Source organism: Methylobacterium persicinum, assembly GCF_022179525.1.
Taxonomy (GTDB): Bacteria; Pseudomonadota; Alphaproteobacteria; order Rhizobiales; family Beijerinckiaceae; genus Methylobacterium; species Methylobacterium persicinum.
Genome location: NZ_BPQX01000010.1, coordinates 1 through 56362, shown reverse-complemented (window position 1 = coordinate 56362; position 56362 = coordinate 1). Strand labels below are relative to the sequence as shown.

The window sequence follows — 56362 nt, the reverse complement described above, 5'->3', positions numbered from 1 at the left end:
ACATCGATCCGCGTGGCGAAACCCGCCGGGTACATGGTGGCGACATCGGGCGTCCAGGCGGCATCCGCGCCGGCTCCGGACAGGACCGCGAGGTCGGCGGCGACATCGCGGGGATAGCGCGCGTAATCCTCGTTGGGGCCGAACTGGGTCGGGTTCACGAAGATGCTGACCACGACCCGCGGGGCGAGCCGCTTCGCCTCGGCCACCAGGTGCAGGTGTCCTTCGTGGAGGGCCCCCATGGTAGGCACCAGCGCCACACGCTCGCCCGCCCCCCGCCATGCGGCCACGGCCGCGCGCAGGGCGGGAAAATCGGAAAGGTGCTGGGGGGTGGAGGCAGTCACGACCAGTTCCTCGCTGATGCGGCGGCCGGTCTAGAGCATGCCTTCCCACCCTGGGGAAGCGCCTTCAGGTCATGGGCAGTAGGGCAGGACCGAGCGGCCATACGGATCGTCGATCCCCGGCGGCGGGGTAAAGCCGTAGTAGCTGGGATGGCCGAGGCCATAGGGCGAGCCGACATAGCTCGGATCGTCTTCGGCATTGGTCGGGGTCGGCACACGTCGGGGGGTGCAGGCCAACCGGACCCGGCGGCGCGGCAGGGGCGGGGCCGCCTCGGGCTCCATGCCGTCGCCGCGGGGGAAATACCGGGGCATCGGCGCGGGGCCGGGCTCGCCGGAATAAGGCGCCCCGAGATCGGCGGCCACGGCTGGCCCGGCGAAGGCGACGACGGCCAGCGCCATCCGCATGCACAGCCGCACCGTTTCACTCCGCCCATCCGCTGGTTCAGGGACATTCGGCGGGCAGGGTAAACGATCGGTTACCCGGCCCTCAGGTGAGGGAGACGACCAGCGGTGCCAGGGCGGCGACGAGGTCGCCTTCCGTGAGCCGGATCTGCAGGCCGCGTCCGCCGCCATTCACGTGGATTTCGGCTGCCGGATCGGTGAGGGCGCCCGCGTCGATGACGGTGGGAAAGGGGCGTTTCTGGCCGAGCGGGCTGATGCCGCCGACATGGTAGCCCGTCAGGCGCTCGGCGTCGGCGGGTTTGAGCATGGCGGCGGACTTGCCCCCGAAGGCTGCCGCGACGCGCTTCATCGCGGCCTCCCGGTCGGAGGCGACCAGCAGGCAGACGGTGCGGCCATCGACGGCGGCCATCAGCGTCTTCAGCACCCGGGAGGGCGCCACCCCCAGGGCCTCGGCCGCCTGGAGGCCGATGCGCGGCGCATCGGGATCGTACTCACAGGCGTGTAGGCTGTAGCGGATGCCCAACCGGTCGAGGGCCTGCGTCGCGCGGGTGGTCTTGGTGGCCATGAACCGATCCTAGGCCAAGACAGTTTTCCGCGGCAACGGGCTTACGGCGCCGTTTGCTCTGCGATCAGGCGCCCGACCTCCCGGTGGGCGGCCTCGCAGGCGGCGGGCGAGGCGGTCGCCCCGGTGAGGTAGACGGTCGCGAAGAGGGGAGGCCGGCCGGGTGGCCGGATGATCGCCACCACGTTGAACGTCCCGTGGTCGCCGCTGCCGGTCTTGTCGCCGACGCCCCAGGCCGCGGGCAGGCCCGCCCGCAGGCGCTTGAATCCGGTCTGCGCCCCGTCCATCCAGCCTTCCAACCGGATCCGGGAGCCGGGGGTCAGGACGGTGCCGCGGAGGATCCGCCCGAGGCTTTCCCGCATGGCGGCGGGGGTGGTGGTATCGCGGGGGTCGCCAGGGATGGCACTGTTGAGGGTGGGCTCCGTGCGGTCAAGCTGGGTGAGCGTGTCGCCGGTTCCCCTCACCCACTGCGTCAGAGCCTCCGGGCCGCCGAGCAAGGCCAGCTGGAGGTTCGCGGCGGTGTTGTCGCTCCATTCGATCGCGGCGGCGCAGGCGTCCCCCACGGTCAGGCCACGGCCCGCCTCGTAGGCCTTCCGCGAGACCGGCGCGTAGCTCAGGAGATCGGCCTCTGTCAGCGGCAGGACCCGGTCGAGCCGCTCCTGGCCCACATCGACGCGGGCGAGCACTGCCGCCGTCGACAGCACCTTGAACGTGCTGCACAAGGGGAAGCGCTCGTCGGCCCGCCAAGCCAGGATTGGGGTCCCCTCCCTCCCGACGCTGACGCCGAGCCGGCCGCCCGTTCCGGCCTCGATCGCCCTCAGACGCTCCTCCACCCCCGCCGCACCGAAGGCGGCGCGGGACACAGATGCTGAGAGAAGTCCGCCGCAGACGGCGCGGCGCGTGGCTATCGGCATGAGAGGTTCGTCTCACCCAGGGTGTCGGGCGCCGGAACCTTGGCGGGGGCGTGCGGCTGTTCCATGACGGCGGCCGTGATAGGGAGCGCGGAATGCGTACCGCGCCGGAGGCCAACGGGATGGGCGAGGCCCGTGCAGACACACTCTTCGCCCCGGCGAGCGGCTTCGGCCGGGCCACCGTGGCGGTGATCCGCGTCAGCGGCCCGGCGGCGGGGGCTGTCCTGGAGGCGCTCTGTGGCCCCCTCCCCCCGCCGAGGCGCCTGTCCCTGCGCACCCTGCGAGATCCGGCGGACGGGACGGTGCTCGACCGCGCCCTCGTTGCCTACTTCCCTGGTCCCGCGACCTATAGCGGCGAGGACATGGCCGAGTTGCACCTGCATGGCGGGCTCGCGGTGCGCACCCGCGTGCTCGCCGCCCTGGCTGCCCACCCCGGCTGCCGGGCGGCCGGGCCCGGTGATTTCACCCGCCGGGCGGTGCTCAACGGACGCATGGATCTCACCGAGGCCGAAGGCGTCGCCGACCTCATCGATGCGGAAACCGAGGGCCAGCGGCGGCAGGCCCTGCGTCAGCTCGAAGGGAGTCTGAGCCGGCAGGTCGCCGCGTGGCGGAACGAGGCGATCGATTGCCTCGCGGCCGCGGAGGCCGCCCTCGATTTTTCCGACGAGGGGGATGTGGACGAGGCCGGCCTCGATGCGGCCCTGTTCGGCCGGGCCGCCGCGCTCCGGGACGCCATCGGCGAGTCCCTGGCCGACGGCAGGCGGGGGGAGCGCCTGCGGGACGGGTTCTGGGTCGTGCTGGCGGGGGAACCCAATGCCGGCAAGTCGACCCTCCTCAACGCCCTCGCCCGGAGAGAGGCGGCAATCGTCTCGGACGTCCCCGGCACGACCCGAGACGCCATCGAGGTCCGCCTTGACCTCGACGGCCTTCCGGTGGTGCTCGTGGATACGGCGGGTCTGCGGGAGGCCCACGAGGCGGTGGAGGCCGAGGGCATCCGCCGGAGCCGGGCGCGGATCGCGCAGGCCGATCTCGTGCTGGCGCTGGTGCCGCCGGGTGGCCATCCTCCCGATCTCGGTGGAGCTCCTGCCCTCACCGTGCACACCAAGGCCGACCTGCCCGGCCCCGCGCCGGCCGGTCTCGCCGTCTCGGCCCGGACCGGCGCCGGCCTGCCGGGCCTCCTCGATGCCCTCCGGGCGCGGGCCGAGGAAGGGCTCGGCGCGGGCGACGCCCTGATCACCCGCGCCCGCCACCGGGACGCCCTGGAGCGCTGCCTCGGCCATCTCGATCGCCTCTGTGCCGGAGCCGGACGAGGGATGCCAGAACTCGCGGCGGAGGACTTGCGCCTCGCGGTGCGGGCCCTTGGCGAGGTCGGCGGCCATGTCGGCGTCGAGGACGTACTCGACCGTCTGTTTGCCGGCTTTTGTATCGGCAAATAACGGGGGCGGTCGGTTCGCCGTGCGGCTCAGGCATCCAGGGCCAGCAGGGCGAAGCTCGCGAGCCAGTGGGCGCCCATGTAGTCGCCATCGAGGTGGGGCATCGCTGCGGCGAGATGGGTCTCGGCCGCCGCCAGCATCCGCGGCCGGCGCGGATCGTCCAGGGGCAGGGCGCCGGCGAGGGACCGGAAGCACCACACCCGGCTGAGGTTGAGCCCGTCGAGATGGGCGATCTTCCCGTCGCTCCGGTCCGTGGCGGCGGCCGGTGCGAACAGCGTCGCGGGTTCCCCGGCGGCGAGGCCCGGCAGAAAGCGGTCGAACCACGGCAGGAACCTCTCCGGTGGAAGCAGGCGCCGCAGGCATTCCGCTTCCATCAGGGCAGGGGACAGGAAGTCGTCGCCTCCGGGCTCGCCCCAGGCCGGACAATCGACGTCGGCCCCGTACCAGGAAAGGGTCGTTTCCCGTAGCAGGGTAAGGAGTTCGCCGTCGGCGTAGTCGGCCGCCATGTGCAGGGCAAAGGCGGTGTTGAAATGCGTGCCGACCCGGACCGGATAGGGAGCGATGGGCAGAAAGCCGGCAAAGCTCTTCGCTATGACAGCGGCGAGGGGGGCGATGGCCTCGTCCCATCGCACCGTGTCTGCCTGCCGCAGTTCGGCCGCGAGGGCCAGGAGCCATGCCCATCCGTAAGGGCGCTCGAAGCCCCGGCCGGCCGGGGCGGCGAAGCGGGCGCATTCGCCCGCCACCTTCTCCGGCACGAGCATCCGGTCGAACAGGGCGCGGATCTCCCCTGCATGCTTCATGGCCGGATGGAGCCGCAGCAGCCTTGCCAGGAGCCAGTAGCCGTGGACGCAGGAATGCCAATCGAAGCTGCCGTGGAAGATGGGATGCAGGGCCGAGGGCGGCCGCACATCCTCCGGCCCGGCGAAGACGATGCCGGGCTTATGCGGGTACTCACGGGTGACGTGGCCCAGGGCGATGGCCGCGAATCGCTCCGCCGTCGTCCGCGTCAGTCCGTGCCGCATGCGGGTCTCCGTCAGCTCCGCAGGCCCGGCGCCTCGCGGCCGGTGCTGGCAACGTACTCGGTGTAGCCGCCGCCATACTGGTGGGCGCCGTCTGGCGTGATTTCCAGCACCCGGTTGGACAGGGCGGCCAGGAAGTGCCGGTCGTGGGAGACGAACAGCATCGTGCCCTCGAAGGCGCTCAGCGCCTCGACCAGCATCTCCTTGGTGCCGATGTCGAGGTGGTTGGTCGGCTCGTCGAGGACGAGGAAGTTCGGCGGGTCGTAGAGCATCAGGGCGAGCACCAGCCGCGCCTTCTCGCCGCCGGAGAGCACCCGGCAGCGCTTCTCGATGTCGTCGCCCGAGAACCCGAAGCAGCCGGCCAGGGTCCGCAGGGACCCCTGCCCCGCCTGGGGGAACGCGTCTTCCAGGGTCTGGAAGACGGTGCGCTCCCCGTCCAGCAGGTCCATGGCGTGCTGGGCGAAGTAGCCGAGCTTCACGCTGCCGCCGACGGTGACGGAGCCCGCATCGGGGGCCGTGGTGCCGGTGACCAGCTTGAGCAGCGTGGACTTGCCGGCGCCGTTCACCCCCATCACGCACCAGCGCTCCTTCCGGCGGATGGAGAAGTCGAGCCCCTCGTAGATCGCCCGGCTGCCGTAGCGCTTCTGCACGCCCTTCAGCATCACCACGTCGTCGCCGGAGCGGGGCGGGGCCTGGAACTCGAACGCGACCGATTGCCGGCGCCGGGGCGGCTCGACGCGCTCGATCTTGTCGAGCTTCTTCACCCGGCTCTGGACCTGCGCCGCATGGGAGGCCCGGGCCTTGAACCGCTCGATGAACTGGATCTCCTTGGCGAGCATCGCCTGCTGGCGCTCGTACTGCGCCTGCCGCTGCGCCTCGTTCTGGAGGCGCTGCTGGGCGTAGAAGGCATAGTCGCCCGAATAGGTGGTGAGGCTGCCGCCGTCGATCTCGATGATCTTGCCGACGACCCTGTTCATGAACTCCCGGTCGTGGGAGGTCATTAGCAGGGCGCCGTCATAGCCCTTCAGGAAGGTTTCGAGCCAGATCAGGCTCTCGATGTCGAGGTGGTTCGAGGGCTCGTCGAGGAGCATCGCATCCGGGCGCATCAGGAGGATGCGGGCCAGCGCGACGCGCATCTTCCAGCCGCCGGACAGGGCGCCGACGTCGCCCTCCATCATCTCCTGGCTGAAGCCGAGGCCGTCCAGGGTCTCCCGGGCCCTCCCCTCCAAGGCGTAACCGTCGTGTTCCTCGAACCGGGCTTGGACCTCACCGTAGCGCTCGATGAGGGCGTCCATCTCGTCGGCCCGGTCGGGGTCGGCCAGCGCCGCGCCGAGTTCGGAGAGTTCCGTGGCGACCTCGCTCACCGGCCCGGCCCCGTCCATCACCTCGGCGACGACGCTGCGCCCGGCCATCTCGCCGACATCCTGGCTGAAATAGCCGATCGTCACGCCCCGCTCGGACTGGACCTGCCCTTCGTCGGGCTGCTCCTCGCCGGTGATCATGCGGAACAGGGTCGTCTTGCCCGCCCCGTTGGGGCCGACGAGGCCGACCTTCTCGCCCCGCTGGAGGGCGGCGCTGGCCTCGATGAAGACGAGCTGCTTGCCGTTCTGCTTGGTGATCTTGTCGAGGCGTATCATGGGTCCGGGCGGTGCTGGCGGGGCGTGCGCCGCGATTACGGCATGGGGCGCCATCCCGCAAAGGCGACCTTCACGCATGGCAGGCATCATTGCCGCAATGGGGAGCCTCAGCGGGCCGCCAGCGTTGCCGTACGGAACAAGGAAATGACGATGCTGTTCGGCTGGTGGAAGATGGGCATGGATCTGTCCATGCTCGCGATGGAATCGCAGGGAGTCGTGGTCCAGCGCCTCACGATGATGGCGATGGGTGGTCCCGCGGCTCAGGCCGAGGCGCAGCTGATGGTAACGGAGAAGATCCTCGCAGCGGGCGAGGCGGCCATGATGATCGCCATGGGCGCATCGAACGGAAAGGTCGTGAGCAGCTACCGGACAAAGGTTCGCGCCAACGCCGTCCGCCTGAGCGGCCGGTAGGAGGCCGGCGCCGCCCGTCGCGCCGGCGCTCCCATTCGTGTCCTCATCCTGAGGTGCTCGCCTCGGCGGGCCTCGAAGGAGGGCTCCAGGGATCGCTGTGCGCTCTGGAGCCCTCCTTCGAGGCTGCTTCGCAGCACCTCAGGACAAGGTAAGTGATGGGAACCGATGCCGCCGACCGGGCAATCAGTTCTCGCTCGCCGTGCGGAATGTGTCGCACGCCTTGGTCTGCCCGCTCTTGTAGCCTGCCGAGAACCAGCGTTGGCGCTGGGCCGAGCTGCCGTGGGTGAAGGAATCCGGCACCACGTAGCCGCGGGAACGCTGCTGCAGGGCGTCGTCGCCGATCTGGGCCGCGGCGTTCAGGGCCTCGTCGATGTCGCCCTGGTCCAGTTCGGCGTACTTGTCGTTGGAGTTCTTGGCCCAGACGCCCGCGAGGCAGTCGGCCATCAGCTCGATGCGCACGGACAGGGCGTTCGCTTCCGTCTTGCTCGAAGCCTGCTGCTGGCGGGCCTGAACCTTGCCGAGGATGCCGAGCACGTCCTGAACGTGGTGTCCGACCTCGTGGGCAATGACATAGGCGTAGGCGAAATCGCCCTTCACACCGAACTTCGAGGCCATCTCCTTGAAGAAGTTGGTGTCGAGGTAAACCTTCTTGTCGAGGGGGCAGTAGAACGGCCCCATCGCCGCCTGGGCCGAGCCGCAGCCCGAGCGGGTGCCGCCGGTGTAGAGCACCAGGGTCGTGGGCGTGTATTGCTTGCCCGTCTGCTGCGGCAGGATCGCGCTCCACACATCCTCGGTGTTGCCGAGGATCTTGGAGGCGAAGCGCCCGCTCTCGTCGGTGGGCGCCTGGCGCCGCTTGGCCTGGGTCTGCGGATCGGCCGGCTGCTCCTGGCGCTGGCCACCGCCGCCGATCTGCTGGGCGCCGCCGATCAGGATCGCCGGGTTGATGCCGGTGAAATAGCTGATGATGAGCAGCACCACGATGGTGCCGATACCGAGCCCGCCCGCGCCGCCGCCGGGAAAGCCCATCCCGCCACCGCCGCCACCACCTTCACCCCGCCGGTCCTCGACGTTGTCGGAGCTGCGTAGATCTTCCCAGCGCATAATCCTGCCATCCGTGCCGCACCGGCCGCCTCCGGCTTGGCTCTAATGGCGGGAAGGGAGGCCCGGTTCCGAGGCCACCGTCAAGCTTTCCCGTCGAGCACCGCCCGCGCCGCCTGGAAATCCCGCCACGCCTGACGCTTCTGAAGGGGCTGGCGCAGGAGAAAGGCCGGGTGGAGCGTCGCGAGGAGGCGCGCCTCCCGTCCCGGAAGCGGATAGGGGAAGAAACGGCCGCGGGTCTTCAAGATGCCGTCCTTGGTGCCGGTCAGGGTCTGGGTCGCGGGCGCGCCCAGGCAGACGATCAGCTCCGGATCCACGAGTTCGATCTGCCGCTCCACGAACGGCTTGCACATCGCCACCTCCTGCGGGGTGGGGTTGCGGTTACCGGGGGGCCGCCAGGGCACGACGTTGGCGATGTAGGCGGAGGTCCGGTCGAGGCCGATGGCCGCCATCATCTTGTCGAGGAGCTGGCCCGAGCGGCCCATGAACGGCTTGCCGATCCGGTCCTCGTCGGCGCCCGGCGCCTCGCCCAGAAACATCACCCGGGCCTGGGGATTGCCGTCCCCGAACACGAGGTTCTTGGCGGTGAAGCGCAGGGGGCAGGAGTCGAACCCGGCCAGGATCGCCTCCAACTCCTCCAGGCTCGCCGCCGTCCGGGCCCGGGCGCGGGCATCGCCGGCCGCCGCCTCGGGCTCCGCGGAAGCGGCCCTGCCGTAGGTCGTAGCCCGCGCCGGCGCCTTCGGGGCTTCCTGCAGGGGAGGGGAGGGGAGTGCCGACGGCCGGGCCGCTTTCCGCGGACGGGGAGCCGCCTCCGGCGCGTCCGCCTCGCCGAAACGGTCGTGCGGGTGCTCGTCCAGGGCGACATCCACGCCGGCTTCCCCGTGGAAGTCCAGGAAGGCGATCAGGTCGGCCTGCGCGTCGGCGGGATTCGGCATCATGACAAAATGGGGTTCGGGCAGCCTGTGGACAACGGTCCTGTTACGTCGTCCGTTCAACGGGATGCGGAGTCCCCCGTCGTCTTTGCGAGCGCCGTGCAGTGATGACGATGAAGCGTGAAAATACGAGGGTCGGGAACACGCGTCACTGTCCCCGCTTGCGTTTCCAGCTTGGAATCGGTTCAGACGGCAGACAAAGCTGACGCAAGAAGATCAGGAGTGGTGAGGATGGCGCTGCCCGAACGGGAGAGCATGGATTTCGACGTGGTGGTCGTCGGCGCGGGGCCCGCAGGCCTGTCCGCCGCGATCCGCCTGAAGCAGCGGGCCGCCGAGATCGGTGAAGAGATCAGCGTCGTCGTGGTGGAGAAAGGCTCCGAGGTCGGCGCGCACATCCTCTCGGGCGCGGTGATCGATCCGATCGGCCTCGACGCCCTGCTGCCGGAATGGCGCACCGACCCGGAGCGGCCCCTGAAGACCGCCGTCGAGCGGGACGAGTTCATGATGCTCACCAAGAACAGCGGCATCACCCTGCCGAACCTGTTCTTCCCCAAGCTCATGTCGAACCACGGCAACTTCGTCGGCTCGCTCTCGAACGTCTGCAAGTACCTGGGTGCCCAGGCCGAGGCGCTGGGCGTCGAGATCTATCCGGGCTTCCCGGCCTCCGAGGTTCTGTTCGACGAGGCCGGCGCGGTGGTCGGCATCGCCACGGGGGATCTCGGCATCGGCAAGTCCGGCGAGCCCCGGGACGACTACACCCGCGGCATGGAGTTGCGGGGGAAGTACACGGTGTTCGGCGAGGGCGCCCGGGGCAACCTGACCAAGGGGCTCATCGCCCGCTACAAGCTCAATGCCGAGAGCGACCACTTCAAGTACGGGCTCGGGGTGAAGGAGCTGTGGCAGCTCGCCCCGAACAGGTTCGAGCCCGGCCTCGTGCGCCACACGATGGGCTGGCCCCTGCCGAACAAGGCGGGCGGCGGCTCCTGGCTCTACCACTTCGACGACCACCTGCTCTCGGTGGGGTTCGTCACGCACCTGAACTACGAGAACCCGACCCTGTCGCCGTTCGAGGAGTTCCAGCGGTTCAAGACCCACCCGATGATCGCCGAGACCTTCGAGGGCGCCAAGCGTATCGGCTACGGTGCCCGGGCGATCATGGAGGGCGGCTGGCAATCGGTGCCGAAGCTGGTCTTCCCCGGCGGCTGCCTCGTGGGCTGCTCGGCGGGCTTCGTGAACGTGCCGCGCATCAAGGGCTCGCACAACGCGGTGCTTTCCGGGATGCAGGCGGCCGACGCCATCGCCGACGCCCTCAAGGCCGGCCGGCAGGGGGATGAGCTGACCGCCTACGACGCCGGCTGGCGTGACAGCCCCATCGGGCAGGACCTGAAGCCGGTGCGCAACGTGAAGCCGCTCTGGTCGAAATACGGCACCCTCGTCGGCATCGGGCTGGGCGGGATCGACATGTGGGCGACAAGCATCCTGGGCACCTCGCCCTTCGGCACCCTCTCGCACGGCAAGCCAGACCATGCCTGCCTCAAGCCCCTCTCGGAGGTGACGCCGATCACCTACCCGAAGCCCGACGGCAAGCTGACCTTCGACCGGCTCTCCTCGGTCTACCTGTCGAACACCAACCACGAGGAGGACCAGCCGCCCCACCTGCAGGTCCGGGACATGGAGTTGCAGAAGCACTCCGAGCACGACGTGTTCGGCGGTCCCTCCGGCCGCTACTGCCCGGCGGGCGTCTACGAGTGGGTGGAAGACGCCGCCGCCTCGGACGGGGTGCGCTACCAGATCAACGCGCAGAACTGCGTCCACTGCAAGACCTGCGATATCAAGGACCCGAACCAGAACATCGACTGGGTGACGCCAGAGGGGCCGGGCGGGCCGAACTATCCGAACATGTGATCGGGCGGGGGCCGCTCACACCGTCGCCCCCTCTCCGTCATCGCGAGCGCAGCGAAGCGACCCAGAGCAGCGGGCCGCCTCCGAAAGTACCCCTGGATTGCTTCGCGTCGCTCGCAAAGACGGCGGCGGGTTCGGAAGCGGGGGCGCAGACGAAAATTCATTCGACTTTGAGCGATCCCCCCAACGGGATCGTCACGCGCCGCGCCTATCGTCCGCCCGGAGGTGACGGATGTCCAACGCCCTGACCATCGCGGCCGGCGGAATGAACGCGGCGGCCCAGCGGCTCGATGTCGCCGCGACGCGGGTGGCCAGCCTCGGCGTCGAGACGGCGCCCGACGGGAGCGGCAGCACCCTGCCGCCTGCCGCCACCGTAGACCTCTCGGCCACCGCCCTCGACCTGATCGAAGCGCGGACGAGCTTTTCCCTGAATGCCGCCGTGGCCCACAGCGCCGACACGATGACGAAACGGACCCTCGACATCCTGGCCTGACGCCCCTCTGACGGAGGCGTGACGCCCGCGCCATCCTTTCGCCTTGCGGTGGTGGCGGGATGGGTCCAGTCTCCGGGCGCTTTTCGCCCGGGCCCCTCGTGCCCCGCACATTCTCAGGCGTCCGATCCCCCTCCGGGCCCGGCGCCCTGGAGCCGGAACGGTTCATGACCAAACAACGCGCCCGCCGCACCCCTTCGGCGCTCGCCCTCCTGATCGCCGCCGGCATGGGCCCCAGCTTGGCCCCCGGCTTGGCCCCCGGCGCCCTCGCCGCGCAGCCGAAGGAGACCGCCTCCGTGCCGGTGGGCGATTACGAGCCGGCTGAATCCCTCGAAGGCAACTTCCTGTCCGCCTACATCGCCGGGGCGGCCCGCGACACCACGGCCGCGGCCACCTTCTACCGGGAGGCCGTCCGGGCCGATCCCCGGAACGCCGAACTCGTGGAGCGGGCCTTCATCTCGCTCCTGGCTGACGGCGCCCTGCCGGATGCGTTCCGCACGGCGGAGAAGCTCGTCGCCCGCGACCCGACCAACGGGCTCGCGAACCTGTCGCTCGGCGTGCGCCAGATCAAGGCCGGCCAATGGGCCGCCGCCCGGCAGAACTTTTCCCGCAGCGGCCGCGGCGCGGCCACCGACCTGACCGCCACCCTGCTCACCGCCTGGTCCTATGCCGGCGCGGGCGATGGCAAGAAGGCCCTGGACACGGTCGCCAAGCTCCGGGGCGAGCGCTACTACAACACCTTCCGGGATTACCATGCCGGGCTGATCGCCGCCGTCACCGGCGACGACAAGGAGGCCGAGGCGCGCCTGAAGGCGGCCTACGACGGCGACCGGAACACCTTGCGCATCGTGGATGCCTATGCCCGCCAGGAGGCGAGCATGGGCCATACCGACGTGGCGATCCAGGCCTATACCGAGTTCGACCAGCTCTCGCCCCGCCACCCCCTGGTGCGCGACGCCCTGGACAAGCTGAAGGCGGGCAAGCCTCTTGGCAAGCTCGTCACCAACGCCCAGGACGGCGCTGCCGAGGTGCTCTACGGGCTCGGCTCGGCCGGCTCGACCCAGGGCGACGAGTTGCCGGCGGTGATCTACCTGCGGCTCGCCCTCTACCTCAACCCGGACCACGCCCTGGCGCGCCTGACCCTGGCGGACACCCTCGACCGGATGAAGCAGCCCGAGCGGGCCAACGAGGCCTATGCGCAGATCCCGGCGAACTCGCCCCTCAAGCTCAATTCGGACATCCAGATCGGCCTCAATCTCGAGCAGATGGGCAAGAGCGACGAGGCCGTCGCCCAGCTCTCTGCGGCGGAGAAGGCGCATCCCGACGACATCGACGTCATCACCGCGCTCGGCAACGTCCAGCGGGCGCGCAAGCAGTACGACGACGCCGCCGCGAGCTACACCCGCGCCATCGACCTGATCGGCGACCGGCCCCTCTCCAACTACTGGACCACCTTCTACTTCCGCGGCGTCGCCTACGAGCGGGCCAAGCAATGGCCGAAGGCCGAGGCGGACCTGAAGAAAGCCCTCTCCCTGGTGCCGGACAGCCAGCCTGCCGCCAAGGCGCAGGTGATGAACTACCTGGGCTATTCCTGGGTCGATCAGAACATGAACATCGACGAGGCGTTCAAGCTGCTGCAGCAGGCTGCCGACTCCGCACCCCGGGACGGCATGATCGTCGACAGCCTCGGCTGGGCCTATTACCGCCTCGGCCGCTGGGACGACGCGGTGCGGGAACTGGAGAAGGCCGTCGAGTTGAAGCCCGGCGACCCGACCATCAACGACCACCTCGGGGATGCCTACTGGCGCTCCGGCCGCCGCCTCGAGGGCAAGTTCCAGTGGCAGCATGCCAAGGACCTGAACCCCGAGCCGGATGACCTCGCCAAGATCAACGAGAAGCTGAAGGACGGCCTGCCGGAAACGAGCAAGCCGACGGCCACGGCTGAGAACCCGGCCGCCCCGGTGGCTGCGCCCCACAATCCGGAGAACCCGGAACTGCCCAAGGGCGCGCCCCAGCCCCACGAGGCCCCCGGCGCCGCCGACAAGGCGAAGCCCAAGACGGGGGGCTGAAGACGGGCGGCTGACACAACGGGCGCGCTTCCTGCGGGAGGGCGTCGGGAACCCGGGGCCGGCGACGCCCCGTCCCATCTTGCCCCCTCATCCTGAGGTGCGGCGAAAGCCGCCTCGAAGGAGGACTCCAGAGGGCTCAGCGCGCCCTGGAGCCCTCCTTCGAGGCCCGCCGAGGCGGGCACCTCAGGATGAGGATGGGGGCTGGGATGATGGAGCCGTGCGGCATCTCTGAACGCTCCCGCCTGCCAACCCCATCATTGCTTCGCTGCACTCGCAATGACGGTGCGGGTGGTGGGGGCCGCAGGCGAACACCGCCCCTGTGGGACAAGTCAATTTTGTCCACCACTTGAGAAAAATCGGCGCGCATTTCCCGGCGCTTTGACGCACATTACCTGCCACGATCGCACCGAGCCGCGCCATGAGCGGTCCACCCCGCGGCAACGCCCGGCGGGAGCAGGGTGCGGCTGACAGGGAGGGAAAGGCATGCCGTCCGATATCGAGATTGCCCGCGCGGCGACCCTGAGGCCGATCGCGCAGGTGGCCGAGAAGCTCGGCATCCCGGACGACGCCCTGCACAATTACGGCAAGCACATCGCCAAGCTCGACCACGGCTTCATCGGCTCCCTCGAAGGGCGTCCGGAGGGCAAGCTGGTCCTCGTGACGGCGATTTCGCCGACACCGGCCGGCGAGGGCAAGACCACCACGACGGTGGGCCTCGGCGATGCCCTGAACCGCATCGGCCAGAAAACGATGATCTGCCTGCGTGAGCCGTCGCTTGGCCCGTGCTTCGGCATGAAGGGCGGCGCGGCCGGCGGCGGCAAGGCGCAGGTCGTGCCGATGGAGCAGATCAACCTGCACTTCACCGGCGACTTCCACGCCATCACCTCCGCCCACAGCCTCGCGGCGGCGCTGATCGACAACCACGTCTACTGGGCGAACGAGCTCAACATCGACGTGCGCCGGATCTTCTGGCGCCGGGTGGTCGACATGAACGACCGGGCCCTGCGGGCCATCACCCAGTCGCTGGGCGGCGTCGCAAACGGTTTCCCCCGGGAGGACGGGTTCGACATCACCGTCGCGTCGGAGGTGATGGCGGTGTTCTGCCTCGCCAGGGATCTCGCGGACCTGGAGGAGCGGCTGGGCCGCATCGTCATCGCCGAGACCCGGGACCGCAAGCTCGTCACCCTCAAGGACGTGAAGGCTACGGGCGCCATGACGGTGCTCCTGAAGGACGCCCTGCAGCCGAACCTCGTGCAGACGCTGGAGGGCAACCCGGCCCTGATCCACGGCGGCCCGTTCGCCAACATCGCCCACGGCTGCAACTCGGTGATCGCGACCCGCGCCGGCCTGCGGCTCGCCGACTACACGGTGACGGAGGCGGGCTTCGGCGCCGACCTCGGCGCCGAGAAGTTCTTGGACATCAAGTGCCGTCAGGCCGGCATCAGCCCCTCGGCGGTGGTCATCGTCGCCACCGTTCGCGCCCTCAAGATGCATGGCGGCGTGAACAAGAAGGACCTCGGCTCCGAGAACGTGGACGCCCTGGAGAAGGGTTTCGCCAACCTCGCCCGGCACGTCACCAACGTGCGCAACTTCGGCCTGCCGGTGGTGGTGGCGGTGAACCACTTCTACGCCGACACCGATGCCGAGCACGCCAAGCTCAAGGCCCTGTGCAGCGAGAAGCTCGGCGTCGAGGCCATCACCTGCAAGCACTGGGCGGATGGCGGGGCCGGCGCCGAGGAGCTGGCCCACGCCGTGGTGAAGCTCGCCGAGGGCGGCGCGCAGCCGATCCGCTACACCTACGAGCCCGAGACGAAGCTCTCCGACAAGATCCGCGCCATCGCCACCAAGCTCTACGGGGCCGGCGACGTGCAGATCGAGTCGAAGGCCGCGCAGAAGCTCGCCGGCTTCGAGAAGGAGGGCTACGGACACCTCCCGATCTGCATGGCCAAGACGCAGTACTCGTTCTCCACCGACCCGGCCCTGATGGGTGCCCCGGAGGGCCATGTGGTGGCGGTGCGCGACGTCCGCCTTTCGGCGGGCGCGGGCTTCGTCGTGGCGATCTGCGGGGAGATCATGACCATGCCCGGCCTGCCCAAGGTGCCGGCGGCCGACACGATCCGCCTCGACGCCAACGGCCAGATCGACGGGCTGTTCTAAGATACGGGGATCCCGGAGGGCGTCACGCCCTTCGGGATCTGTCCCCTGCCAGGGTTGACGGGCCACGCCTGCGCTGAGACACGTCAAGGCTACTGACCTATCGCCCGTTCGGGGAGCGGCCGCGCCGTGACACCGATTGCCCCGCGCGAGGAGACCTACCCCGCGAAAGCCGTCGCCGCCCCGGCGCGGCGCGAGCCGGCGGGCGACGACCTGATCGAGCTCCTGTTCTTCGCCTACCGCGACTTCGTGGGCGATCCGGACCGGATCCTCGCCGATTACGGCTTCGGCCGGGCGCACCACCGGGTGCTGCACTTCGTCGATCGCTACCCCGGCCTCACCATCGCCGAGTTGCTCGACATCCTCCGGATCACCAAGCAGAGCCTGAACCGGGTCCTGAAGGACCTGATCGGGCAGGGCTACGTCGTCCAGCAGCCGGGCATGATCGACCGGCGCCAGCGGCTGCTGTCCTGCACCGAATCGGGAGCGGGCCTCGCCGCCGACCTCACCCGCGTCCAGGCCCGGCGGCTGGCGCGGGCCCTGGCTTCGCCCGACGCCACCGCCTCACCGGAGGATTTCCTGATGGCCATGATCGAGCCGGAGGACCGGCCGGCGGTCCGGCGCCTGATGGCCCGCCGGACCGTCCGGCGGACGAGCGGGGAGGGGGCCTGATGTCGGTGGCCCCCCGGCCCGAGGCGGCGGACCTGCCCGACGAGGCGCCCCATATCCTCGTGGTGGACGACGACCGGCGCCTGCGGGAACTCCTCGCCCGCTATCTGGCGGAGCAGGGCTTCCGGGTGACGGCCGCGGCCAGCGCCGCCGAGGCCAGGGCAAGGGCCCAGGCCCTCGTGTTCGACGCCATGGTGCTCGACGTGATGATGCCCGACGAGAACGGATTCGACTACGCCCGCAGCGTCCGCGAGACGTCCAAGGTCCCGATTCTGATGCTCACCGCCCGCTCGAACCCCAACGACCGGGTGATGGGGCTGGAGATCGGCGCGGACGACTACCTGCCCAAGCCCTTCGACCCCCGGGAGCTGACGCTCCGGCTCAACAACATCATCAACCGCGGTCCGGTCCGGCCCCGGGATGCGGATGCCGCCCCGGTCTCCTTCGGCCCCTTCGTGTTCCGCGCGGACCGGGGCGAACTGCGCCGGGATGGGGAGACGATCCGTATCACCGAGCGGGAGCGCGAGATCCTGGCGATCCTCTCCCACGCGGCGGGGGCGGGGGTGGAGCGGGAGCAGCTTGCGGGCGTGGGAGGGGCCGCGGCGGAGCGCGCCATCGACGTACAGATCAACCGCCTGCGCCGGAAGATCGAGATCGACCCCGCCAACCCGTCCTTCCTGCAGACGGTCCGCGGCGTGGGCTACCGGCTGGTCATCGACTGACGCATCACCGGTTTGGGGGCGTCGCCGCAAATCCCAACCCCGTCATTGCGAACGCAGTGAAGCAATCCAGGGCAACCGGCCGCATCCGGGCGTAGCGCATCCCTGGATTGCTTCGCTCCGCTCGCAATGACGGCGGCGGGTGGAATGACGGGGGAGGGTGCACAACCGCGAGGGGGCTGTTACCCCTTCGGAACCCGCCGCCCGAAGATGGCGGTGCCGACCCGGACATGGGTCGCGCCCACCTGGATCGCCGCCGGATAGTCGGCCGTCATGCCCATGGACAGCATCGGCAGGTTGCACTCCTTGGCGAGCTTCGCCAACAGGGCGAAATGGGCCGAGGGCGGGTCTTCCACCGGGGGGATGCACATCAGTCCCTGGATCGCCAGCCCGTGGGTGTCCCGGCATTCGGCCAGGAGCGTGTCGAGCTGGCTCACGGGCACGCCGCCCTTCTGCGGCTCATCGCCGGTGTTCACCTGGATCAACAGCTTCGGCGTCCGGCCGCTGCGGGCGATCTCCTTGGCGAGCGCGGCGGCCAGCGACAGCCGGTCGAGGGAGTGGATCACGTCGAACAGGGCTACCGCTTCGCGGGCCTTGTTGGATTGCAGGGGGCCGACGAGGTGGAGCTCCACGTCCGGGTAGCGCTCCTTCAGGGCGGGCCACTTGCCGGCCGATTCCTGCACGTAGTTCTCGCCGAACAGCCGCTGCCCGGCCTCCAGGGCGGGCACGATGCCCTCGGCCGGCACCGTCTTCGAGATGGCGATGAGGTGGACCCCGGCGGGGTCGCGGCCGCTGTCACGGGCGGCCCGGGCGACGCCCTCGCGCACCTCCGCGAGCCCGGCGGCGACATCGGCTTCGCCCACCGGCGGCAGGTGACTGGTCTCGGCGCGGGGGGGCGGTCCGGGCAGGGGCGCGGCCATGGGATGTCTCCTCGATCTCACCTTGGGGGCAAGCACGGACGCGGCGGCCATGCAAGGGCCGTTGACCCGCGCCCGCGCTGGTATGCTACTGCGCCGCAAGAGTATCCCGCACCCGCGACAGACCCGGCCCGATGACCGACGCAACCGCCCCGCTCGAACGCTACAACGCCAAGGATGCCGAGCCGCGCTGGCAGGCCGCCTGGGCCCAGGCCAAGATCTTCGAGACGGACAACGCGGATCAGCGGCCGAAATACTACGTGCTGGAGATGTTCCCGTACCCGTCCGGGCGCATCCACATGGGCCATGTCCGCAACTACGCCATGGGTGACGTGGTGGCGCGCTACAAGCGCGCCCGGGGCTTCAACGTGCTGCATCCGATGGGTTGGGATGCCTTCGGCCTGCCCGCCGAGAATGCCGCCATGGAGCGGAAGGTCAACCCGCGCACCTGGACCTACGAGAACATCGCGACGATGCGCGGGCAGCTGCAGTCCATGGGCCTGTCCCTCGACTGGAGCCGTGAGATCGCCACCTGCGACCCCGCCTATTACAAGCACCAGCAGCGCATGTTCCTCGACTTCCTCGAGAAGGGGTTGGTGACCCGCCGGACGGCGAAGGTGAACTGGGACCCGGTGGACCACACCGTGCTCGCCAACGAACAGGTGATCGACGGCCGGGGATGGCGATCCGGCGCCCTGGTGGAGCAGCGGGAGCTGACCCAGTGGTTCTTCAAGATCACCGACTTCGCGGAGGATCTGCTCACCGCCCTCGACGGCTTGGAGCGGTGGCCGGACAAGGTCCGGCTGATGCAGAAGAACTGGATCGGCCGCTCCGAGGGCCTGGAAGTCCGTTTCGGCCTCACTGAGCCGGTTGCCGGCTACGGTGATGGCATCACCGTCTACACCACCCGGCCCGACACCCTGTTCGGCGCCAAGTTCCTAGCCATCGCCGCCGACCATCCGATCGCGGCGAGCCTGGCCGAAGGCAACACAGAGTTGCAGGCATTCATCGCCGAATGCCAGCGCATCGGCACGGCCCAGGCCGCCATCGACACGGCCGAGAAGCTCGGCTTCGACACGGGCCTGCGGGTGCGCCATCCCCTCGACCCGTCCTGGGACCTGCCGGTCTATGTCGCGAATTTCGTGCTGATGGAATACGGCACCGGTGCCGTCTTCGGCTGCCCGGCCCATGATCAGCGCGACCTCGACTTCGCCAACAAGTATGGCCTGGGCAACACCCCCGTCGTCTGCCCCGAGGGGCAGGACCCGGACAGCTTCGTGATCACCGACACCGCCTATGATGGCGATGGCAGGATGATCAATTCGCGCTTCCTCGACGGCATGAGCACGGACGAGGCCTTCGAGGCTGTGGCGAACCGGCTGGACGGGGAGGGGGTCGCCACCCGGAAGGTGCAGTTCCGCCTGCGCGATTGGGGCGTCTCGCGCCAGCGCTACTGGGGCTGCCCGATCCCGATCATCCACTGCGACAGCTGCGGCCCGGTGCCGGTGCCCGTTGCGGACCTGCCGGTGAAGCTGCCGGAGGACGTGTCCTTCGACCAGCCGGGCAACCCCCTGGAGCGGGACGCGGCGTGGCGGCAGGTGCCCTGTCCGCAATGCGGCGGCGCCGCCCGGCGCGAAACCGACACGATGGACACCTTCGTCGATTCGTCGTGGTACTTCGCCCGCTTCACTGCGCCCTGGCTGGCGGATGAACCCACGGACCGATCCACGGTCGATCGGTGGTTGCCGGTGGACCAGTATATCGGCGGGATCGAGCACGCGATCCTGCACCTGCTCTATGCCCGGTTCTTCACCCGGGCCATGCGGGAGACGGGCTGGTCCGGCGTGTCCGAACCGTTCGCGGGCCTGTTCACGCAGGGGATGGTGGTCCACGAGACCTACAAGGACGAGGCCGGCGCCTGGGTGCAGCCCGCCGACGTACGCCTCACCGCCGAGGGCGGGCAGCGCCAAGCGTTTCACGTGAAAACCCAAGGCCCGGTCTCGATCGGCCCGATCGAGAAGATGTCGAAGTCCAAGAAGAATGTCGTCGATCCGGACGACATCATCGCGAGCTACGGCGCCGACACGGCCCGGTGGTTCATGCTGTCCGACTCGCCGCCGGAGCGGGACGTGATCTGGACGGAGGAGGGGGTGCAGGGCGCCGCCCGTTTCGTCCAACGGGTCTGGCGGCTGGTCAACGCCGCCTGCGCGGCCTCCGGGGACGGTGCCGCCGACCTTACCCTGCGCAAGGCGGCCCATCGGGCACTGGCGTCGGTGGGCGAGGATGTCGAGCGCCTGCGCTTCAACCGCTGCGTGGCTCACATCTACACCCTTGCCAATGCCCTGGACGAGGCGCTGCGGGGCGCCGCTTCGCAGGCTGCGGCGAAGGAGGCGGCCGGCATTCTCACGCAGTTGATCGCACCGATGATGCCCCACCTCGCCGAGGAGTGCTGGACGGCGCTGGGCCGGGACGGACTGGCGGCGGCGGCGCCCTGGCCTGAGGCGGATGTTGCCCTTCTGGTAGAGGACGAGATCACGCTGCCCGTGCAGATCAACGGCAAGAAACGGGCGGACGTCACCGTCCCCCGGGACGCCGACGCCAAGGCGGTGGAGGCGGCCACGCTCGCCCTCGACGCGGTCCAGAAGGTGCTCGACGGCAAGCCGCCACGGAAGGTGATCGTGGTGCCGGGGCGAATCGTGAACCTCGTGGTCTGATTCGCCGGATTGCCCGGAGACCACCGGGCAATCCCACCCCCACCCCTCATCCTGAGGTGCTGCGAAGCAGCCTCGAAGGTCGGCTCCAGAGGGCTCTGATCTCCCTGGAGCCCTCCTCAAGGCCCGCTCACGCCGATCACCTCAGGACGACAAGGGAGGTTGGAGCGGGTCCCGGCCATGCGGCCGGAGCGACATCACATTCCGCCCTTGAACCCACAAATGACGACGGTCGCAACGCCCTGTTAAGCGGGGTGTGGGCATTTTGCACACGGACCCGCCGCCGGGCGTCTACCGGCGAACTCCTGCGGAGAGACCGCCGTGACCAGCATATCGACCGCGACACAGGTCTATACGCCCCAACCGACCTCCCATGCCCATTCCGGCAAGAACCGGATTGCGTCCGCCATCCAGGACCAGGAGTCGAGCGGAGCGCTGAGCAGCACCGACGCCACCGCCCTTACCTCCGCCCTCAGTGCCATCGATTCGAGCCTGTCGTCGGACTCGGCCTCTGGGACGTCAGGCACGTCCAGTGCCTCGGCCACGACGGGGGGTAACTCCCTCGACCCGTCCTCGATCAAGGACCGCATCGACAGCCTCATCTCGGATCAGGTCAGCAGCGGCACCCTGACGACCGATCAGGCGGGCGAGCTGAAGAACCTCTTCGCCAGCCACGGCCAGAGCGTCTCCAGCGCCGATCCGGATGGCGACGGCGGCGGCCCCGACGGGCCCCCTCCGGCGGGACCGTCCAACGGCCTCGGCTCCGACCCCTCGTCCTCGAACGGGTCTTCGGCGGTGGGCGGCACGTCGAGCAGTTCGTCGAGCGACCTGCTCGCCACCTTCATCCAGCAGCTTCAGGCCGCCCAGTCGACCGGCTCGGGCTATAGCGCCACCGGCACCACCGGCTCGGCGCAATCCTCGGCGCTGCTGTTCGACTTCAAAAGCTGAGACAGCGCAGGCCGCGGCGGCGCTGCCCCTGCGGCCAAGTCCCGTTTGAAGTTTGGTCCCCTCATACTCCTCACTTGCACGGGCGCGCCTTCGGGCGCATCCGCATGCCCGGCGAGGCAGGAACAGGGACGCAATGACCGACAAGCCGAAAGTCGCCTTCATCGGCACGGGTGGGACGATCTCGTCCCTCGGGACGGATTCCCTCGATATCCTCGACTACACCGCCACGGAGCGGCGGCTCGAAGCCGGGGAGATCGTTGGGGCCGTGCCGGAACTCGCCCGCGTGGCCGACATCCTGCCGGTTCCGTTCCGGGCGGTGACGAGCCCGGCGATCGGCTTCGCCGAGTGGCGCGACCTCGTCCTGCACTGCGAGCGCGTCGCCACGGAGCATCCCGACCTCGCCGGCATCGTCATCGGCCACGGGACGGCGACCCTCGAAGAAACGGCCTATGCCCTGAGCCTCACCCTTACGGTGCCCATGCCGGTGGTGCTGGTGGGCTCGCAGCGGCCCATGAGCAGCCTGTCGTCCGATGCGGGGCTCAACCTCGTGGCGGCGGTCCGCACCGCCGCCTGCCCGGACTCCCGGGGGCGAGGGGTGCTGGTGGTGCTCAACGATGAGATCCAGGCCGCGCGGGAGGTCACCAAAACCTCCGTCGCCCGCCTCCAGACGTTCCGGACGCCGGATTTCGGGATCCTCGGCCACGTGGACGGGGAGAGCGTGCGCTACTACCGCCGGTCGGAGCGCGCTCATGCCCCCGGCACTCCCTTCGACATCCGTTGCCTCACGGCCCTCCCGCGGGTCGATGTGGCCTACGCCCATGCGGATGCGGACGGGACGGCCGTACGGGCCTTCCGGGCAGCGGGGGCCAGGGGCATCGTGATGGCCGGGCTCGCCCCGGGGATGGTGCCGCCGGCCGAGGCCGATGCCCTGGCCGAGGCCGCCGCGGCGGGCCTTGCGGTGGTGATGTCGACCCGGGCGGGCAGCGGCATCGTGCCCATGACGACCCGGCTGCGGCAGCGGGGTATCCTGAGCGCCGACAACCTCACTCCGCAGAAGGCGCGGATCCTCCTGGCGCTGGCGCTCACCGTTACGCAGGACCCGGCGGTCATCGCCGGATATTTCGCGACCTACTGACGGGTGAGGGTGATGCTGCCGCCGATCGATCCCGCCCGCTCCGTCCTCGTGCTCATCGATATCCAGGCCCGGCTGGTCCCGGCCATCGCGGAGGCTGAGGCGGTCATCGCCAATGCCCGGCGCCTCAAGGAGGCGGCGGGGCTGCTCGGCGTGCCGGTCCTGCTCACCGAGCAGAACCCTGCCGCCCTCGGACCCACGGTCCCGGCGCTGGCCGGCGGCGAGACCATCGCCAAGATGGAGTTCGACGTCACCCGGCAGGAGGGTTTCCTCGCCCACCTGCCCGAGGGGGCGGAGGCGATCCTGTCCGGCTGCGAGGCGCATATCTGCGTCCTCCAGACGGCCCTGGGCCTGATGGCGGCCGGCCGGCGGGTGCGGGTCGTGCGCGATGCCGTCGGCTCCCGCCGGACGGAGAACCGGGATGCGGCACTGGCCCGCCTCGCTGCCCACGGCGCCGACGTGGTCACCACCGAGATGGCAATCTTCGAATGGCTCGGCAGCGCCGCCCATCCGCGTTTCCGCGAGGTGGTGAAACTGGTGAAGTGACGGCCGGAGACCACAAGAAAGCCCCGCGCGGGTCCGCGCGGGGCTCTTGCCGTCTCAAGCTGCCGAACGAGCCTTAGTGGCCGCCGTCGGTGGCGTTGCGGGTGGCCTCGAAGAGGAACCACGTCCGCTCCTCAGACTGGTCGATCCACTCTTCCAGCAGGGAGGTGGTCGAGACGTCGTTGGCCTCGTCGGTGATCTCATGCAACTCCCGCATATGGGCGGTGAGGGCCTTGTTGTCGTCGCGCAGCTCCTTGAGCATGTCGAGGGGGCTGACATACTCCGCATCGTTGTCGGCGACGCGGGTCAGGGTCTTGGCCTGGCCCAGGGACCGGAGGACGGTGCCGCCGATCTTGCGGGCGCGCTCGCCGACATCGTCGATGATCGCGAAGATCTGCTGCGCCTGCTCGTCCATCATCAGGTGGTAGTCGCGGAAGTTCGGGCCGCTGACATGCCAGTGGAAGTTCTTCGTCTTGATGTAGAGGGCGAAGAGGTCCGACAGCAGGACCGTCAGGCCCTCGGCGATCTTCTTGGTGTCGTTCGGGTCGAGATCGGTCGGGGTGTTGAGACGATCGCTCTCGACCCGGTTGATCGGCTTGGCCTTGGCCATCGTTCGGTCTCCATGACAGAGGTATCGGGCGCAGGTCGGCCTCCGCGGAGACCGGCTGCCTTCACCCCTGAAATGGCGGGACGGGGGGTTTGTTCCTTGTGTTCGCCCACCGCATGGCAGGCCGTCGCTCAGCGGATCGTCGTGGCAGCCTCCGGGCCGTGCTGCTCCGCCGTCACGGCCGGGGCGGGCGGCACGGAAACCGCCTTGGGAGGAGCAATTTTAGCCGGCAAAGCCTTAGCGGCCGCTGCCTTGGGCGGTGACACCTTGACTGCCTGGGGCCGGACCGCGACAGAGCCCGTGGCCGGCGGGTCGGATGGCCGGGGCGTGGCCACGGCTGCCGGGGACGCGGCGACGGGCTTGGGGCTATCCAGGCCGTAGATGTCGTCCCGGAACTGGGCGCGACCGTCCGGGCCCGCATAGCCGGTGAGGTAGACGAAGGCCACCGGCACGGGCTTCGGCAGCTTGATGTCCCGCCGCTCGCCGTCGGCGATGCCGGTCTCGATCTCCATGGCTCCCCAGGTGGAGCCCGGCCCATTCGGTCCTTCGACGCCCTGCAGGAGCCAGCCCACAAGTTCCTTCACCTGCCCGACGCGGACGCAGCCGTGGCTGTGGAACCGCACCGAGCGGGCGAACAGGGACTTGGCCGGCGTGTCGTGCATGTAGACGGCAAAACGGTTCGGCATGTCGATCCGGACTTGGCCGAGGGAGTTATCGAGCCCGGAATCCTGGCGCAGGGTGTAGTTTGTGGCCTTCGCGGTCGCCCAGTCGATCTTGGTGGGATCGACCTCCGTCCCCCCCGGCCCGAGGATGCGGATCCGGTTCTTGGCGAGGTAGCCGGGGTTCTTCCGCATCTGCGGGATGATCTCGTTCTTCACCACGGAGACCGGCACGGTCCAGGTGGGGTTGAAGTTGATGTCGGTGATGCGGGTCTCGATGGTCGGCGTCGCCTTGTCGGGGGAGCCGACCACGGCGACGTAGCGGCGCACGACCTGCCCGTTCTCCACCGCCTCGACGGCGGCGGACGGGATGTTCACGGCCACGTAGCGCTCGCCGAAGGGGAATTTCGTGCCGATCAGCCGGGCCGCTGAGGCGGCGAGCTGGCGCTGGCGGGTCTCCGCGGGGATGTTGAGGGCGTTGATCGTCAAGCGCCCGAGGATGCCGCTGTCGGGCAGGCCGTGCCGGGCCTGGAAGGCCGAGATAGCCGCCACCAGGGGCGGATCGAGCCGGTCGTTCGGCGGGGCGTCGGCCGGAAGGTCGCCTTCGAGGGTGAGGTGGTGGCGGAGCGCCGGGATCGCCGGGTGCCGCTCGCCGGGCTTCAAGGTGATGAGGCTGTCGGACACCGACTCCCAGCCGCCGGCTTCCGCAAAGGCGGCATAGCGCTCGGCGGCCCGGAGGGTGTCGAGGAAGGTCCGGGGCGAGAAGGTTGGGACAGGGTCCGCCGAGAGCTTGGCGTAGACGAGGGGGGCGGGCTCCCGGGTCTTCCGGGGCGCATCCTGGGGCTTCACGGCCTCAGACGCAACGGTCGGCGCGGGCGGCAGGGGCGCGGGAACCGGCGGTTCCGAAGGCTTCCCCGCCAGGGTATCCTTTGCCGGCTCGACTTTAGGGGCTTCCGGGAGCGGCTGCTCCTTCGGCATCGGCCCGACGGCGGGCAGGTCCTGTGCTCCGGCGGGGTGGGCTCCGGCGAGGAGGGCGGACAGGCAGAGGCCCGCCGCGAGGGCGGCGTGGGGGCGGCTCGGGGTCGGGACCATACGCGACTCTCCCGACGGCGCCGGGTCGGCGCGGTCTGCTGCGAGAATGGGGCGCGATGGTTACCAATCCCCTCCGCGCGCAAGGGCCCGCCCCGCGCTCACGGTGTGTTGCGCAGGCGGGCCCGTGCGGCGGAATGATCCGGCGCGTGCCGGAAGGCGGCGATCAGTGCCTCGCGGAACGGCTTCGGCCGCATGGGTTCGTCGAAGGGGAGGGGGCGCTGGCGCAGCCCGTCCCGGCGGCGGTGGTCCGGGTGGTCGTTGAGCCACGTGTCGCCGTCAAAGAACCCCCAGGTGACGACGTTCAGTACGGCCGGCTCGTCGAGGGCGACATCGAGGAAGCGCCGGGCGAAATCGGCCACCGCCTTGTCCCGGGCGGCCGGGTCGGCGGGGAAGGCCTTGTCGTCGATGTCGAGCTCGGTGATCTCGATGCCGAGGCCGAGGGCGCCGAGGTCCCGGAGGAAACGGCGGAACGGCTTCGGGTCGAAGGGCTGGTCGCTGATGAGATGGGCCTGGATGCCAAAGCGGTGGATCGGCACGCCACGGGCGCGCATCCCTTCCAGCCGCTTGAGGGCGCGGGCGCGCTTCGCCTCCACCCAGCCGAAGGCGTGCTCCAGGGAATCCTCGTTCCAGGCCAGGGCCGCCCGGGGGTCGGCCTCGTGGGCGAGGCGGAAGGCGAGATCGATGGATTCGGGCCCGAGGGCGGCGAGCCAGGGCGTCTCGCGCAGGCCGTCCTCCCGGTGGATGGGCCCATAGCCCGCCAGCGCCTCGTTCACCACGTCCCAGGACTCGATGAGGCCCCGGTAGCGCCCGACGATGGTGGCGATCCAGCGGTGCAGGAAGTCCCCGGCCTGCGCGCTGTTGGCCCCCGTCAGGAGGGGGGCCACCCAGGCGGGCAGGGCCTCATGCCAGACCAGGGCATGCCCGCGCAGGTGCTGCCCGTGGGCACGGGCGAAGCGCACCATGGAATCCGCCGGGGCGAAATCGGTCCGGCCGGGCTCCGGCATCACGACCGCCAACTTCATCTCGTTGTTGCCGACGAGGAGCCCGCAATCCCGGGCGAGGATCCGCCGGAACGCCGCGCTGTGGTTCAGCAGGTTGGAGGGCACCGCCGCGCCGAAGGCGAGGCCCTTCGCCGCCGCCGCGCCCTGGGGGCCGTCCAGGGTCCAGGAGGGCTTCCCGAGGGGGCCGATATCCGGCGTCTCCGCTGCCGCCGGTGGGATCAGGCCGCCGGCCGCCACCCCAACGAGCAGGCCCCTGCGATTCAGGCCGATCGACATGCGTGTCCTTGCCGTGGTCTTTGCAGTGTCCTGGCCCGGTGCGGCCTTGCGGGGCGTTCGCCTTCCGGCCCCGCTGCCCCATCTCCCGCCTTCGAGCGAAGATGGAGCAGGATACGATGTCCCGACACCCCGCGATCAGGCCCGGCCACAGCGCGGTGGTGACGGGCGCGGCCAGCGGCATCGGCCTCGCGGCGGCGAAAGCCTTCGCTGGGGCGGGCATGAACGTCTGGCTCGCCGACCTGCCGGGCAAGGCCCTGGACGCCGCCCGCGCGGAGGTCTCGGGCCTCGCGGCGGTGGATGTCCGCGCGGTGCCGACGGACGTGTCCGACCGGCACGCCATCGAGGCCCTGGCCGCCGCCGTGATGCGGAGCGGGCCCCCCGCCCTCGTGATGCTGAATGCCGGCATCGAGGCCGGCGGCAAGCTGTTCTCCGATGCCGAGACCTGGGAGCGGATCATCGGCACGAACCTCTGGGGCGTCGTCAACGGCATCCGCGCCTTCGCCCCCGCCATGGCGGAGTCGGGCCAGCCCGGCGCGGTGATTGTCACGGGGTCCAAGCAGGGTATCACCACGCCCCCGGGCAACGCGCCCTACAACGTCTCGAAGGCGGGGGTGAAGGCCGTCACCGAGGCGCTGGCCCACGAGTTGCGCACCCGGGAAGGCTGCCGGACCAGCGCGCACCTGCTGATCCCCGGTTTCGTCTACACCGGCCTCGCCAAGGCAAGGGGCGTCGCCGAGAAGCCGGCCGGCGCCTGGACGTCGGAGGAGACCATCGCCTTCATGCTGGAGCGCATGGAAGCGGGCGATTTCTACATCCTCTGCCCCGACAACGAGACCACCCGGGCGCAGGACGAGAAGCGCATGGAATGGGCGATGGGCGACATCATCGCGAACCGCCCGGCCCTATCGCGCTGGCACCCCGATTACGCCGAGGCGTTCAAGCGGCATCAGGAGGGGTAGCAGGCGCCTGAAAAAGGGCCTTTGGAGGAGACGAGGTTTCTCCACCATCGACGGTATCCTGAGCGAATGATCGCCCCGCCGGACTTTTGAAGCAGCCTGCCAAGCCGATCCGCCCTGGCTTCAAGAAGGGTTGACGGCGGGGCCGGTCGTGAGCGGCTCCTGCCTCGGCGCAGCTCCTGCCTTGGCGCGGCTCCTGCAGCAGTTTAAGTCCGGCACCGCGTGGGCTCGATCGGGAGCCGCACCACGGGGCATGCCGCCACCTCACGGGAGCCGCCTTTGGCCACGACGATCATTCCCGTCGCCTCCTTCGACTGCGTCGTCTTCGGCGCCACCGGGGACCTGACCGCCCGCAAGCTCCTGCCGGCCCTGTATTACCGGTTCCGCGATGGGCAGATCCCGGGGACGAGCCGGATCATCGGCGCCTCCCGCTCGGACCTGACCGCCGATGCCTTCCGCGAGCACGCCCGGGACGCCCTCAAGCGCTTCGTGACCGCCGCGGACCTGCCGGAGGGCAAGCTCGCCGACTTCCTCGCCCACCTCGACTACGTGGCCGTGGACGGCACCGGTGACGAGGGCTGGGAGGAGCTGGTCCAGAAGCTCGCCGAGCGCCCCGATCAGGTGCGCCCCTACTACCTTGCCACCTCGCCGGACCTCTACGGCGCGATCTGCCGGAACCTCGCCAAGCACGGGCTGATCGGCGAGAAGTCCCGGGTCGTGCTGGAGAAGCCGATCGGCAAGGATCTCAAGTCGGCCAAGGCGATCAACGACGCGGTGGGCGAAGTCTTCCCCGAATCGCAGATCTTCCGGATCGACCACTACCTCGGCAAGGAGACGGTGCAGAACCTGCTCTCCCTGCGCTTCGCCAACACCATCTTCGAGCGGCTCTGGACGTCGGACGTGATCGACCACGTCCAGATCACCGTCGCCGAGACCGTCGGCGTGGAGGGGCGGGCCGGGTACTACGACACGTCCGGCGCCCTGCGGGACATGCTGCAGAACCACATCCTTCAGCTCCTTTGCCTCACAGCTATGGAGAGCCCCCTCAATCTGGAGGCGAATTCCGTCCGCGACGAGAAGCTGAAGGTGCTGCGCGCCCTGAAGCCGATCACCGCCCACGACATCCAGGCCGTGACGGTGCGGGGCCAGTACGTGGCCGGGGCGGTGGGCGGCCAGCCCGTCCCCGGCTATCTCGACGAACTCGGCCACGAGAGCCGCACCGAGACCTTCGTGGCGATGAAGGTGGAGGTGCAATCCGGCCGCTGGGCGGGGGTGCCGTTCTACCTGCGCACCGGCAAGCGCCTGCCGCAGAAGCTCTCCGAGATCGTGGTGCAGTTCCGGGCCTCGCCCTTCTCGATCTTCCCCGAGGAGGCGTTCGGCCGGGAGCCGAACCGTCTGGTCATCCGCCTGCAACCGCAGGAGGGCATGAAGCTGGAGGTGATGACCAAGGATCCCGGCCCCGGCGGCCTGCGCCTGCGCCCGACGGACCTCGACATCTCCTTCGAGGAGACGTTCAAGCAGCGTTATCCGGACGCCTACGAGCGGCTGTTGATGGATGTAGTGCGGGGCAACGCCACCCTGTTCATGCGCCGGGACGAGGTGGAGGCGGCCTGGGCCTGGGCGGGCAGCATCCTGAACGCCTGGGCGGAGCGGCCGGAGGCCCCGCGCCCCTATCCGGCGGGTTCCTGGGGTCCGACGGCGGCGATCGCCCTGATCGAGCGCGACGGCCGCACCTGGCACGAGGAGCTGCGGCTGTAGGGGGCCCGCTCCACAGCATTCGCCAGGGCGGAGTGGCGCTTACGGCCAAGCTGCCCTTTTCCGGCCAAGCCTCGTCCCGAGAGTGTGTCCGCGCCGATGGCCCCGGCGTGGTACGAGGGACTGGCCATGCTGGATATCACCCGGATCGACCCGCTCACCGCCGAGCACCGCCTGGAGCGCTCGGTCGCAACGGTGCTGCGGACCATCGACGCGGTGCAGGCCGAGCGGCAGACCCCGCCGGTCCGGGCCGCCCGCCAGCGCCTCGGGCAGGTCTACTGCCTGTCGCGCCTCGCGAGGGCGAAGGAGCGCCTCCCTCTCCGGTGACGGCGGCGCCCGGCTGGCGACCCCGGTAGGGCTCGAACCTACGACCTGCCGCTTAGAAGGCGGCTGCTCTATCCAGCTGAGCTACGGAGTCTGGTGCCGGCGCCCCGAAAAGCCACGGGGGACGCCGCCGGTCAAGGCACCGCCCCGTGTCACGGAGCCGGGACTTGCGGGTCCGCCCGGATTTCGACACGTCACGGGCGCACCCCGCATCACGTGCCCCGAGGAGCCCCCGTGTCCGCCCCGTCCCCGCAGGCTCCCCCGTCCCGCCCGCGCCGGAGACGCGAAGGGCGCGGCAGCCTCGGGCAGCCGGGAGCCGACCTCGCCCGCCTGCCGATCGGGCTCGACCTGCGCAGCATCCAGATCTCGGAAGGCGTGCGCGCCGGCTTCGCCTTCGGGGCCGTGTTCCTCCTCGATGCCCTGGTGCACTGGCCACCGCTCGTGTCGATGGCCTTCGCGGCCAACCTCGCCTGCTTCTGCGACACCGGCGGCCCCGTCCGGGTCCGCCTGCGGGTGCTCACGGCCTTCTCCCTCATCGGAGGCCTGCTCTGGGGCGGCCTCGGCCTGATCCGCCCCCTGGGGCTGCCCCTCGTCGTGCCGGTCGCCTGCGCGGTGATCTTCGCCTGCACCTATATCCGCGTCTGGAGCATCCAGGCCCAGGCCGCGGGCAACGTCCTCGTCGTCGTGCTCTGCATCGCCCTGGACCGGGCGCTGACCCCGGCCCAGGCCGGGCTTACCGCCGTCATGTTCGCGGCCGGGGGGTTGTGGGCGACCTTCCTCGCCCTCGTCATCTGGCGCCTCCATCCCTACCGGCCGGCACACAGGGCGGTGGCCGATGTCTGGCGCGGCCTCGCCCGCCTCGTCGGCGACCTCGAACGGCTGGCCGCCCTGCCCGAACCGGAGACCAGCGCCTTCGACGGCCACGCCCGGGCCCACCGCCGCGGGGTGCGCACGGCCATCGAGACGGCCCGGACAATGATCCTCGACCTCGCCCGCAGCCGGGAACGGGTCTCGGAGCGGATCGCTCAGGCCCTGCTGCGGCTGGAAAGCGCCGAGCAGATCTTCTCGCATCTGATCGCCATCACCGAACTCTTGGACAGTGCGCCGTCCGCCGAGCAGCGGGATGCGGCCAAGCGCTTCCTCCGGCGCCTGCGCCCGCTGCTCGTGGTGATCGCCCGGGCGATCCGCGACGACGCGAACCTCGATCTCGCCCGCCTCGAACCCGCCCTGGTCCGGGCCAGCGAGGGGCTCGCCGCCGAGCCGGTCCTTGCGGGCCTCGCCGAGCGGATCGTCGGCCGGGTCAGGATCGGCGCCAAGCTCTCGACGCCCGACGGGTACCGCCCCGGCGGCCTCGACGAGGGCGGGCGGCTCGGCTGGCAGGCCCGCTATCTCACGCCGCTGGTGCAGAACTTCACCACCGCCTCCCCGAACCTGCGCCACGCGGTCCGGGCGAGCGTCGTCGCGGCCCCGGCCCTGGCCGGGACCCTGAGCTACGGCGGCACCTTCGCCCATTGGCTGGTGATCACCCTCGTGCTGACCATGCAGCCCTTCTACGCGGCCACATGGCAGCGGGCGCTGGAGCGGATCGGGGGAACGGTGCTCGGCGGAGTCGTGGGGGCCGTGCTGGCCCACTATGCCGCGACGCCCCTCTGGCAGGCGGCTCTCATCCTCGTCCTCAGCATCGTGGGCTTCTCCGCCCGGCAGATCTCCTACGGCTTCTTCGTCACCTGCCTGACACCCCTCGTGGTGCTCCTCGTGGAGGTGCTGGAGCCCGGCCACAGCTCGTGGGAGATCGTCGGCGAGCGGGCGGCCTTCACGGTGTTCGGCGGCCTGATCGCGGTGGGAAGCTGCCTCGTCCTCTGGCCCATCTGGGAGCCCGATCAGGTCCGGCGGGAATTGCGCCGCGCCCTCTCGGCCCATGCCGAGTTCGCCCGTGCCGTCCTGACGCCTGCCCCGGGTGCGGAGCGCGAGGCCATGATCGCCACGGCGACCCGGAACGCGGGCCTCGCCCTCAACGACCTGGAAGCCGCCCTGTCCCGGGCGCTGCAGCAGCCCCGGGCCGGGCACCACCCGGAGGTGGAGGCGGCGATGGTCGCCGACGCGACCCTAAGACGAATCAGTGCCCGTCTCTCCGTCCTGCGCCACACCCCGGATGGGGCGGGACCGGTTGCGGCGGCCTGGAAAGCGTGGATCGTCGAGACCCTTGCGGCCCTGGGGGCCGAGGGCGGGACCCTGCCCGAGCGGCCGGGGACGCCCCAGGGGGCCTCCTATGCCCGGCTCGCCGCGCAGGTCGACCTGCTGACCGGCACCCTGCGCCCCGGCCAAGCCCGCGCCACCCTCGCGACGGCTTGAGCCGCTGCCCCGTGGCTGCTAGCAAGTGGAAGCCCGTGGGCATCGGGCCGGCGTAGCACAGCGGTAGTGCAGCGGTTTTGTAAACCGAAGGTCGGGAGTTCGATCCTCTCCGCCGGCACCATCATGGATCCGAACCTACCTGGCCTTGCCCGCAGGCGGGGCACCACGCCCTCGTTCCCCTTCCGGCTTTCTCAATCCGCCAGGGCGCCGAGCATCCGGTCGGCCCGCACGAGCTGATCCTCGTTGAGGCGCGAGAGCCGCGTGTGGATCTTGCCGAGGAGTCGCGTCCGCTCGCCCTCGAGCACCGTAGCCGTTCCCACGCCGAAGAACATGCCGGCCGGAAGGTCCAGGATCTCCGACAAAACCTCGATCGTCGCGAAGGAGGGGGCCGCCGCGCCCCGCTCCATCTTGCTGATCATCTCCGTGGAGAGCCCCACCATCTCCGCCAGGGCCGCCTGGGTGAGGTGCCTCCCCTTCCGGTGATGCCGCAGGTTCGCTCCAAAAATGACCACAAGCGACACGCCGCACCTCCGGGGACGGGCATTCCGCGGCAGACGGCGACGGCAGAAGAGAACCCCGTTGCGACTCGGAAAAAATCCGTAATATAAGTTCCTAATCCTGAAAAGGGCACGGGGGGTTCGGAGCGATGACCCCATGGCTCTGGTTTATATTCAACGGATTGTAGCTCGCCGTAGTTGTTCTGCCCCTAGGGGGCGGCCTTAGCTGGCTCGTCTACGGCGCTTGGATCCGCCCGCGCCGTCTGTCGCGCTGGGAGATCGAGGCTCTCGCCGACGCGGTGATGCGCGGGCATCCCGAGGATCCGGAGGAATGGACCTTCCGCGAGGAACATGCCGCCTGGCACCGCAGCCACAGCAGCGAGCGCGCCCGATGGCGCGCGGTGCGCCGGGAGATCCGGCGGCGGCGATCCTCGCTCTGAGGGGCGCGCCCTCTCCCCCTGCGCCTCGCGGGAAGGGGGAGAGACGGGCCGCCCGGCCTGTCCGCGCCTCAGCGGCCGTAGACGTCCTCGATGCGGATGATGTCGTCCTCGCCGGTGTAGGAGCCGACCTGGACCTCGATCAGTTCGAGGGGGATCTTGCCGGGGTTGGTCAACCGGTGGACGCAGCCGATCGGCAGGTAGATCGCCTCGTTCTCGTGCACCAGCGAGACCCTTTCGTCCACCGTGACCTCGGCGGTGCCGCGCACCACCACCCAGTGCTCCGCCCGGTGGTAGTGCTTCTGCAGGGACAGGCGTGCCCCCGGCTTCACGGTGATCCGCTTCACCTGGAAGCGGGAGCCGATATCGATGCGCTGGTAGCTGCCCCACGGGCGGTACATCAGGCGGTGGGCGTCGGCCTCCGGCTCGGAGCGGGCACGCAGCTGCTCGACCAGGGTCTTCACCTCGCCGCCGCGCTGGCGGCTCGTCACCAGCACCGCGTCGGAGGTGGCGACCACCACGACGTCATCCAGGCCAACCACGGTGGTGAGCAACTCGCCCTCGCTGTGCACAAGGCTGTTGCGGGTGCCCTGCAGGGCGACCCGGCCGCGCACGGCGTTGCCGTTTGCATCCTGCTGGGAGACCTCCCACAGGGCGCCCCAGGTGCCGATGTCCGACCACGGGAACGACACCGGCAGCACCGCCGCCCGGTCGGTATGCTCCATCACCGCGTAGTCGAGGGAGATCTGGGGCGAGGCCAGGAAGGCGTCGGTGTCCAGGCGCAGGAAGTCGAGGTCGCGGACGGCGGCCGAAAGGGAGGCCTGCGCCGCGGCGAGGACGGCCGGGGCATGGCGGCGCATCTCGTCGAGAATCACGTCCGCCCGGAACAGGAAGTAGCCGCTGTTCCACAGGGCGCCTTCGGCGATGAGACCCTCGGCGCGGGCAGCATCGGGCTTCTCCAGGAAGCGCTGGACCACCCGTGCCCCGGCCTGGCCCGCCGCGCCGGGCAGGGGATCCCCCGGCTGGATGTAGCCGTAGGCGGTGGCCGGGGAGGTCGGCATGATGCCGAGCGTCATGATGTGCCCGGCCTTCGCCCCGAGGCTGCAGGCCTGCACCGCGGCGGCGAAGGCGTCGTCGTCGCCCACGACGTGGTCGGCGGCCAGGATCAGGACCAGGGCGTCCGGTTGGTGGGCGGCGGCGTGGAGGGCGGCGATGGCCACGGCCGCCGCCGAATCGCGCCGGGCGGGCTCGAGCAGGATGTCGGCTGCCAGCCCCGCCTGGGCGAGCTGCTCGGCGACGATGAACCGGGCATCGTTGGCGGTGATCACCGTCGGCCGGGCGAAGACGTTGGAGTTGGTCACCCGGGCGGCGGTCGCCTGGAATGAGGAGCGATGCGCCTCGGCGAGGGGAATGAACTGCTTCGGGAAGCTCTCCCGGGAGGCCGGCCACAGGCGCGTGCCGGAGCCGCCGCACAGGATGACCGGATGGATGAGGTCCGTGGTTTCACCTGACATCGGCACGTTCCTGTCTCACGCTGCTGATCTACCAACCGGGGACGTTGCAACCCCACGGTCCATCGGTCGTGGCCGTTCTTTAACAGAACAACGTCGCATCCGGCCCCAAAATTCGGGCCTTAACCTAACCGACGCACGCCGGTTCGACCGCGAACGGCAATATACGGGCCAAGCTTCCGCGTCGGGATCATGCCCGTCCGCGCAGAGTCTGCGGATGGACCTTCCTTGCCGGATCCGCCTCGCACGGTCGAGCCCCATCGGTTGCGCTGGATCAAGGCACCGCGCCGCCCCCGGCGCAGGATGCCACCGTCCGGCCCCGGACGGAGGAGGCGACAGTGGATTACGCACACATCATGGTGGCGGTCGATCCGGAGGAGGAGTCCCGCCCCCGCGTCAGGCTTGCGGCGCATCTCGCGGACCTGTTCGGAGCGGGGCTGGTGGGGATCGCGGCCGAGCGGCCCGATTACGCTGTCTTCTCCGCCGATCCCGGATCGGGCGGTCCCTTCGTGCTACCGGTGCTCCACGAACTCTGCCTCGACCGGCTGAGGCAGGCCCATACCCTGTTCGAGCAGGAGGCGGCGGGCCGCAGCCGCCTCGCGTGGCGCTCGGACATCGAGGATCCCCTGGCCTTCCTCCTCGCCCAGGCCGTCGCCGCGGACCTCGTGGTGATCGGCCGGTCCGCGGCGGATACGCCGGCGGCCCGGTTCGCCATCCCCTCGGCCGAGGCCGTGATGGACCTCGGGCGCCCGGTCCTCGTCGCCCCCGCGGGGGTGGACCATATCGAGGCGAGCCGTGTGGCGATCGCCTGGAAGAACACCCGCGAGGCCCGGCGGGCGGTGGCCGATGCGATGCCGTTCCTGCAACGGGCCTCCCGGGTCGTCGTCTGCACGGTCTCGCCCGGGCGGGCCGTCGATGAGGCCCTGTTCCTCGTCCGCGCCCTGGAGGCCCGGGGCATCCCTGCTGTCGCGGCGCGCACGGACCGCGACGGCGCCGGTGCCGCCGAGGCGCTCGTCGATATGGCGAGCGAGCATGCGGCCGACCTCCTCGTGGCCGGCGCGTACGGCCATTCCCGCCTGCGGGAATGGGTGTTCGGCGGCGTCACCCGCGACCTGCTCCGCGCCTGCCCCATCGCGTGCCTGCTGAGTCACTAGGGCCACTGCCGTTCAGATGGGGTGGGCCCTCACCCCCACTTCATCCTGAGGTGCCTGCTCTGGCGGGCCTCGAAGGTGAGGTCCCGACAGCGCTGCGATCCCTGGAGCCCTCCTTCGAGGCGGCTCCGCCGCACCTCAGGATGAGGGAAAGGTCCGGAGGACGCGGGCTGAACTGCCTCGTTCGATCACGGCTTTAGGGCACCCTCAGCCCGAGCGACGGGCTGGTTCGAAAGTACGGGCCGCGCAGATGCGGGAACCATTGGCGTGCGCAGTCATCCGCAGTAGTCTTCCCACTGCGCGCCAAGTCTTCGGGTCTTACCCCATGCCATTGCGGCGGGCGGGCAGACCACGCGCGAGACGGAAAGTCGGCGCCGATGATCGCCTCGGATTCCAAGACCGCCCAAGCCCATGCCTGCCATCACGGACGGCCGGCCGAAGGGTGCCAGGATTGCAAGGCGCGCCTGTTCAGCGTCTGCGCCGCCCTCACCACCGAGGAGCTGGAAGAGCTCGAGGCGCTGAGCCGGCAAATGACCATCGGTCCCCGTCAGGCGCTCTTCGCACAGGACGACGAGGCCATGGCGGTCTACAACGTCACGGACGGGGCAATCCGCCTGTCGCGCCTGCTGCCGGACGGGCGCCGCCACGTCATGGGATTCGCCCTCGTCGGCGATTTCCTGGGCCTCGCCCTCCCGGACCGTTTCACGGTCACCGCCGAAGCGCTCGTCCCCACCAGCCTGTGCCGGTTCGAGCGGACCGGGTTCAAGGCCCTGGTGGCCGGCAAGCCGCACCTGCTGCAACGGCTCCATGAGCGGGCGGGCTACGAACTCTCCCTGGCCCAGGACCAGATGATGCTGCTCGGCCGTCGGACCGCCGAGGAGAAGGTCGCACGCTTCCTCGTCGGCCTGCGGGAGCGCTACGCCCGGATCGGCCGCGATTCGGTGACCCTGGAACTGCCGATGGGCCGGCAGGACATCGCCGACCATCTCGGCCTCACCATCGAGACCGTGAGCCGCATGCTCACCCGCTTCGACCGGGAGAGGACCATCCTCATCGTCCCCGGCGGCGTGCGCGTGCGCGACGAGGCGCGCCTCGAATCCCTCGCCGCCGGTTGAACCCCGTTCCGGCCGGCGAGGGGCCGGGCATGGGCTCTAGTGGCTCATCAGGCAGCAGACCGGGCTGCGTCCGATCAGGTCGCGGGTCACGCCGCCGAATGCCCATTCCCTCAGGCGGGAATGGCCGTAGGCGCCGAGCACCAGGAGGTCGGCGTCCTGGCGCCGGGCGAAATCGAGGATCTCGTCGGCCGCCCCCTTCCGGTCCTGAAGCCGATGGGTCGTCACCGCGGCGCCATGCCGGGCAAGGTGGGCCGCCACCTCCTCGGCTCCCTCGGCGCGGATACTGTCGCCGACCACGGCGACGAAGACCTGATCTGCGTGGCGGATGAAGCCGAGGGCGCCGGAGACGGCGCGGCGAGCCTCCACGGTGTCCTTCCAGGCCACCACGATGCGCGAGGCCCGTAGGCGGTCAACCTGCTTGGGGACGACGAGCACAGGCCGGCCGGCCTCCATGAGGACGGGGCCCGACGCCACCCGGAGGGGGTCGCGGTCGTCCTCGTCGGTCTCCTGCCCGATGACCACGAGGTCGGCGGCCCGGGCGAGGCCGACGAGATGCGTCACCGGGCCGGCATAGGCGCCCCGCCACTCGGTGTCGAACGCCCCCTCGGCGTTGCGAACGAAGACCTCCCGGGCGCGCTCCAGCTCGGCCCGCACGGCCTCGCGGTTGCGCTCCTCCTGCTGCTGGGCATCGTAGATGTCGCTGACGAGGACGGGGGCCGGGACCTTCCGGGCCGCGGCCCCGGTGAGGATCGCCTCGAACCGCTGCGTCAGGCCCGCGGCCAGCCTGACCCGGGCAGGGGCCGCGCCGGACAGGTCGACGGCCACCAGAATCTTCACGTAGGACATCGCCATCTCCACCCTTCGCATCGCCGGCCGGGACCCGTTCCGATGCACGGTCTCCCGCCGGCCGGGGGCGGGGCGGCCGCGCGGGTGCCGTCAGACGGCCACCCGCACCAGCGCGGTGACGACGACCGCGGCGACGGCGGCCAGCGCCAAGGCCGTGAGGCTGTCCAGGCGGCCGTTCAGATGCCCCGAGCCGTCCGCGGCCTTCGGGGTCCGGGGCTCTGCCGTAACCGACGTGCCGCGGGGCATGCGGACGGCCGGGGTCGCCAGGGATTGCGTCGTCATGGGCTCCTCCTCTTCGGTGAGCCCACCGTGGCGCGCGGCTATCCCGGCTGCCTTGATCCAGCGCAAAAGACCGGGCGGGTGTCGGAGCCCGTCAGCTGCCCGCGGGTCCCTGCAGGACTCCCGCATCCCGGCGCAGGCCCACGCCGCTCGTGCCCTGGGCGAGCATGGCCCGGAGCAGGCTTTCCATCTGCGCCGCGGCAGCCTCGATGGAGAGCCCGTCCTGCCGGATGTTGGAGAGGCAGTTGCGCCGGGAATCGGGCAGCCCCGGCTCCGGGGCGAAGGTGATGTAGCAGCCCAGGCTGTCGGACGCCGACAGGCCGGGCCGCTCGCCGATCAGCACCACGACGGCCCGCGCCTCCAGCCGGGCGCCGATGGGGTCGCCGATCGCCACCCGCCCCTGGCTTGCGACCACGACGGGGGCGAGGCGCCAGCCGGCCCGCCGCACCCGTTCCGCCAGGGCCGCGGCGGTGGGCACGGCGTTGAGGGCGACCGCCGTGGCCGAGAGCCCGTCCGCGATGACGATGGCGATGTCGAAGCCCCGTCCCATTCCCTCAAGGGCGGCGGCGGAATCGGGGTGAAGGGCACGGCCCTTGTCGGGCCGGCGCAGGTATTCGGCCCTGTCCGCCACGGTGGAGCGGACCTCGACCGCCTCGAGCCCCTGATCCTTGAGGGCCTGGAGGATCGCGCCGGAATCCAGGGGGGTCCAGACCGCCTCCCGGGCGCGGGCATGGTCGAGGCCGAAGGACAGGGCGGCGGCCGTCGGCAGGCCCGCGCCGTGGGCGCCGAGGGCGATCCGCGCCTGGGTGAGGGAGCGCAGGTCCCGCAGGGACAGGGGGGCCCTGCTCACGCCGCCCTCCCGGGGAGGAGCCGGGATGCGGCGGCGAAGGGGCCGGGCAGCTCGCCCGCCGCAGAGCGCAACCGCCCCGCGGCATCGGTGACGCCCGCCTCGCGCAGCCACGCCTCGAATTCCGGCGCGGGTAGCCGGCCCAGGGTCTCCCGGGCGAAGACCGCGTCATGGTGGGAGAGCGACTGGTAGTTCAGCATCATGTCGTCCGCCCCCGGCACGGTGATGACGAAGTTCACGCCGGCTGCGCAGAGCAGCACCAGAAGGGCGTCCATGTCCTCGCCGTCCGCGTCGGCATGGTTGGTGTAGCAGACGTCCACCCCCATCGGCAGGCCGAGGAGCTTCCCGCAGAAATGGTCCTCCAGCCCGGCGCGGACGATCTGCTTGCCGTTGTAGAGGTATTCCGGCCCGATGAACCCGACCACCGTGTTGACGAGGAGCGGATCGAATTCCCGGGCTACCGCATAGGCCCGGGCCTCCATGGTCTGCTGGTCGACGCCCCAATGGGCTTCCGCCGACAGGGCCGAGCCCTGCCCGGTCTCGAAATACATGAACTGGCCGCCCGCCGGGCAACGGCCGAGGGCCCGGCCAGCCTCGGAGGCCTCGCGCAGCACCGCGAGGTCGACGCCAAACCCGGCATTCGCCTTCTGTGAGCCGGCAACAGACTGGAACACGAGGTCCACGGGAGCGCCGCGGCCCATGGCCTCGATGGCCACCGTGACATGGCCGAGGCAGCAATGCTGGGTCGGCACGCCGAGGCGCAGGCGCAGGGTTTCCAGCAATTCGACGATGCGGATGTAGTCGGGCAGGGAATCGGTGGCTGGGTTCACGCCGATCACCGCATCGCCCGAGCCCATCAGCAGCCCGTCCAGGGCCGAGACGAGAATTCCCTCGGACGAGTCCGTCGGGTGGTTCGGCTGGTTGCGGGTCGAGAGCCGGCCCGGCAAGCCCAGGGTGGAGCGGAAGCGGGTCACCACCGGTCGCTTGGCCGCGATGGCCACGAGATCCTGAAGGCGGCAAATTTTTGCGACGGCCGCGACCATTTCCGGTGTCAGCCCCGGGGCGAGGGCGGCGAGCGCCGCCGGCTCCGCCGTCGTGGAGAGCAGCCACTCGCGGAACGCGCCGACCGTCAGGGACGAGATCGGGGCGAAGGCCGCCCGGTCGTGACGGCGGGCGATCAGGTCGGACACCTCATCCTCCTCGGAGGGGATCAGTTCCTCCGCGAGGAACACCTTCAAGGGCAGGTCGGCCAGGGCGATCTGCGCCGCCAGACGCTCCACCGGCCCATCCGCCGCGATCCCGGCGAGCTGGTCGCCCGAGCGCTCGGGCGTAGCCTTGGCCATGAGGCTCTTCAGGTCGGGGAACGTGAAGCGCGTGCCTTCGATGATGGTCGCGAACGCCATGATGGGATCTCCCGGACCAGGGGGTCGATCCTCGGCCCTTCGCAAGGGTAACGCCAGGGGTGGCCAATGGTCATGTCGCAGGTGCCCCGGAGCCCGGCCTTCGCGTCGTCTCCGCCCGGCGCCACCCCGGCCGTCGTTGCTTCGCTGCGCGCGCAAGACGGCAGCGAATGCGCGTCGATCATCCGATTTGGACGCCGGGGAAGCCTGGATCGCCCGAAAATTGGCGCGTCCCGAACCCTCGCCTCCTGCCGCTCAGGAACGGTTCATCCAGCAAGTGCAATAGTAATTGCCAAGCTCATGATTATTTCTGCTTTGTAACCTGTAACAACACAGAAACAGTGGTAATCTAGACCGTAGTTCTGAATTAATGATTGATGAATACAAAGTTCAGAACTGATTAAACCCCCATTTATTACCAGCGCCGTCATCAGGGCGACGGATCGAAGCGCCGCCGGATGGACCGCTCGAGTCATCGGCCGGGCCGTCCGGCGGAGGGCCGCCGCCCGTCCGACAGGACGAGACGATGGCACAGGATCACGGGGACCGAGCCGACACGGCGACGATCAGGGCCGGCCCGGAGCCGGGCGCGCCGCAGCGCGGCCGGGCTGCCATCGATGCCGACTCCCGTGCCCGGATCGGGCGGGAGCTCCAGCGGCACTACGCGCAGATCCTCGCGCTGCCGATCCCCGACCATCTGCGCGCCCTCGTGGACGACCTCACCCGGCAGGGCGAGGCGTCCGAGCGCGCTGCACGGGAGCTTCCGCGATGATGCAGTCCCTCGCTTCCTGTTCCCCGCCGGTGGGGACGCCGCCGGGTGCCGACGCGGAAATGCGCGATCTTCTCCTGGCCGCCATCCCGGCGCTGCGGGCCTTCGCCTTCTCGCTGACCTACGACCTCGACCGGTCCGACGACCTCGTCCAGGACACGCTGGTCCGCGCCTGGACCAAGGCGGAGAGCTTTCGCCGGGGCACCAACCTCACGGCGTGGCTGTTCACCATCCTGCGCAACCTGTTCTACTCGGAGCAGCGCAAGCGCAAACGCGAGGTGGAGGATGCCGACGGCATCCACGCCGGCCGCCTCGCCTCCCTGCCCGAGCAGGAGGTACGGATGGAGATGGCGCAGTTCCAGGATGCCCTGAACCTGCTGCCCCACTCCCAGCGCGAGGCGCTGATCCTCGTGGGCGCGCAGAGTTTCACCTACGAGGAGGCGGCGGAGATCTGCGGCGTGGCGGTGGGCACCATCAAGAGCCGGGTGAGCCGCGCCCGGGTCCGCCTGATCGAGACCCTCGGCATGCACGGTACCGACGACATCGGTGCCGACGGCGCGACGCGGGCGGCGCTGGAGGACCGCTGAGGGGGCCGTCCGGTCCCCCTCAGGACGGTGGGGGCGTCCCGAGGTCGAGCTTGACCTTCAGGACGCCCGGATCGTCGGGATCGCGCATCTGCGTGAAGCCGAGGCGGCGGCACACAGCGAGCATCGCGCGGTTCTCGGCCAGGACCGAGCCCTCCACGCGGCGGATCCCTTCCGAGCGCGCCCAGTCGATCATCAGGCGCATCAGGGCGAAGGCGAGGCCCGTGCCGCGGGCATCCCGGCCGACGCCGATGGCGTATTCACCGCTGTCGTGGTTGGCGTCGGCATGGAGGCGCACGGCCCCGAGCATCCGCTCCTTCCCGTCTGGGTCGACCTCGACGGCCACGAAGGCGATGGCGCGGGCGTAGTCGAGCTGGGTCAGCCGGGCGAGGAAGACATGGCTGAAGGCCCGGACCGGGCCGAAGAAGCGCAGGCGCAGGCTCTCCGGATCGAGCCCTTCGAAGAAGGTCCGGAACAGATCCTCGTCCTCCGGGCGGACGGGGCGGACCAGGACGGTCCGGTCCTTCACGTTGAGGCTGCGCACCCATTCGGCGGGGTAGGGGCGGATCGCGAAGCCCGGATGGCCGCCCCCGCGCCGGTCCCGCTCGCCGTAGCGGCCCTGGGGGGCACGGCCGATCCGCACCCGCGCGTCCAGGGCCAGCACGCCGGTCTCGTCGGCGAGGAGGGGGTTGATGTCGAGTTCGCGGACCTGCGGCAGGTCGGCGGCGAGCTGGGCGATCTTCACCAGGGTCAGGGCGAGGGCGGAGAGGTCGGCGGCGGGCACGTCCCGGTAGGCGTCCAGGCGCCGGGCCACCCGGGTCCGGCCGATGAGATCGCGGGCAAGCGTCAGGTCGAGGGGCGGAAGGGCCAGCGCCCGGTCGTCGATCACCTCGACGGCGGTGCCGCCCCGGCCGAACACCACCACGGGGCCGAAGACCGGATCCTCCGCGAGGCCGGCGATCAGTTCCCGGCGGCGGCCCCGCCGCACCATCGGCTGCACCCCGAATCCGGTGACGCGGGCGTCCGGCCGCTCCCGCCGGGCCCGGGTCAGGATGCTGCGCGCCGCCTCGCGGACGTCCGCCTCGCTGACGAGGTCGAGATGAACGCCCCCGATATCGGATTTGTGGACGATGTCGGGGGAGACGACCTTCAGCGCCACCGCCTCGCCCGCCGCGATCAGCGGCCAGGCCGCGGCGGCGGCGGAATCGATGTCGGGGGCGAGGGTGAGGGGCACCGCCGGGATGCCGTAGGCGCCGAGCAGGGCGCCCACGGCGATCGGGTCGAGCCAGGAGGCCCCCTGGCGCAGGGCGTCGGCGACGATCTGCCGGGCGGCCTCCGTGTCCGGGGAGAAGTCCCGGGGCAGGGAGTCGGGGGTGCGCATCAGGTCGTCCTGCGCCTCCCGGTAGCGCACGAGGTGGAGGAACCCCTCGATCGCCTCGGAATCCGTCGCGAAGAGCGGGATCCCCGCCCCGGCATAGGTGTCCCGCACCGCGTCGGCCTCTCCCAGCGAGACCGCGAAGACCGGTTTCTTCCGGGTCTGGCCTTGGCGGGCCCTTCCCACCACCCCGGCCACCGCGGCGGCCACCACCTGGGCGTCGGAGCGGATCGTCGGGACATGGATCGCGAGCACCGCGTCGTTGGCTTCGTCGGCGAGGAGGGGCTCCAGCGCCTCGGCGAAGGCCGGTCCGCCCGCATCCAGGCCAAGGCTCACCGGGTTGCCGGCCGGGCGCGGGCCCTGCGCCGCGATCTCCGCCAGGGTGCCCGCATGGTCGGCCAGCAGGTCGGTCACCAGGAGCCCGGTCCCCAGGCCGTTGGCGAGGATGGCGAGGCGCTTGCCCGGGAAGGGCCGCTGGCGTCCCAGGGTTTCGACGGCGGCGAACATCTCCTCGAGATCCTGCACCGCGAGGAGGCCCGCCCGGCGGAAGGCGGCGGCGTAGACGGCATCCGGCCGGGCGAGGGCGCCCGTATGCGTCACGGTCGGGCCGGTCCGGTCGGCGCCCCGGTCGACGTCCTGGGTACGGTGCCGACCCGCCCGGAGCACCACCACCGGCTTGGCGCGGGCGGCGGCCCGGGCGGCGGACATGAAGCGGCGGGCATCCTCCACCCGGTCGAGGCAGAGGAGGATCGCCCGGGTGCGGAGGTCGGCGGCGAAGTGGTCGAGGCAATCGGAGGCGTCGATGTCGAGGGCGCGGCCCAGGGCCATCACCGCCGAGAAGCCGACGCCCCGCCGGCTCGCCCATTCCACGATGGCCGCGGCGACGCTGCCGGATTGCGAGACGAGGGCGAGATCCCCCGCCGCGGGGGCGTGGGCGAACAGGCTGGCATCGAGGCGCCGTGACGGGACGCTGAGTCCGGCGCTGCTGGGACCGAGCAGGCGCAGGCCGTGCCGGCGGGCGAGGATTCGCGCCTGCGGCCCCGGATCCCCGGGGCCCGAGCCGAGGCCGGCGCTCAGGACCAGGGCGGCGCCGGCCCCGATCCGGCCCGCCTCGTCGACGAGGTCGGGCACGTGAGGGGGCGGCACCGCGATCACGACGAGGTCCGGCGGCGTCGCGAGGTCGGACAGCGCCCTGGCGCAGGGCAGCCCCTCGATCTCGGCCTCGGTGGGGTGGACGGGCAGGATCGCCCCCGGGAAGGCGGACCGGCGCAGGTTCGCGAGCACGCTGCGGCCCACGCTGCCTTCCCGCGACCCGGCGCCCACGAAGGCCACGGTGCGCGGGGCGAGAAGCCTGTCGAAGCGGTAGGTGCTCATGCCGTCCCCGCATCGGGCGCATCGCCGCAACGTGCGTCCGCCGCCGCCGTTCCGGCGAATCCGGCCGCCCCGGGCGATCCACAGCTTTTCCCCGCTGCTTCAGGATCGGGCAAGGGGGGCTTGCGAGGCTGGCAGCGCCACACCCACGCTCCGAGTTGCCGATGCCGCCGTCCGCGCGCCATGCCCTGCCCGCCGCGGCCTCCCCCGACGAGGGGCGGACCCGCCCTCCGAGCCTCGTCGCCCGCCTGTTCTGGACGGGGGTGACGGGCAGTTCCGTCGCCTTCTGGTACGGCCCCGGGGCCTTCGCCGCGACGGGTCTGGCGCTCGCGGCCGTGCTCGCCCGCCATCTCGACCGGCCCCGCCGCCTTCGCCGCCGGGTCCGCCGCATCGCCCGGCGCCATGCCGAGACCCTGGCCCTTCGGCGGCGGCAGGAGCGGTTCGAGGACGCCTATGGCAACCTGATCGAGGATGGGTGGCTGCGCGAATGCGGGTACTTCCTCGACCGGACCGTGCTGCCGCAACTCGGCCACCGCCATGCCGATCTCATCGCCCGGGAGCGGCCACGCCTCCTCGCCGTCATCGAGGCGGCGGCGGCCGAGATCGACCTGCCCGACGAGGACGAGGCGCCCGAGGACGGGATCGACTACGAGCGGTTCTGCGCCGACCGCCTCGCCTGGGCGGGCTGGCGCACGCACCGGACGCCCGCGAGCGGCGACCAGGGGGCGGATATCGTCGCCGACCGCGAGGGCCTCCGCCTCGTGGTGCAATGCAAGCGCCTCGGGCGGCCGGTGGGCAACGCGGCGGTTCAGGAGGCGGCCGCGGCCCTGCGCTACTGGGAGGGGGACCGGGCGGCGGTGGTCTCGAACGCCGGCTTCACGCCGTCCGCCCGCAGGCTCGCCGCCGCCACGGGCGTGCTGCTCCTGCACCACGATGCGCTGGAGGAGCTGGAGGTGGAGGACGAATCGGATCGAGCCTGATGCGGTCCCATCAACGACCTCCCCGCGTCTTTGCTCCCCGCCTTTGCGACGGCGGCGGCCGCTTAGGCCAGCGGCCCGGGGATGGCGGTCTCGGCCTTCACCAGCAGCCGGGCCTCGTGGCGCCGGACGAAGGCCCAGAGGGCGATGCCGCCGAACACCACCAGGGCGAGGAGGGTGAGGCCGACGGGGCCGGCGATCTTCTCGATGGACCGTCCGCAATAATACGAGCCGAGGCCCATGCTCCCCGCCCAGGCGATGCCGCCGAGGGCGTTGAAGACGAAGAAGCGGCGGGCGTCGAGGCGGTTCACCCCCGCGAGCAACGCCGCGTAGGCCCGCAGCATCGCGGTGAAGCGGCCGAAGAACACGATCTTCCCGCCGTGGCGCCGGAACAGGTACTGCCCGAGCTTGAGACGCCCGTGATCGAGGGCGATGAGATGGCCGTAGCGGAGGAGGAGGGGCATTCCCCAGCGCCGCCCCGCCCAGTAGCCCAGGTTGTCGCCCAGGATCGCCGCCGCCGCCGCCGCCGCGATGACGCCCGCGATGTCGAGGTTGCCCGTGCTGCCGGCATAGACGGCGGACGAGATCAGCACCGTCTCACCGGGGCAGGGCACCCCCGCGCTCTCGAGGGTGATGATCACGAAGATGGCGATGTAGCCGTAATTCGCGATCAGGTCGGCGATCGGCAGATCGTGCAGGAAGGACATGCGGGTCCCGGGGATCAGGCTTCAGGCGGCGATAGCCCTAGCCCCGAGAACGTGGCCTCAAAAGGGCCGGCAGGGAAGAGCTCCGTCAGAGCACCTTCAGGATCGCCTCGGCGCCCGACGCCTCGGCCTTGGAGGGCGATTCCTCGACGTTCAGGATGCGCACCACGCCGTCCTCGACCAGCATCGAGTAGCGCTTCGACCGGGTGCCGAGGCCGAATCCGGTGCCGTCCATCTCCAGGCCGATGGCCTTGGCGAAGTCGGCATTGCCGTCGGCCAGGAACTCGATTCCCTCGGCGGCGCTCGCCTTGGCCCAGGCGTCGAGGACGAACACGTCGTTGACGCTGGTGACGGCGATGGCATCCACGCCCTTGCCGAGGATCTCGTCCCGGTGCTGCACGAAGCCGGGCAGGTGGTTGCGGTGGCAGCTCGGGGTGAAGGCGCCGGGCACGCCGATCAGGATGATCCGCCGCCCCTTGAACACGTCGTCGGTGGTGCGGGCCATCGGGCCGTCCGGGCCGTTCACCCGGAAGGTCGCCTGCGGCAGGTGTTCGCCGACCTGGATCATCTCTGGTCACTCCGGTAGGGCGGGGCTCCCCCGCAGGATCGGGGCTGACGTAGCGTGGGAGGGGGAGCCTGTCGAGCACGTCGGCGGGGAAGCCGGGGGTAACGATCCCATCGCCGCAGCCACTTTGTCCGCTGGACAATGCGCGGAGGCAGGGCCAGCATGGGCCCATGCCGACATCCCTTCCTCCCCGGCAGACCGCGCTCTCCGGCTCGAACTATCTCGACGGTCAGTTCCTGGTGGCGATGCCGGGGATGGCGGACGAGCGGTTCGCCCGTTCCGTGGTCTATATCTGCGCCCATTCGGCGGACGGGGCGATGGGAATCATCGTCAACAAGGCGGCCACCGACATCAGCATGCCGGACCTGCTGGTGCAGCTCGACGTGGCGCCGGAGGCGGACGCCATCCGCCTGCGCGAGCGGGTCGGTCACATGCCGGTGCTGATGGGCGGCCCGGTGGAGGGGCGGCGGGGATTCGTCCTGCACTCGGACGACTTCCACATCGCCCAGTCGACGCTGATCATCGACGATGGAATTTGCCTGACCGCCACGGTGGAGATCCTGCGGGCGATCGCCAGCGGCGAGGGGCCCGCCAACGCGGTGCTGGCCCTGGGCTATGCCGGCTGGCAGGCGGGGCAGCTCGAGAGCGAGATCATGGCCAACGGCTGGCTGAACTGTCAGGCGGATCCGAGCCTGATCTTCAACGCCGACCTCGACTCGAAATACGAGCGGACCCTCCGGGTCAACGGCATCGACCCGGCCATGCTCTCGGCGAGCGTCGGGCGGGCCTGACGGGCTCCCCTCTCCCCGCAAGACGGGGAGAGGGGAAACCGTCTTTCCGACGTGGGTAGGGCCTGCTGCTATTCCGGCTCGGGCGCACCGCCCATGTCCGGGTTCATGCCCTCGACGGCCGGCCTCTGGCGCGGCTTGCGCGGGGCGGCCACCGCAGCCGTGGGCGCGGCGGTGTTCGCGCCCAGGCGCGTGGCGAGCGCCAGGGAACGGTTCTCGGTGAAGCGCAGGTGGCAGAAGCCGTGCGTGCCCTCCCGGGCATAGCTCCGGCAGAACTGCTCCCGGTCGGCGGAGAAGGCGGCCTGCTCGGCCACGATCGGCCGCACGTCCTCCCGGCGGGCGCGCTGGGTCATCAGCTTGTAGTTGTCCCGCACCGCCTTGTCGGCGACGCCCCTGGCCGAATCGAACTCCCCGGCCCGGGGGATCAGGGTCGCCGGCGGCGGACCCCACAGGCCCACGGGCGTCGTCGCGCAGTCGGCGGCGGAGAAGGTGCAGGTCTGGCCGGAATCGAGGGTCGTCACCATCACGCCGCCGTCGGTCACGTCGAAGCGCAGGGGACATTCGGCGGCGGGCGCCTCGTAGCGCGGCGCACCGTCGGGCTTTCCCATGGAGGTGAGGGGAATCGGCTTGCCGCCGCCGAGCTTCACGCTGCAACTCTCGCTCGGCTGGGAGACCTTGGTGCCCGGCAGGGTCACCGCGGCGGCGAGGCCGGCGCCGGCCCGCTCCAGCCGGAGGGCGCCGCTGGTGCCGTTGAGCTGCAGGTCCTGGCCGACGACGCTGTCCTCGCTCGGGACCTTCAGCACCACCGGACCCCGCGGCACGGGGGCGGGCCGCGCCGCCTCGGGGGCGGCCGGGCCCGGCTGGCCGGGCTCCTCGGGGTTGGCAGGGCCGGGCGGCGGCGCGCCCTCGGGTACGTTCAGCCGCGGGACCGGGGGGCGCTCCGGCTTGATGCCGAACAGGCGTTCGAGAAAATTCTGCGCCTGTGCCGGGCCGGCGGGCGCCCCGAGGGCGAGCCCGGCCGCCACGGCGGAAAGCAGGAGGATGCGGGTCGGACGGTGCGGGCTCGCGGGCAAGGAGGGCTCGTGGGGTGATGTCTTCCTGGGGGGCCGGTCACGATCCCTGGAGACAGGGTTAACACGCCATCGGTGGCACCGACGTGGCAGCGGAGCAACAAATCGCGGCGTGCGGGAAGGGGGCGGCCGGGCTCTGTGATGGGCACGGCCCGCCGGAAAGGGCCACCGGGCCCCTCGCGTTCCCTCCCCGCGGGGCTTCTTGCGGGCCGCAGCCGCGGTTCTTATATCGCCGACGACGCGGGATTATCCTGCGGATTTCGGCCGTTCGCGGCCCTTGATCCGGCCAGGGTCCCGTACTCACATCAGATGCGTCAGTCTCCACCGCGAGTTCTGAATTGCCATGGGCCGAGCTGCTTCGGGGCTCGGCGGTCTGCTTGAACGCGACAGAAGAGGGATCCCACCATGGGTAAAGTTATCGGTATCGACCTCGGCACCACCAATTCCTGCGTGGCCGTCATGGAAGGCACGCAGCCCAAGGTCATTGAGAATTCGGAAGGCGCCCGCACCACGCCGTCGATCGTCGCCTTCACCGACGACGGCGAGCGCCTCGTCGGCCAGCCGGCCAAGCGCCAGGCTGTCACGAACCCCGAGCGGACGTTCTTCGCCATCAAGCGCCTGATCGGGCGCACCTACGACGACCCCATGACCCAGAAGGACAAGGGTCTCGTCCCCTACAAGATCGTCCGCGGCGACAACGGCGACGCCTGGGTCGAGGCCGACGGCAAGAAGTACTCGCCGTCGCAGATCTCGGCCTTCACCCTTCAGAAGATGAAGGAGACCGCCGAGTCGCATCTCGGCCAGCCGGTCACGCAGGCGGTCATCACCGTTCCCGCGTACTTCAACGACGCCCAGCGCCAGGCGACCAAGGACGCCGGCCGGATCGCGGGCCTTGAGGTGCTGCGCATCATCAACGAGCCGACGGCGGCGGCGCTGGCCTACGGCCTCGACAAGAAGAAGGCCGGCACCATCGCGGTCTACGACCTCGGCGGCGGCACCTTCGACGTGTCGATCCTGGAGATCGGCGACGGCGTGTTCGAGGTGAAGTCCACGAACGGCGACACCTTCCTCGGCGGCGAGGACTTCGACAACCGCGTGGTCGAGTACCTGACCGCGGAGTTCAAGAAGGAGCAGGGCATCGACCTGACCAAGGACAAGCTCGCCCTCCAGCGCCTCAAGGAGGCCGCCGAGAAGGCGAAGATCGAGCTGTCCTCGGCCACGCAGACCGAGATCAACCTGCCCTACATCACCGCCGACCAGACCGGGCCGAAGCACCTCGCCCTCAAGCTGTCGCGGGCCAAGTTCGAGTCGCTGGTGGACGACCTCGTCCAGCGGACGATCGAGCCCTGCCGCAAGGCGCTCAAGGATGCCGGCGTCTCGGCCTCCGAGATCGACGAGGTGGTGCTCGTCGGCGGCATGATCCGCATGCCGAAGATCCAGGAGGTGGTGAAGTCCTTCTTCGGCAAGGAGCCCCACAAGGGCGTCAACCCGGATGAGGTCGTGGCCATCGGCGCGGCGGTCCAGGCCGGCGTGCTCCAGGGCGACGTGAAGGACGTGCTGCTCCTCGACGTCACCCCGCTGTCGCTCGGCATCGAGACGCTCGGCGGCGTGTTCACCCGCCTGATCGACCGCAACACCACGATCCCGACCAAGAAGTCCCAGACCTTCTCGACCGCCGAGGACAACCAGAACGCGGTCACGATCCGGGTCTTCCAGGGCGAGCGCGAGATGGCGGCGGACAACAAGCTGCTCGGCCAGTTCGACCTCGTCGGCATTCCCCCGGCCCCCCGCGGCATGCCGCAGATCGAGGTGACCTTCGACATCGACGCCAACGGCATCGTGAACGTTACGGCCAAGGACAAGGCAACGAACAAGGAGCACCAGATCCGCATCCAGGCCTCCGGCGGTCTGTCGGATGCCGACATCGAGCGGATGGTGAAGGACGCCGAGGCCAATGCCGAGGCCGACAAGCGCCGCCGCGAGCTGGTCGAGGTGAAGAACCAGGGCGAGAGCCTCGTGCACTCCACCGAGAAGTCGGTGAAGGAGTACGGCGACAAGGTCTCGGCCGCCGACAAGGGCACCATCGAGACGGCCATCACGGCCCTCAAGACTGCCCTGGAAGGCGAGGATGTCGAGACCATCAAGGCCCGCACCACGGACCTGATGCAGGCGTCCATGAAGCTCGGCGAGGCGATGTACGCGGCGAGCCAGTCGGCCGGGCCGGAGGGCGCGGCGGCCGGTGAGGCCGGTGCCGAGAAGAAGGACGACGTGATCGACGCCGACTTCCAGGAAGTCGACGAGAAAGACCAGAAGAAGCGGGCCTGATTGCCACGCTCGTCCGAAACGTTGCGGGGCCGGAGCGATCCGGCCCCGTCTTCGCTTGCGGTCGCGTCGTGCGCGGGTACAGCAGCGAGTGATAGGCCCAGGTGCCGTGCCTTCCGTCCGTGACCTCCTCCGGAGTGTACGACCGGGCGGTCGGCAGGGCTCCTGAAACGCTCGCCGTCGTTGCGAGCGCAGCGAAGCGACCCAGGGCAGCGGGACGATCCGAAGCCTTGGCGCGACCTCGGATGGCTTCGCTGCGCTCGCAATGACGGGAGGGCCGTGACCGTGACGGTCGGGCCCTGAGGTCGCGTTAGGGATTGTCCGGAGTCGGAACGGGATGTCGAAGCGGGACTACTACGAGGTTCTGGGGGTCGCCAAGACCGCCACGGAAGGCGAGATGAAGGTCGCCTTCCGCAAGCTCGCGATGACGTTTCACCCCGACCGGAATCCCGGCGACAAGGAAGCCGAGATCAAGTTCAAGGAGATCAACGAGGCCTATCAGTGCCTCTCCGACGGGCAGAAGCGCGCCGCCTACGACCGGTTCGGCCATGCCGCCTTCAGCCAGGGCGGCGGGGGCGGGCCGGGCTTCGGCAACGAGTTCGGCGACTTCATGTCGGACATCTTCGACAACTTCTTCGGTGACGGCCGGGGTGCCCCCGGTGGCCGCCGGGGCGGCGGTGCGCCGGGGCGGGAACGCGGAGCCGACCTGCGCTACAACCTTGAGATCACCCTCGAGGAGGCCTTCACCGGCAAGGCCGAGACCATCAAGATCCCGACCTCCATCACCTGCGAGACCTGTGCCGGCAGCGGCGCCAAGCCGGGTTCGAAGCCCCGCCCTTGCGCGACCTGCGGCGGCTACGGTCGGGTGCGGGCGGCGCAGGGGTTCTTCGCCATCGAGCGCACCTGCCCGAACTGCCACGGCCGCGGCGAGATCGTGGACGATCCCTGCCCGAACTGTCACGGCGCGGGCCGGGTCAACCGGGAGCGCACGCTCTCCATCAACGTGCCGGCGGGCGTCGATGACGGCCTGCGCATCCGGCTCGCCGGAGAGGGCGAGAGCGGCCTGCGCGGCGGGCCGTCCGGCGATCTCTACGTCTTCCTCTCGATCAAGCCCCACGAATTCTTCCAACGGGACGGGGCCGACCTGTTCTGCCGCGTGCCGATCTCCATGGTGACCGCGGCCCTCTCGGGCGAGATCACCGTGCCGGTGATCGATGGGTCGCAGACCCAGGTGCGTATCCCCTCCGGCACGCAGACCGCCAAGCAATTCCGCATTAAGGGCAAGGGCATGCCGGTCCTGCGCTCGCGGGAGGTCGGCGACCTCTACATCCAGGTCTTCGTCGAGACCCCTCAGAACCTCACCAAGCGCCAGCGGGAGCTGCTGCTGGAGTTCGATCAGTCGGCCTCGCCCGAGAATCATCCCGAGTCGGCTGGGTTCTTTTCCAAGGTTCGCGAGTTCTTCGGAGGCGCCGCCAAGGCGTGATTTGCGTCCGGGACATGCGCGCGGCGTCGTGCCGTGGCGCGCATGCCCTAGGCGACGCCTTGGCTGGACGATAGATACGTTAGCCTGCCACACACTTTTCGTCTCTCACCGGCATCGGGAATCCAGGACTTGCCGCCGCTGCGCCACTCCAGTGCAAAGGTCCCCGGCATCGAAGGCCGGCTCCGTGGGCCGAGACGCGATCCGCTGGAGGACGAGGCGAGGTTCCTGCGGTCCTGGCTGGAGCGGCCCCTCGTGACCGGGGCGGTGACGCCATCGGGGCGGATGCTCGCCCGGACGATGGCCTCCTACGTCGATCCGCAACAGGGCGGACCGGTGATCGAGCTGGGGCCGGGAACCGGGCCGGTGACGGAGGCGCTGATCCGCCGGGGTATCGCCCCCGAGCGGCTGATCCTCGTGGAGTTCAACCCCGATTTCTGCCGGCTGCTCAGCCGCCGCTTCCCCGGCGTCACGGTGATTCGCGGCGATGCCTACGACATCCGCGCCACCCTCGGGACGGTGCTGGCGGAGCCCGGTGCGGCGACGATCTCGAGCCTGCCGCTCTTCACCAAGCCCCTGGAACAGCGCCTCGACCTGCTGAATGCCGCCCATGACCTGATGCGGCCGGGCTCGCCCTTCGTGCAGTTCACCTACGCCGTGGTGCCGCCGATTCCGGCCAAGTGCGAGGCGGGCAGCTATACGGCCGCGCCCTCGAACCGGGTATGGCTCAACCTGCCCCCGGCCCGGGTGTGGGTGTACCGTCGGCCCTGAGGGTTTTCCCCTGCAGGAGGGGGAACGTTCCGACATTGGTCCGCCCCCGACCTCATCCTGAGGTGCTGCGGAGCAGCCTCGAAGGAGGGCTCCAGTAGACACTGCGATCCCTGGAACCCTCCTTCGAGGCCCGCTGGCGCGGGCACCTCAGGATGAGGTGAGGGTGGGAGATGCCGTGAAGAGGTCCGCTACCCGAACTGCTCCCTGAGAATCCGCTCGTCGAGGCTGTGCCCCGGATCGTGCAGGAGCACGAGGTTCGTGCTGCGGTCGAGGGAGGTCTCCACGGTGCAGACCCGGCGGAATTCAGTATGGTCGGCGACCGCGGCCACCGGCCGGTGGCCGGCATCCAGCACCTCAATGTGGATCCGGGCGTAATCCGGCAGCAGCGCCCCGCGCCACCGCCGGGGGCGGAAGGCGGAGATCGGCGTGAGGGCCAGCAGCTTGGCGTCGAGCGGCAGGATCGGCCCCCCCACGGAAAGGTTATAGGCCGTCGAGCCCGCGGCGGTGGCGCAGAGCACCCCGTCCGCGATCAGCTGTTCCAGGCGCACCTGCCCGTCCACGGAGATCTTCAGCTTGGCGGTCTGATGGGTCTGCCGGAGCAGGTAGACCTCGTTGATCGCCCGGGCGGTGTGGGCCCGCCCCTCGGTGTCGGTGGCCTGCATCAGGAGGGGGTGGATCACGCTGCGGTGGGCCTTGTCCAGGCGCTCGCGCAGGTCGTCCTCCCCGAACTCGTTCATCAGGAAGCCGACGGTGCCCCGGTTCATGCCGTAGATCGGCTTCGGCGCATCCATGAAGCGGTGGAGCACCTGCAGCATCAGGCCGTCGCCCCCGAGGGCCACCACCACGTCCGCTTCCTCCGGCGAGACATGGTCGTAGCGCCGCATCAGCGTGGCGGCGGCCTCGCGGGCATCCCGGGTCGGGCTCGCCACGAAGGCGATGGATTTGCTGCGCATGGCGTCAGGTCGGGCCGGGCCGGAGCGTCTGGGTCACGTGGGGCTCCCAAGCTGTCGAGCGGACCCGCCCGGTTGACGTCGGCCATGACGGCGCCTCACTCAAGGACACCGCACGATGGAGGCATAGCATGGAGCGCCCGCTCCTCGTCTACACCACCTTTCCCGACCAAGCCTCGGCCCTCAACATCGGCGAGGCCCTGGTGCGCGACCGCCTCGCCGCCTGCGTCAACGTCCTGCCGGGGATGAAGTCGGTCTATGCCTGGCAGGGCGCGGTGGAGCGGGCCGACGAGGTGGTGGCGATCCTCAAGAGCCGCGAGGGCCTGAAGGACGCCCTCTTCGCCGCCGTGAAGGGCCGCCACCCCTACGAGACGCCGATCCTCCTCGCCCTGCCGGTGCAGGACGCCGACCCGGACACCGCGGCGTGGATCATGGCGGAAACGTCCGGCGGGGCATGAGGAACCGTTCACCCCACCCTCCCACCTCATCCTGAGGTGCTGCGCCAGCAGCCTCGAAGGAGGGCTCCAGGGAGCGCGCGCTGTCTGGAGGGCTCCTTCGAGGCCCGCGCTGCAGGCACCTCAGGATGAGGGGTAGGGTGGGAGTCGGTTCTCTACCGAGGGGGTCAGGCCCCGCCCACCGGATAGCTCCGGCCCTTCCAGGTCGCCGCCCCGGCCCGTTCCCGGCGCAGGAGCACGTTCCACTGGATCGCCAGCGCCACGGCGATGGACGCCGGGTGCAGGGGAATCGTCGCCGCGGGTTCCCCGGTCGCCAAGGTGATCGCCGCGCGGGTGGCGAGCGAGACAGCCAGCGCCATGGCGCTCAGCAGCGTCGCCTCCGGCGGCAGCAGACCGGCAAGACCGGCGAGGGTCAGGGGCAACGGCAACAGGTGCCCGAGGCCGAGGAGCGCCGTCCACAGGGGCAGGGCGCGGGGCGTGGCGAGGCCCTCGTGGGCGTTCTTCGAAAAACCGGCCCAGGCGGCGGCGAATCCGTCGTACATCCGGCAGGTGGCGATGTGCGCCCCGGCCACGAGGTCTGTCCGGTAGCCGGCCCGGCGGAAGATCGGGGCGAGGCGCACCCCGTCGTGCAGGAAGGCGCGCACGGCGCCGTGGCCCCCGGTGGCGGCATAGGCGGCGGGATCGAACAGGACGAGCTGCCCGCAGGCGGTGGCGAGGGACGGGTTCGGCAGGCGCCGCATCAGCGGCACCGGCAGGTAGCCGACGAGCAGGAAGTTGATCATCGGCACGGTCAGCCGCTCGCCGAGGGTGTCCATCCGCTGGCGCGGCACCGCGCTGACCAGGGCCGCCCCGGTGTGCCGGGCGCGGGCGGAGAGGGCGGCGGCGGCCTGGGGCTGGAGGGTCACGTCGGCGTCGATGAACAGGAGCCACCGGCCGCGGGCGAGGCCGGCGAGGTGGGCGCAGGCGTGATTTTTCCCGGTCCAGCCCTCGGGTAGGTCGGGAACGGGGGCGAGGCGCAGGCGCGGATCGCCGAGGCCGGTCACGATGGCGGCGGTGGCGTCCGTCGAGTGGTCGTCGCCGACGATGACCTCCACCGGCACGCCGACGCTGGCCAGGGCTGCCCGGACGGTGCCTTCGATGTTGCCGGCCTCGTTGCGGGCGGGGATCAGGATCGAGACGAGGTCATCGCCGGGCTCGGGCGCCGGGGTTCTGAGGGCGAGGAGGTTGGCGACCGCGAGGCCGGCCGGCAGCAGGGCGGCGATCAGGCAGAGCAGGGCGAGGAAGGTCAGCATCGCCGCGCTCATTCCCCCGCGCTGCGGTGGGCGGGGTCGAACCGCCGGCCCCGGAGGCGGGCGGCGGCGGCCCGCCACAGGTCGTAGATCCCGCCGACGCCCTTCCGGCCCGCCAACACGGGCCGGAAGCGCTGCGGCTCCCGGCTCATCACATCGGCCGCGAGGCGGTCGAGGGTTTCGGTCAGGGCGCCTTCGAGGCGGGCGAGGCGTTCCGGCCGGGGCAGGGCGGCGAGGTCCGCTCCGCTAAGGGCTGGGCCGAAGGCGGCGAAGGCCTCCGCACCCCGCTCGTCCCAGAAGGCGTATTCGAGGGCGAGCGGCACGAACAGGGTGTCGGGGGCGAGTTCCGCCAGCCGGGCGACGCCGGGGCGCAGGCCCAGGGGTCGGACGCGGACATCCTGGAAGCGTCCCTGGGCGGTGATCCAGATCGTGGCGCCGGGCCGGGCGAGGATGGCCCTCGCGGCCGCCAGGAACTGCGCCGCCCCCCGGGGGGAATCGAGATCGACGCCGAAGGCACCGAGGCGCTCGAAGATCCTGTACTTGGCGAGCATCGCCGCATCGAACGGGGCCCGGTGGTCGCGACCGGGATAGAGCCGGTTGGCGAGCAGGATGATCGTCGCGGCATCCCACCACGCGGGGTGGTTGCTGTAGATCACCAGCGGGCCGGGATGGCCCGCGACAGGCGAAGCGCTCCAGAGGGGCAGGCTCAGCCCGTCGAGATGACGGCGCAGGTAGCGGGCGAACCACGCCCCCATGAAGCGCCACAGGGCGGGGGAGACGGGTGGGAGGG

52 protein-coding genes and 2 tRNA genes (1 of these 54 cut by a window edge) are annotated in these 56362 nt (G+C 70.5%); 28 read left to right on the top strand and 26 right to left on the bottom strand.

Features of this window, described 5'->3' with window-relative positions; all coding sequences use genetic code 11:
• The 4 genes from panC to bla all read right to left on the bottom strand — a co-directional run.
• A protein-coding gene (gene panC / locus MFF22_RS02110; protein ID WP_238247458.1) for a pantoate--beta-alanine ligase crosses the window boundary here: on the bottom strand, positions 1 to 341 show its beginning. Its footprint begins 508 nt before the window's first position; the window shows 341 of its 849 coding nt (coding positions 1-341); it begins with the start codon at positions 339 to 341; the stop codon falls past the left edge of the window.
• A gap of 69 nt (positions 342 to 410) precedes the next feature.
• Complete coding sequence (locus MFF22_RS02105; protein ID WP_238247498.1) at positions 411 to 743, bottom strand: hypothetical protein; 333 nt, start codon at positions 741 to 743, stop codon at positions 411 to 413.
• 82 nt (positions 744 to 825) lie between these two features.
• Positions 826 to 1305 carry an aminoacyl-tRNA deacylase gene (locus tag MFF22_RS02100; protein ID WP_238247457.1) on the bottom strand — a complete coding sequence of 160 codons (480 nt, stop codon included), beginning with the start codon at positions 1303 to 1305 and terminating at the stop codon, positions 826 to 828.
• A 41-nt stretch (positions 1306 to 1346) separates the two neighbouring features.
• The gene (gene bla / locus MFF22_RS02095; protein ID WP_238247456.1) at positions 1347 to 2216 is read right to left on the bottom strand and encodes a class A beta-lactamase; all 870 of its coding nucleotides are present in this window, start codon (positions 2214 to 2216) and stop codon (positions 1347 to 1349) included.
• Positions 2217 to 2308: 92 nt separating this feature from the next.
• On the opposite strand from bla, the gene mnmE reads away from it, so the two are divergent.
• The gene (mnmE, locus tag MFF22_RS02090) at positions 2309 to 3649 is read left to right on the top strand and encodes a tRNA uridine-5-carboxymethylaminomethyl(34) synthesis GTPase MnmE (RefSeq protein WP_238247455.1); all 1341 of its coding nucleotides are present in this window, start codon (positions 2309 to 2311) and stop codon (positions 3647 to 3649) included.
• A 26-nt stretch (positions 3650 to 3675) separates the two neighbouring features.
• Here mnmE and MFF22_RS02085 read toward each other — a convergent pair whose 3' ends face one another.
• Complete coding sequence (locus MFF22_RS02085) at positions 3676 to 4668, bottom strand: DUF2891 domain-containing protein (RefSeq protein ID WP_238247454.1); 993 nt, start codon at positions 4666 to 4668, stop codon at positions 3676 to 3678.
• 11 nt (positions 4669 to 4679) lie between these two features.
• A complete protein-coding gene (locus tag MFF22_RS02080; RefSeq protein WP_238247453.1) occupies positions 4680 to 6302 on the bottom strand; it encodes an ABC-F family ATP-binding cassette domain-containing protein in 1623 nt (540 codons plus the stop codon).
• A gap of 150 nt (positions 6303 to 6452) precedes the next feature.
• Between MFF22_RS02080 and MFF22_RS02075 the strand changes: the two genes are divergently transcribed.
• Positions 6453 to 6713, top strand: coding sequence for a hypothetical protein (locus MFF22_RS02075; RefSeq protein WP_238247497.1), 261 nt, complete (start codon positions 6453 to 6455; stop codon positions 6711 to 6713).
• Positions 6714 to 6896: 183 nt separating this feature from the next.
• On the opposite strand, the gene ypfJ is transcribed toward MFF22_RS02075, so the two are convergent.
• Positions 6897 to 7814 carry a KPN_02809 family neutral zinc metallopeptidase gene (ypfJ, locus tag MFF22_RS02070; RefSeq protein WP_238247452.1) on the bottom strand — a complete coding sequence of 306 codons (918 nt, stop codon included), beginning with the start codon at positions 7812 to 7814 and terminating at the stop codon, positions 6897 to 6899.
• A gap of 80 nt (positions 7815 to 7894) precedes the next feature.
• Positions 7895 to 8746: a uracil-DNA glycosylase gene (locus tag MFF22_RS02065; RefSeq protein WP_238247496.1), complete on the bottom strand. Its 852-nt coding sequence runs from the start codon at positions 8744 to 8746 to the stop codon at positions 7895 to 7897.
• 228 nt (positions 8747 to 8974) lie between these two features.
• Here MFF22_RS02065 and MFF22_RS02060 point away from each other — a divergent pair, with 228 nt between their 5' ends.
• From MFF22_RS02060 to MFF22_RS02035, 6 genes are all read left to right on the top strand, one after another.
• Entirely contained in the window at positions 8975 to 10648 is a 1674-nt protein-coding gene (locus MFF22_RS02060) for an electron transfer flavoprotein-ubiquinone oxidoreductase (protein WP_238247451.1), read from the top strand.
• 229 nt (positions 10649 to 10877) lie between these two features.
• Positions 10878 to 11138, top strand: a complete 261-nt coding sequence (locus tag MFF22_RS02055) for a flagellar protein (protein ID WP_238247450.1) — start codon at positions 10878 to 10880, stop codon at positions 11136 to 11138.
• Between the two features lie 164 nt (positions 11139 to 11302).
• Positions 11303 to 13204, top strand: a complete 1902-nt coding sequence (locus MFF22_RS02050) for a tetratricopeptide repeat protein (protein ID WP_238247449.1) — start codon at positions 11303 to 11305, stop codon at positions 13202 to 13204.
• Positions 13205 to 13687: 483 nt separating this feature from the next.
• On the top strand, positions 13688 to 15361 hold the full coding sequence (locus tag MFF22_RS02045; RefSeq protein WP_238247448.1) for a formate--tetrahydrofolate ligase: 1674 nt from the start codon (positions 13688 to 13690) through the stop codon (positions 15359 to 15361).
• 126 nt (positions 15362 to 15487) lie between these two features.
• Positions 15488 to 16030 (top strand): MarR family winged helix-turn-helix transcriptional regulator, encoded by a 543-nt coding sequence (locus tag MFF22_RS02040; RefSeq protein ID WP_370877497.1) that lies wholly within the window; start codon positions 15488 to 15490, stop codon positions 16028 to 16030.
• Positions 16030 to 16749, top strand: a complete 720-nt coding sequence (locus MFF22_RS02035) for a response regulator (protein ID WP_238247447.1) — start codon at positions 16030 to 16032, stop codon at positions 16747 to 16749. Before MFF22_RS02040 ends, MFF22_RS02035 begins: the two co-directional genes overlap by 1 nt.
• Before the next feature lie 179 nt (positions 16750 to 16928).
• Here MFF22_RS02035 and MFF22_RS02030 read toward each other — a convergent pair whose 3' ends face one another.
• Entirely contained in the window at positions 16929 to 17666 is a 738-nt protein-coding gene (locus MFF22_RS02030) for a YggS family pyridoxal phosphate-dependent enzyme (RefSeq protein ID WP_238247446.1), read from the bottom strand.
• Positions 17667 to 17797: 131 nt separating this feature from the next.
• On the opposite strand from MFF22_RS02030, the gene leuS reads away from it, so the two are divergent.
• The 4 genes from leuS to MFF22_RS02010 all read left to right on the top strand — a co-directional run bounded on the left by leuS (position 17798) and on the right by MFF22_RS02010 (position 23000).
• Complete coding sequence (gene leuS / locus MFF22_RS02025) at positions 17798 to 20377, top strand: leucine--tRNA ligase (RefSeq protein ID WP_238247445.1); 2580 nt, start codon at positions 17798 to 17800, stop codon at positions 20375 to 20377.
• Positions 20378 to 20695: 318 nt separating this feature from the next.
• Positions 20696 to 21322 carry a hypothetical protein gene (locus tag MFF22_RS02020; RefSeq protein ID WP_238247444.1) on the top strand — a complete coding sequence of 209 codons (627 nt, stop codon included), beginning with the start codon at positions 20696 to 20698 and terminating at the stop codon, positions 21320 to 21322.
• A 133-nt stretch (positions 21323 to 21455) separates the two neighbouring features.
• On the top strand, positions 21456 to 22457 hold the full coding sequence (locus MFF22_RS02015; protein WP_238247443.1) for an asparaginase: 1002 nt from the start codon (positions 21456 to 21458) through the stop codon (positions 22455 to 22457).
• Positions 22458 to 22469: 12 nt separating this feature from the next.
• Positions 22470 to 23000 carry an isochorismatase family protein gene (locus MFF22_RS02010; protein WP_238247442.1) on the top strand — a complete coding sequence of 177 codons (531 nt, stop codon included), beginning with the start codon at positions 22470 to 22472 and terminating at the stop codon, positions 22998 to 23000.
• 73 nt (positions 23001 to 23073) lie between these two features.
• Here MFF22_RS02010 and MFF22_RS02005 read toward each other — a convergent pair whose 3' ends face one another.
• From MFF22_RS02005 to MFF22_RS01995, 3 genes are all read right to left on the bottom strand, one after another.
• A complete protein-coding gene (locus MFF22_RS02005) occupies positions 23074 to 23607 on the bottom strand; it encodes a Dps family protein (RefSeq protein ID WP_238247441.1) in 534 nt (177 codons plus the stop codon).
• 128 nt (positions 23608 to 23735) lie between these two features.
• Entirely contained in the window at positions 23736 to 25355 is a 1620-nt protein-coding gene (locus MFF22_RS02000; protein WP_238247440.1) for a L,D-transpeptidase family protein, read from the bottom strand.
• Positions 25356 to 25453: 98 nt separating this feature from the next.
• Entirely contained in the window at positions 25454 to 26632 is a 1179-nt protein-coding gene (locus MFF22_RS01995; protein ID WP_238247439.1) for an endo-1,4-beta-xylanase, read from the bottom strand.
• A 116-nt stretch (positions 26633 to 26748) separates the two neighbouring features.
• Between MFF22_RS01995 and MFF22_RS01990 the strand changes: the two genes are divergently transcribed.
• From MFF22_RS01990 to MFF22_RS01980, 3 genes are all read left to right on the top strand, one after another.
• Complete coding sequence (locus tag MFF22_RS01990; RefSeq protein ID WP_238247438.1) at positions 26749 to 27591, top strand: SDR family NAD(P)-dependent oxidoreductase; 843 nt, start codon at positions 26749 to 26751, stop codon at positions 27589 to 27591.
• A 276-nt stretch (positions 27592 to 27867) separates the two neighbouring features.
• Positions 27868 to 29346, top strand: coding sequence for a glucose-6-phosphate dehydrogenase (gene zwf, locus MFF22_RS01985; protein WP_238247437.1), 1479 nt, complete (start codon positions 27868 to 27870; stop codon positions 29344 to 29346).
• Between the two features lie 84 nt (positions 29347 to 29430).
• Positions 29431 to 29670: a hypothetical protein gene (locus MFF22_RS01980; RefSeq protein WP_306424652.1), complete on the top strand. Its 240-nt coding sequence runs from the start codon at positions 29431 to 29433 to the stop codon at positions 29668 to 29670.
• 14 nt (positions 29671 to 29684) lie between these two features.
• On the opposite strand, the gene MFF22_RS01975 is transcribed toward MFF22_RS01980, so the two are convergent.
• Positions 29685 to 29761, bottom strand: a tRNA-Arg gene (locus MFF22_RS01975).
• 140 nt (positions 29762 to 29901) lie between these two features.
• On the opposite strand from MFF22_RS01975, the gene MFF22_RS01970 reads away from it, so the two are divergent.
• Positions 29902 to 32019, top strand: a complete 2118-nt coding sequence (locus MFF22_RS01970) for an FUSC family protein (protein WP_238247436.1) — start codon at positions 29902 to 29904, stop codon at positions 32017 to 32019.
• Positions 32020 to 32065: 46 nt separating this feature from the next.
• Positions 32066 to 32140 (top strand) — tRNA-Thr (locus MFF22_RS01965).
• Between the two features lie 70 nt (positions 32141 to 32210).
• On the opposite strand, the gene MFF22_RS01960 is transcribed toward MFF22_RS01965, so the two are convergent.
• On the bottom strand, positions 32211 to 32540 hold the full coding sequence (locus MFF22_RS01960) for a helix-turn-helix domain-containing protein (RefSeq protein WP_238247435.1): 330 nt from the start codon (positions 32538 to 32540) through the stop codon (positions 32211 to 32213).
• A 278-nt stretch (positions 32541 to 32818) separates the two neighbouring features.
• On the opposite strand from MFF22_RS01960, the gene MFF22_RS01955 reads away from it, so the two are divergent.
• The gene (locus MFF22_RS01955) at positions 32819 to 32956 is read left to right on the top strand and encodes a hypothetical protein (protein WP_238247434.1); all 138 of its coding nucleotides are present in this window, start codon (positions 32819 to 32821) and stop codon (positions 32954 to 32956) included.
• A gap of 68 nt (positions 32957 to 33024) precedes the next feature.
• Here MFF22_RS01955 and MFF22_RS01950 read toward each other — a convergent pair whose 3' ends face one another.
• Positions 33025 to 34467 carry a mannose-1-phosphate guanylyltransferase/mannose-6-phosphate isomerase gene (locus MFF22_RS01950; RefSeq protein ID WP_238247433.1) on the bottom strand — a complete coding sequence of 481 codons (1443 nt, stop codon included), beginning with the start codon at positions 34465 to 34467 and terminating at the stop codon, positions 33025 to 33027.
• Between the two features lie 335 nt (positions 34468 to 34802).
• On the opposite strand from MFF22_RS01950, the gene MFF22_RS01945 reads away from it, so the two are divergent.
• Both MFF22_RS01945 and MFF22_RS01940 read left to right on the top strand, forming a co-directional pair.
• On the top strand, positions 34803 to 35618 hold the full coding sequence (locus MFF22_RS01945) for a universal stress protein (RefSeq protein WP_238247432.1): 816 nt from the start codon (positions 34803 to 34805) through the stop codon (positions 35616 to 35618).
• A gap of 374 nt (positions 35619 to 35992) precedes the next feature.
• Entirely contained in the window at positions 35993 to 36730 is a 738-nt protein-coding gene (locus MFF22_RS01940) for a helix-turn-helix domain-containing protein (RefSeq protein ID WP_238247431.1), read from the top strand.
• Between the two features lie 36 nt (positions 36731 to 36766).
• On the opposite strand, the gene MFF22_RS01935 is transcribed toward MFF22_RS01940, so the two are convergent.
• The 4 genes from MFF22_RS01935 to MFF22_RS01920 form a co-directional block, all read right to left on the bottom strand.
• Positions 36767 to 37576, bottom strand: coding sequence for a universal stress protein (locus tag MFF22_RS01935; RefSeq protein ID WP_238247430.1), 810 nt, complete (start codon positions 37574 to 37576; stop codon positions 36767 to 36769).
• Between the two features lie 90 nt (positions 37577 to 37666).
• Positions 37667 to 37858: a hypothetical protein gene (locus MFF22_RS01930; RefSeq protein ID WP_238247429.1), complete on the bottom strand. Its 192-nt coding sequence runs from the start codon at positions 37856 to 37858 to the stop codon at positions 37667 to 37669.
• A 91-nt stretch (positions 37859 to 37949) separates the two neighbouring features.
• Positions 37950 to 38705: an ethanolamine ammonia-lyase subunit EutC gene (gene eutC, locus MFF22_RS01925; RefSeq protein ID WP_238247428.1), complete on the bottom strand. Its 756-nt coding sequence runs from the start codon at positions 38703 to 38705 to the stop codon at positions 37950 to 37952.
• The gene (locus MFF22_RS01920; RefSeq protein ID WP_238247427.1) at positions 38702 to 40105 is read right to left on the bottom strand and encodes an ethanolamine ammonia-lyase subunit EutB; all 1404 of its coding nucleotides are present in this window, start codon (positions 40103 to 40105) and stop codon (positions 38702 to 38704) included. Before MFF22_RS01920 ends, eutC begins: the two co-directional genes overlap by 4 nt.
• 523 nt (positions 40106 to 40628) lie before the next feature.
• Between MFF22_RS01920 and MFF22_RS01915 the strand changes: the two genes are divergently transcribed.
• Positions 40629 to 40874, top strand: a complete 246-nt coding sequence (locus MFF22_RS01915) for a NepR family anti-sigma factor (RefSeq protein WP_238247426.1) — start codon at positions 40629 to 40631, stop codon at positions 40872 to 40874.
• Positions 40871 to 41458 carry a sigma-70 family RNA polymerase sigma factor gene (locus MFF22_RS01910; protein ID WP_238247425.1) on the top strand — a complete coding sequence of 196 codons (588 nt, stop codon included), beginning with the start codon at positions 40871 to 40873 and terminating at the stop codon, positions 41456 to 41458. Before MFF22_RS01915 ends, MFF22_RS01910 begins: the two co-directional genes overlap by 4 nt.
• Before the next feature lie 19 nt (positions 41459 to 41477).
• Here the strand turns inward: MFF22_RS01910 and MFF22_RS01905 are convergent, their stop codons facing one another.
• Entirely contained in the window at positions 41478 to 44204 is a 2727-nt protein-coding gene (locus MFF22_RS01905; protein WP_238247424.1) for a bifunctional acetate--CoA ligase family protein/GNAT family N-acetyltransferase, read from the bottom strand.
• Between the two features lie 161 nt (positions 44205 to 44365).
• Here MFF22_RS01905 and MFF22_RS01900 point away from each other — a divergent pair, with 161 nt between their 5' ends.
• The gene (locus tag MFF22_RS01900; RefSeq protein WP_238247423.1) at positions 44366 to 45181 is read left to right on the top strand and encodes a restriction endonuclease; all 816 of its coding nucleotides are present in this window, start codon (positions 44366 to 44368) and stop codon (positions 45179 to 45181) included.
• Positions 45182 to 45243: 62 nt separating this feature from the next.
• Here the strand turns inward: MFF22_RS01900 and MFF22_RS01895 are convergent, their stop codons facing one another.
• Positions 45244 to 45885, bottom strand: coding sequence for a DedA family protein (locus MFF22_RS01895; protein ID WP_238247422.1), 642 nt, complete (start codon positions 45883 to 45885; stop codon positions 45244 to 45246).
• An 85-nt stretch (positions 45886 to 45970) separates the two neighbouring features.
• Complete coding sequence (locus tag MFF22_RS01890; protein ID WP_238247421.1) at positions 45971 to 46450, bottom strand: peroxiredoxin; 480 nt, start codon at positions 46448 to 46450, stop codon at positions 45971 to 45973.
• A gap of 167 nt (positions 46451 to 46617) precedes the next feature.
• Between MFF22_RS01890 and MFF22_RS01885 the strand changes: the two genes are divergently transcribed.
• Positions 46618 to 47238 (top strand): YqgE/AlgH family protein, encoded by a 621-nt coding sequence (locus MFF22_RS01885; RefSeq protein ID WP_238247420.1) that lies wholly within the window; start codon positions 46618 to 46620, stop codon positions 47236 to 47238.
• Positions 47239 to 47306: 68 nt separating this feature from the next.
• Here MFF22_RS01885 and MFF22_RS01880 read toward each other — a convergent pair whose 3' ends face one another.
• A complete protein-coding gene (locus tag MFF22_RS01880; RefSeq protein ID WP_238247419.1) occupies positions 47307 to 48308 on the bottom strand; it encodes a hypothetical protein in 1002 nt (333 codons plus the stop codon).
• Positions 48309 to 48710: 402 nt separating this feature from the next.
• Between MFF22_RS01880 and dnaK the strand changes: the two genes are divergently transcribed.
• From dnaK to MFF22_RS01865, 3 genes are all read left to right on the top strand, one after another.
• Positions 48711 to 50630 carry a molecular chaperone DnaK gene (gene dnaK / locus MFF22_RS01875; protein WP_238247418.1) on the top strand — a complete coding sequence of 640 codons (1920 nt, stop codon included), beginning with the start codon at positions 48711 to 48713 and terminating at the stop codon, positions 50628 to 50630.
• A gap of 334 nt (positions 50631 to 50964) precedes the next feature.
• Positions 50965 to 52110: a molecular chaperone DnaJ gene (gene dnaJ, locus MFF22_RS01870; RefSeq protein WP_238247417.1), complete on the top strand. Its 1146-nt coding sequence runs from the start codon at positions 50965 to 50967 to the stop codon at positions 52108 to 52110.
• 129 nt (positions 52111 to 52239) lie between these two features.
• Positions 52240 to 52878: a class I SAM-dependent methyltransferase gene (locus MFF22_RS01865; protein WP_238247416.1), complete on the top strand. Its 639-nt coding sequence runs from the start codon at positions 52240 to 52242 to the stop codon at positions 52876 to 52878.
• Positions 52879 to 53066: 188 nt separating this feature from the next.
• Here MFF22_RS01865 and MFF22_RS01860 read toward each other — a convergent pair whose 3' ends face one another.
• On the bottom strand, positions 53067 to 53831 hold the full coding sequence (locus tag MFF22_RS01860) for an NAD kinase (protein ID WP_238247415.1): 765 nt from the start codon (positions 53829 to 53831) through the stop codon (positions 53067 to 53069).
• A 128-nt stretch (positions 53832 to 53959) separates the two neighbouring features.
• On the opposite strand from MFF22_RS01860, the gene cutA reads away from it, so the two are divergent.
• Complete coding sequence (gene cutA, locus MFF22_RS01855) at positions 53960 to 54286, top strand: divalent-cation tolerance protein CutA (RefSeq protein WP_238247414.1); 327 nt, start codon at positions 53960 to 53962, stop codon at positions 54284 to 54286.
• Between the two features lie 164 nt (positions 54287 to 54450).
• Here the strand turns inward: cutA and MFF22_RS01850 are convergent, their stop codons facing one another.
• Entirely contained in the window at positions 54451 to 55575 is a 1125-nt protein-coding gene (locus MFF22_RS01850; RefSeq protein ID WP_370877496.1) for a glycosyltransferase family A protein, read from the bottom strand.
• A gap of 8 nt (positions 55576 to 55583) precedes the next feature.
• A partial coding sequence (locus tag MFF22_RS01845; protein ID WP_373320158.1) for a lysophospholipid acyltransferase family protein occupies positions 55584 to 56362 on the bottom strand: 779 nt, incomplete at its 5' end.

Coding starts and splice junctions, on each gene's coding strand:
- MFF22_RS02035 (WP_238247447.1), top strand. CDS start 16,030: ATGTCGGTGGCCCCCCGGCCCGAGGCGGCGGACCTGCCCGACGAGGCG.
- MFF22_RS01920 (WP_238247427.1), bottom strand. CDS start 40,105: ATGGCGTTCGCGACCATCATCGAAGGCACGCGCTTCACGTTCCCCGAC.
- MFF22_RS02045 (WP_238247448.1), top strand. CDS start 13,688: ATGCCGTCCGATATCGAGATTGCCCGCGCGGCGACCCTGAGGCCGATC.
- MFF22_RS01850 (WP_370877496.1), bottom strand. CDS start 55,575: ATGCTGACCTTCCTCGCCCTGCTCTGCCTGATCGCCGCCCTGCTGCCG.
- MFF22_RS01990 (WP_238247438.1), top strand. CDS start 26,749: ATGTCCCGACACCCCGCGATCAGGCCCGGCCACAGCGCGGTGGTGACG.
- MFF22_RS01910 (WP_238247425.1), top strand. CDS start 40,871: ATGATGCAGTCCCTCGCTTCCTGTTCCCCGCCGGTGGGGACGCCGCCG.
- MFF22_RS02010 (WP_238247442.1), top strand. CDS start 22,470: ATGCTGCCGCCGATCGATCCCGCCCGCTCCGTCCTCGTGCTCATCGAT.
- MFF22_RS01885 (WP_238247420.1), top strand. CDS start 46,618: ATGCCGACATCCCTTCCTCCCCGGCAGACCGCGCTCTCCGGCTCGAAC.
- MFF22_RS02000 (WP_238247440.1), bottom strand. CDS start 25,355: ATGGTCCCGACCCCGAGCCGCCCCCACGCCGCCCTCGCGGCGGGCCTC.
- MFF22_RS01935 (WP_238247430.1), bottom strand. CDS start 37,576: ATGTCCTACGTGAAGATTCTGGTGGCCGTCGACCTGTCCGGCGCGGCC.
- MFF22_RS01950 (WP_238247433.1), bottom strand. CDS start 34,467: ATGTCAGGTGAAACCACGGACCTCATCCATCCGGTCATCCTGTGCGGC.
- cutA (WP_238247414.1), top strand. CDS start 53,960: ATGGAGCGCCCGCTCCTCGTCTACACCACCTTTCCCGACCAAGCCTCG.
- MFF22_RS02050 (WP_238247449.1), top strand. CDS start 11,303: ATGACCAAACAACGCGCCCGCCGCACCCCTTCGGCGCTCGCCCTCCTG.
- MFF22_RS02030 (WP_238247446.1), bottom strand. CDS start 17,666: ATGGCCGCGCCCCTGCCCGGACCGCCCCCCCGCGCCGAGACCAGTCAC.
- MFF22_RS02065 (WP_238247496.1), bottom strand. CDS start 8,746: ATGCCGAATCCCGCCGACGCGCAGGCCGACCTGATCGCCTTCCTGGAC.
- MFF22_RS01940 (WP_238247431.1), top strand. CDS start 35,993: ATGATCGCCTCGGATTCCAAGACCGCCCAAGCCCATGCCTGCCATCAC.
- MFF22_RS02005 (WP_238247441.1), bottom strand. CDS start 23,607: ATGGCCAAGGCCAAGCCGATCAACCGGGTCGAGAGCGATCGTCTCAAC.
- MFF22_RS01955 (WP_238247434.1), top strand. CDS start 32,819: ATGCGCGGGCATCCCGAGGATCCGGAGGAATGGACCTTCCGCGAGGAA.
- MFF22_RS02075 (WP_238247497.1), top strand. CDS start 6,453: ATGCTGTTCGGCTGGTGGAAGATGGGCATGGATCTGTCCATGCTCGCG.
- MFF22_RS01895 (WP_238247422.1), bottom strand. CDS start 45,885: ATGTCCTTCCTGCACGATCTGCCGATCGCCGACCTGATCGCGAATTAC.
- MFF22_RS01930 (WP_238247429.1), bottom strand. CDS start 37,858: ATGACGACGCAATCCCTGGCGACCCCGGCCGTCCGCATGCCCCGCGGC.
- MFF22_RS01915 (WP_238247426.1), top strand. CDS start 40,629: ATGGCACAGGATCACGGGGACCGAGCCGACACGGCGACGATCAGGGCC.
- dnaJ (WP_238247417.1), top strand. CDS start 50,965: ATGTCGAAGCGGGACTACTACGAGGTTCTGGGGGTCGCCAAGACCGCC.
- MFF22_RS02100 (WP_238247457.1), bottom strand. CDS start 1,305: ATGGCCACCAAGACCACCCGCGCGACGCAGGCCCTCGACCGGTTGGGC.
- MFF22_RS02015 (WP_238247443.1), top strand. CDS start 21,456: ATGACCGACAAGCCGAAAGTCGCCTTCATCGGCACGGGTGGGACGATC.
- MFF22_RS02085 (WP_238247454.1), bottom strand. CDS start 4,668: ATGCGGCACGGACTGACGCGGACGACGGCGGAGCGATTCGCGGCCATC.
- dnaK (WP_238247418.1), top strand. CDS start 48,711: ATGGGTAAAGTTATCGGTATCGACCTCGGCACCACCAATTCCTGCGTG.
- MFF22_RS01900 (WP_238247423.1), top strand. CDS start 44,366: ATGCCGCCGTCCGCGCGCCATGCCCTGCCCGCCGCGGCCTCCCCCGAC.
- MFF22_RS01890 (WP_238247421.1), bottom strand. CDS start 46,450: ATGATCCAGGTCGGCGAACACCTGCCGCAGGCGACCTTCCGGGTGAAC.
- ypfJ (WP_238247452.1), bottom strand. CDS start 7,814: ATGCGCTGGGAAGATCTACGCAGCTCCGACAACGTCGAGGACCGGCGG.
- MFF22_RS01995 (WP_238247439.1), bottom strand. CDS start 26,632: ATGTCGATCGGCCTGAATCGCAGGGGCCTGCTCGTTGGGGTGGCGGCC.
- MFF22_RS01860 (WP_238247415.1), bottom strand. CDS start 53,831: ATGCGCAGCAAATCCATCGCCTTCGTGGCGAGCCCGACCCGGGATGCC.
- MFF22_RS01905 (WP_238247424.1), bottom strand. CDS start 44,204: ATGAGCACCTACCGCTTCGACAGGCTTCTCGCCCCGCGCACCGTGGCC.
- MFF22_RS02080 (WP_238247453.1), bottom strand. CDS start 6,302: ATGATACGCCTCGACAAGATCACCAAGCAGAACGGCAAGCAGCTCGTC.
- mnmE (WP_238247455.1), top strand. CDS start 2,309: ATGCGTACCGCGCCGGAGGCCAACGGGATGGGCGAGGCCCGTGCAGAC.
- leuS (WP_238247445.1), top strand. CDS start 17,798: ATGACCGACGCAACCGCCCCGCTCGAACGCTACAACGCCAAGGATGCC.
- MFF22_RS02060 (WP_238247451.1), top strand. CDS start 8,975: ATGGCGCTGCCCGAACGGGAGAGCATGGATTTCGACGTGGTGGTCGTC.
- MFF22_RS02105 (WP_238247498.1), bottom strand. CDS start 743: ATGCGGATGGCGCTGGCCGTCGTCGCCTTCGCCGGGCCAGCCGTGGCC.
- bla (WP_238247456.1), bottom strand. CDS start 2,216: ATGCCGATAGCCACGCGCCGCGCCGTCTGCGGCGGACTTCTCTCAGCA.
- MFF22_RS02055 (WP_238247450.1), top strand. CDS start 10,878: ATGTCCAACGCCCTGACCATCGCGGCCGGCGGAATGAACGCGGCGGCC.